This is a genomic window from Sulfitobacter sp. L-8 (assembly GCF_056859255.1).
The window spans coordinates 1-42,061 of sequence record NZ_JBSXOD010000022.1 but is presented as its reverse complement, the minus strand read 5'-3'; the positions used below and the strand labels follow the sequence as shown (position 1 = coordinate 42,061).

38 protein-coding genes and 1 pseudogene are annotated in these 42,061 nt (G+C 55.2%); 23 read left to right on the top strand and 16 right to left on the bottom strand.

Translation table 11 applies throughout. The features are described 5' to 3' along the window. The coding region (locus tag AC13DE_RS01575) for an ArdC family protein (RefSeq protein ID WP_483046806.1) at positions 1-751 on the top strand (751 nt) is incomplete at its 5' end. Between the two features lie 95 nt (positions 752-846). Beyond that, entirely contained in the window at positions 847-1,227 is a 381-nt protein-coding gene (locus AC13DE_RS01570) for a GFA family protein (protein WP_483046805.1), read from the top strand. Here the strand turns inward: AC13DE_RS01570 and AC13DE_RS01565 are convergent. Continuing rightward, complete coding sequence (locus AC13DE_RS01565) at positions 1,209-1,469, bottom strand: hypothetical protein (RefSeq protein ID WP_483046804.1); 261 nt, start codon at positions 1,467-1,469, stop codon at positions 1,209-1,211. The genes AC13DE_RS01570 and AC13DE_RS01565 overlap by 19 nt on opposite strands. A gap of 434 nt (positions 1,470-1,903) precedes the next feature. Between AC13DE_RS01565 and AC13DE_RS01560 the strand changes: the two genes are divergently transcribed. Continuing rightward, complete coding sequence (locus AC13DE_RS01560) at positions 1,904-2,125, top strand: hypothetical protein (protein WP_483046803.1); 222 nt, start codon at positions 1,904-1,906, stop codon at positions 2,123-2,125. 92 nt (positions 2,126-2,217) lie between these two features. On the opposite strand, the gene AC13DE_RS01555 is transcribed toward AC13DE_RS01560, so the two are convergent. The 4 genes from AC13DE_RS01555 to AC13DE_RS01540 form a co-directional block, all read right to left on the bottom strand. Beyond that, entirely contained in the window at positions 2,218-3,774 is a 1,557-nt protein-coding gene (locus AC13DE_RS01555; RefSeq protein ID WP_483046802.1) for a Fic family protein, read from the bottom strand. 193 nt (positions 3,775-3,967) lie between these two features. Beyond that, entirely contained in the window at positions 3,968-4,288 is a 321-nt protein-coding gene (locus AC13DE_RS01550; RefSeq protein ID WP_483046801.1) for a hypothetical protein, read from the bottom strand. A gap of 16 nt (positions 4,289-4,304) precedes the next feature. Continuing rightward, positions 4,305-5,612, bottom strand: coding sequence for a relaxase/mobilization nuclease domain-containing protein (locus AC13DE_RS01545; RefSeq protein WP_483046800.1), 1,308 nt, complete (start codon positions 5,610-5,612; stop codon positions 4,305-4,307). Next, complete coding sequence (locus AC13DE_RS01540; RefSeq protein ID WP_483046799.1) at positions 5,609-6,031, bottom strand: hypothetical protein; 423 nt, start codon at positions 6,029-6,031, stop codon at positions 5,609-5,611. Before AC13DE_RS01540 ends, AC13DE_RS01545 begins: the two co-directional genes overlap by 4 nt. A 225-nt stretch (positions 6,032-6,256) precedes the next feature. Here AC13DE_RS01540 and AC13DE_RS01535 point away from each other — a divergent pair, with 225 nt between their 5' ends. After that, the gene (locus AC13DE_RS01535) at positions 6,257-6,859 is read left to right on the top strand and encodes a TetR/AcrR family transcriptional regulator (RefSeq protein ID WP_483046798.1); all 603 of its coding nucleotides are present in this window, start codon (positions 6,257-6,259) and stop codon (positions 6,857-6,859) included. A 22-nt stretch (positions 6,860-6,881) separates the two neighbouring features. Then, complete coding sequence (locus AC13DE_RS01530) at positions 6,882-7,868, top strand: zinc-binding dehydrogenase (protein ID WP_483046797.1); 987 nt, start codon at positions 6,882-6,884, stop codon at positions 7,866-7,868. 52 nt (positions 7,869-7,920) lie between these two features. On the opposite strand, the gene pobA is transcribed toward AC13DE_RS01530, so the two are convergent. Further along, positions 7,921-9,090 carry a 4-hydroxybenzoate 3-monooxygenase gene (gene pobA, locus AC13DE_RS01525; RefSeq protein ID WP_483046796.1) on the bottom strand — a complete coding sequence of 390 codons (1,170 nt, stop codon included), beginning with the start codon at positions 9,088-9,090 and terminating at the stop codon, positions 7,921-7,923. A gap of 40 nt (positions 9,091-9,130) precedes the next feature. Here pobA and AC13DE_RS01520 point away from each other — a divergent pair, with 40 nt between their 5' ends. The 3 genes from AC13DE_RS01520 to AC13DE_RS01510 all read left to right on the top strand — a co-directional run bounded on the left by AC13DE_RS01520 (position 9,131) and on the right by AC13DE_RS01510 (position 12,865). Continuing rightward, positions 9,131-10,033 (top strand): helix-turn-helix domain-containing protein, encoded by a 903-nt coding sequence (locus AC13DE_RS01520; protein WP_483046795.1) that lies wholly within the window; start codon positions 9,131-9,133, stop codon positions 10,031-10,033. A 528-nt stretch (positions 10,034-10,561) separates the two neighbouring features. After that, positions 10,562-11,182, top strand: coding sequence for a CHAP domain-containing protein (locus AC13DE_RS01515; protein WP_446312628.1), 621 nt, complete (start codon positions 10,562-10,564; stop codon positions 11,180-11,182). 108 nt (positions 11,183-11,290) lie between these two features. Continuing rightward, positions 11,291-12,865, top strand: coding sequence for a gamma-glutamyltransferase (locus AC13DE_RS01510; protein WP_483046794.1), 1,575 nt, complete (start codon positions 11,291-11,293; stop codon positions 12,863-12,865). Positions 12,866-12,913: 48 nt separating this feature from the next. On the opposite strand, the gene AC13DE_RS01505 is transcribed toward AC13DE_RS01510, so the two are convergent. After that, positions 12,914-13,411 carry a MarR family winged helix-turn-helix transcriptional regulator gene (locus AC13DE_RS01505; RefSeq protein WP_483046793.1) on the bottom strand — a complete coding sequence of 166 codons (498 nt, stop codon included), beginning with the start codon at positions 13,409-13,411 and terminating at the stop codon, positions 12,914-12,916. Positions 13,412-13,612: 201 nt separating this feature from the next. Between AC13DE_RS01505 and AC13DE_RS01500 the strand changes: the two genes are divergently transcribed. The 3 genes from AC13DE_RS01500 to AC13DE_RS01490 all read left to right on the top strand — a co-directional run bounded on the left by AC13DE_RS01500 (position 13,613) and on the right by AC13DE_RS01490 (position 17,983). Further along, on the top strand, positions 13,613-15,793 hold the full coding sequence (locus tag AC13DE_RS01500) for a DEAD/DEAH box helicase (RefSeq protein WP_483046792.1): 2,181 nt from the start codon (positions 13,613-13,615) through the stop codon (positions 15,791-15,793). Between the two features lie 388 nt (positions 15,794-16,181). Then, complete coding sequence (locus AC13DE_RS01495; protein WP_483046791.1) at positions 16,182-17,582, top strand: aminotransferase family protein; 1,401 nt, start codon at positions 16,182-16,184, stop codon at positions 17,580-17,582. Positions 17,583-17,725: 143 nt separating this feature from the next. After that, positions 17,726-17,983, top strand: a complete 258-nt coding sequence (locus AC13DE_RS01490; RefSeq protein WP_446296642.1) for a glycine zipper 2TM domain-containing protein — start codon at positions 17,726-17,728, stop codon at positions 17,981-17,983. 156 nt (positions 17,984-18,139) lie between these two features. Here the strand turns inward: AC13DE_RS01490 and dapA are convergent, their stop codons facing one another. Further along, the gene (gene dapA / locus AC13DE_RS01485; RefSeq protein WP_446312633.1) at positions 18,140-19,015 is read right to left on the bottom strand and encodes a 4-hydroxy-tetrahydrodipicolinate synthase; all 876 of its coding nucleotides are present in this window, start codon (positions 19,013-19,015) and stop codon (positions 18,140-18,142) included. A 120-nt stretch (positions 19,016-19,135) separates the two neighbouring features. On the opposite strand from dapA, the gene AC13DE_RS01480 reads away from it, so the two are divergent. After that, on the top strand, positions 19,136-21,109 hold the full coding sequence (locus AC13DE_RS01480; RefSeq protein ID WP_483046790.1) for a lytic transglycosylase domain-containing protein: 1,974 nt from the start codon (positions 19,136-19,138) through the stop codon (positions 21,107-21,109). Here the strand turns inward: AC13DE_RS01480 and AC13DE_RS01475 are convergent. Beyond that, on the bottom strand, positions 21,050-21,943 hold the full coding sequence (locus tag AC13DE_RS01475) for a DMT family transporter (protein WP_483046807.1): 894 nt from the start codon (positions 21,941-21,943) through the stop codon (positions 21,050-21,052). The genes AC13DE_RS01480 and AC13DE_RS01475 overlap by 60 nt on opposite strands. Positions 21,944-21,969: 26 nt before the next feature. Then, entirely contained in the window at positions 21,970-22,641 is a 672-nt protein-coding gene (mnmC2, locus tag AC13DE_RS01470) for a tRNA (5-methylaminomethyl-2-thiouridine)(34)-methyltransferase MnmC2 (RefSeq protein WP_483046789.1), read from the bottom strand. Between the two features lie 61 nt (positions 22,642-22,702). Here mnmC2 and AC13DE_RS01465 point away from each other — a divergent pair, with 61 nt between their 5' ends. Beyond that, positions 22,703-23,734 carry an NAD(P)/FAD-dependent oxidoreductase gene (locus tag AC13DE_RS01465; RefSeq protein WP_483046788.1) on the top strand — a complete coding sequence of 344 codons (1,032 nt, stop codon included), beginning with the start codon at positions 22,703-22,705 and terminating at the stop codon, positions 23,732-23,734. On the opposite strand, the gene AC13DE_RS01460 is transcribed toward AC13DE_RS01465, so the two are convergent. Next, positions 23,731-24,531 carry an HTD2 family dehydratase gene (locus AC13DE_RS01460; RefSeq protein ID WP_483046787.1) on the bottom strand — a complete coding sequence of 267 codons (801 nt, stop codon included), beginning with the start codon at positions 24,529-24,531 and terminating at the stop codon, positions 23,731-23,733. The genes AC13DE_RS01465 and AC13DE_RS01460 overlap by 4 nt on opposite strands. A 483-nt stretch (positions 24,532-25,014) precedes the next feature. Here AC13DE_RS01460 and AC13DE_RS01455 point away from each other — a divergent pair, with 483 nt between their 5' ends. Beyond that, positions 25,015-27,522, top strand: a complete 2,508-nt coding sequence (locus AC13DE_RS01455) for a hypothetical protein (protein WP_483046786.1) — start codon at positions 25,015-25,017, stop codon at positions 27,520-27,522. A gap of 168 nt (positions 27,523-27,690) precedes the next feature. Here AC13DE_RS01455 and AC13DE_RS01450 read toward each other — a convergent pair whose 3' ends face one another. Continuing rightward, complete coding sequence (locus AC13DE_RS01450; RefSeq protein WP_446296648.1) at positions 27,691-28,356, bottom strand: YiaD family glycine zipper/OmpA-like lipoprotein; 666 nt, start codon at positions 28,354-28,356, stop codon at positions 27,691-27,693. A gap of 127 nt (positions 28,357-28,483) precedes the next feature. After that, positions 28,484-29,362, bottom strand: coding sequence for a methylated-DNA--[protein]-cysteine S-methyltransferase (locus tag AC13DE_RS01445; RefSeq protein WP_483046785.1), 879 nt, complete (start codon positions 29,360-29,362; stop codon positions 28,484-28,486). 140 nt (positions 29,363-29,502) lie between these two features. Here AC13DE_RS01445 and nth point away from each other — a divergent pair, with 140 nt between their 5' ends. The 3 genes from nth to AC13DE_RS01430 are packed head-to-tail and all read left to right on the top strand — an operon-like array spanning position 29,503 to position 31,730. Then, positions 29,503-30,147 (top strand): endonuclease III, encoded by a 645-nt coding sequence (gene nth / locus AC13DE_RS01440; protein WP_483046784.1) that lies wholly within the window; start codon positions 29,503-29,505, stop codon positions 30,145-30,147. Continuing rightward, on the top strand, positions 30,144-31,133 hold the full coding sequence (locus AC13DE_RS01435) for an adenosine kinase (protein ID WP_483046783.1): 990 nt from the start codon (positions 30,144-30,146) through the stop codon (positions 31,131-31,133). Before nth ends, AC13DE_RS01435 begins: the two co-directional genes overlap by 4 nt. Positions 31,134-31,136: 3 nt before the next feature. Continuing rightward, on the top strand, positions 31,137-31,730 hold the full coding sequence (locus AC13DE_RS01430) for a GNAT family N-acetyltransferase (protein ID WP_446312639.1): 594 nt from the start codon (positions 31,137-31,139) through the stop codon (positions 31,728-31,730). A 9-nt stretch (positions 31,731-31,739) separates the two neighbouring features. Here the strand turns inward: AC13DE_RS01430 and AC13DE_RS01425 are convergent, their stop codons facing one another. Next, complete coding sequence (locus AC13DE_RS01425) at positions 31,740-32,231, bottom strand: RNA pyrophosphohydrolase (protein WP_483046782.1); 492 nt, start codon at positions 32,229-32,231, stop codon at positions 31,740-31,742. 164 nt (positions 32,232-32,395) lie between these two features. Between AC13DE_RS01425 and AC13DE_RS01420 the strand changes: the two genes are divergently transcribed. Further along, positions 32,396-34,423 carry an FAD-dependent oxidoreductase gene (locus AC13DE_RS01420; RefSeq protein ID WP_483046781.1) on the top strand — a complete coding sequence of 676 codons (2,028 nt, stop codon included), beginning with the start codon at positions 32,396-32,398 and terminating at the stop codon, positions 34,421-34,423. 151 nt (positions 34,424-34,574) lie between these two features. Beyond that, on the top strand, positions 34,575-35,516 hold the full coding sequence (locus AC13DE_RS01415; RefSeq protein WP_446296655.1) for a zinc transporter ZntB: 942 nt from the start codon (positions 34,575-34,577) through the stop codon (positions 35,514-35,516). A 118-nt stretch (positions 35,517-35,634) separates the two neighbouring features. Here AC13DE_RS01415 and AC13DE_RS01410 read toward each other — a convergent pair whose 3' ends face one another. Both AC13DE_RS01410 and AC13DE_RS01405 read right to left on the bottom strand, forming a co-directional pair. Beyond that, entirely contained in the window at positions 35,635-36,675 is a 1,041-nt protein-coding gene (locus AC13DE_RS01410) for a fatty acid desaturase (RefSeq protein WP_483046780.1), read from the bottom strand. A 257-nt stretch (positions 36,676-36,932) separates the two neighbouring features. Beyond that, positions 36,933-37,607 (bottom strand): acyltransferase, encoded by a 675-nt coding sequence (locus AC13DE_RS01405; protein ID WP_483046779.1) that lies wholly within the window; start codon positions 37,605-37,607, stop codon positions 36,933-36,935. 118 nt (positions 37,608-37,725) lie between these two features. Here AC13DE_RS01405 and AC13DE_RS01400 point away from each other — a divergent pair, with 118 nt between their 5' ends. The 4 genes and pseudogenes from AC13DE_RS01400 to AC13DE_RS01385 all read left to right on the top strand — a co-directional run. Further along, positions 37,726-40,236 (top strand): glycosyltransferase, encoded by a 2,511-nt coding sequence (locus tag AC13DE_RS01400; RefSeq protein ID WP_483046778.1) that lies wholly within the window; start codon positions 37,726-37,728, stop codon positions 40,234-40,236. After that, entirely contained in the window at positions 40,233-40,967 is a 735-nt protein-coding gene (locus AC13DE_RS01395) for a CatB-related O-acetyltransferase (protein WP_446315691.1), read from the top strand. Before AC13DE_RS01400 ends, AC13DE_RS01395 begins: the two co-directional genes overlap by 4 nt. After that, complete coding sequence (locus AC13DE_RS01390; RefSeq protein ID WP_483046777.1) at positions 40,964-41,749, top strand: sulfotransferase family 2 domain-containing protein; 786 nt, start codon at positions 40,964-40,966, stop codon at positions 41,747-41,749. Before AC13DE_RS01395 ends, AC13DE_RS01390 begins: the two co-directional genes overlap by 4 nt. Positions 41,750-41,789: 40 nt before the next feature. Further along, positions 41,790-41,924, top strand: a pseudogene (locus AC13DE_RS01385) (transposase); the annotation flags it as partial. Positions 41,925-42,061 lie beyond the last annotated feature (137 nt).

The window sequence follows — 42,061 nt, the reverse complement described above, 5'->3', positions numbered from 1 at the left end:
CTTTGACGATCTTCTCGCCAGGGCTTTTGCGTGTTCCAGTTGTCTGTCTCATCGGCCACTCCTCAGTGGTTATGATGAGCCAACAACACTCTCTTATCAAATAACGCTATTTGGACCCATAAGCGCTGACGTCAGACACTTCACCAAGACCGAGGAAGGCGAGAACGGACAGGAAGAAGAGCGGAAAATCCCGTTCATGAAGGGCTACACCGTTTTCAACGTGGAGCAGATCGAAGGCTTGCCCGAACACTATTATGAGAAGCCCCCCGCGATAATTGAGCCAGAACAGCGCATTGAACATGCGAAAGGGTTTTTCGCGAAAGCAGGCGCAGACATCAGGCACGGCGGAAACCGAGCCTATTACAGCGGAGGTTCTGATCATGTGCAGATGCCGTACTTTGAGACGTTTTGCAGCCCCGAAGCCTATTACGCCACGCTTGCGCATAAGTTGACGCACTGGACGAAGCACGAAAAGCGCCTTGACCGTGAATTCGGGCGCAAGAAATGGGGCGATGAAGGCTACGCCCGCGAAGAACTGGTCGCCGAACTTGGCGCAGCGTTTCTTTGCGTTGATCTTGGGCTTACCCCCGAGCCCCGCGAAGAACATGCCGCCTATATTCAGAGCTGGCTCAAAGTCTTGAAAGAGGACAAGCGCGCGATCTTTAGCGTAGCCGCCCATGCGCAACGCGCAGCGAATTTCCTGCACAGCTTGCAGCAGCAACCCGAGCAGATGGAAGGAGTAGCCGCGTAAGCGGCGGCTCCTAGCCGATGGTAAAGAACTTCCATGAACTCTGAAAACTTGTTAAAATTCATCAAATTAGTTAGTTTCAATCGGTGGTTAGTAGGATGAGAAAAAGATATCAAGGGCAATGCCATTGTGGGCGCGTGCGGTTCGAGATCGACGCGGATATCGATCACGTCCGATCTTGCGATTGTACGGTCTGCCGTCAACGGGGCGCATTGATCTTTCGTATTCCTCCTGATGACTTTCACCCGCTGACGGACATCGAAGATATGTCTACCTATTGCTGGGGTTCGTTGACCGCCACTGATTATTTCTGTTCTACATGCGGAATTCTTCCTTTCAGGAGGCCGAGCGCACTCACGGAAAGCGAACGCAAGCAAGGGAAGAAAGAATTTGAGGGGTGGGCTATTAACACGCGATGCCTAAAGAACTTCGACCCGTTAACAGTACCAGTTGTGATGATTCACGGAAGCCAGCTTTGATTTTTTTTGCGTCTGGCCAAATGGCCAGTCGCGTTGGGTTGTCGAATACTGCAAGGGCTGACGCGCGGACTACGTGGATATCCAAGCAAACTGCGGATGCTTTTCAGCGATGCCAGGATATTGCGACGCTCTTGCGAAGCGGTATCGGCCTCTGCCAGCAGCAGCGTGAGCAACTGGTGCAACTCCCCGAGTTCTTGATCCGTGAGCCCGTACAGCTCGTTCTTTGTGATGATCGTGTTCATGTGAACCTCCTTTTCCGTTTTCGGCCTGGCCTTTCCAGGTCGTTTCGGGAGCGGGAGATGCTTCGAAGGCATGATGGACACCTTCGGGCGCAACAGCGTGAAGCAGGCAGCCTTGCTGCCTTGTGCATTTGCAAAGCCTTCTATGCCAGAACTGATCTCGGATGACCTTATAGGGCAGTGCCACGGGAAAGCCGAAAGGGACACATGGATGCGGGATATCGCAGGTTTCGTGCTGAACCGCGATGGATCAAACCTTTCTCTGGGAGTTCCCTCGTTCTCTACACGCCTGACTTCCTGACCGAACGCGGTCAGCCATCAATATCCTGCCCGCACCAACTCGCGCACTCGCCCGTGTTGGATATGACGGCAGACCTTCTCCGTCCGCTCTTTCGGAATGGCGCAACGAGCCAAACCCAAGACAAAGGAGAAACATCATGGCACGCACCAATCAAAAACCTGCCCCGCAACAGCACCAAGCGCCGGACTTTCTGGCGTGGCACGTCATCGACAAGGGTGAAAAATCATTCTGGAACAAAGTCGGCGCGGCATGGGCGCACAAGGACAGCAAGGGCTTCACGCTCCAGCTTGAAATGATGCCGATCAACGGTCGCATCGTCCTTCGTCAGCCTCTCGAAGAACCAGAAAGCCGCCCTTGAGGGCGGCTTCTCACTTCGGATTGATAGGGTTAAATTATGCGCTGCACTGGTAATCTCCCCCCAAATTCCAATGACACCCAGAAGAGCAGCCTTCATCGAGTATCCGGAAAACCTTCGAATGCATCGTCTATAGCTTTTTCCAGCAGCGCGACTTCTTTATCGCTTAACTTCACAAACTCTTTCTCACGACGACGCTTGGGGAGCTTTCCTCCATTTTGTCTGACGAACATGATAAAATCATCGGCGAGACGATCTGGCATCTCAATGGCATTCATGATCGTCGTCATGGCGGCGTCATGACGTTTCAAGTAGTCAATTTCACGCGGCAGGTCATTCTCAATGGTTCGATGGACGCATTCATAAAGAAATTCGGCTTCATCGGTGCAGTCAAAGTATCGGTACAGATCAGCCGTATCATTCGCGACTTCAACGTTTCCGTTCGGCAAGGCCCGCCAGTTGATAAAGGACATCAACGGCCCCGAATGCGACTGTAGAGTTGTTCGGTAATCATCGATCCGATCCAGCATGACAGAGGACACGGGAAAAACCATTCCTTTTGGCGTGAACTTTCTTTCAGCCAAGACATGGTGAATGAGGCAACGGTGGAGACGCCCATTACCGTCAGCTAGCGGGTGAATATAGACAAACCCGAAGGCTATACAGGCAGCCTGCAAGACTGGATCAACATCCTCGGGATCGGTAATCCGCATCCGATTGTTGCATTCGTTCAGACCGGTCATGAGTTCGAATAACTCTTCGTGGCGAGCGCCAATAAACTCCGGTAGCGGCTCATGATTATGATCCCGCTCGCCGAGAAAGACGCTTTCCTCCCGATACCCGACGGGAGTGAAGCGATCATCGCCGATCAGCAGCCGATGCAGACGGTAGATTTCGGTTTGATTTAATGGCCGTTTGCCCGCTTCAAGGACAGCGCGCCCCCATCTTTCGAGCCGGTTAATCGGGGGGCGCTCGCCTTCAATTTCAAAGCTTGCCCTACTGTCCGCCAGCAACATGAAACTCGCAGCCCTCGCGATGACCTGTGCGCCGGTCTTGCCGATGGTTTCTTTCGCGGTTTCAGCGAGATTAAGCGCGATCATTTGCTTTAGTTTAGGAGTCTTGCGAATGACAGGACAGAATGCGCCGGTGCCGAGCAGGTTGTCTCGAACGCGGTGGCGTGGTGATAGGCGTTCTTTGCCTGTGTAATATGCCGTTGAGTCCAATGCCTCAACGGCAGTGGCGGCGGGAGCATCATCAATGTCGAGCGTCATACCCGTCAGGGTTTCGTAGAAAAACCAAATGCGGCGCGTCACCGCCCCAGTAGGTGTACTTTGAATGAACGCAACAAGATCATCAACGGGCGCGGCTTCGAGAACACGTTTCAAGACGAGCAAGTCTATTGGTTCATGGCGCATTGCAAAGGTTAAATGACCTTCCAATGTCGGTTCTGGACTGTAGCGTTTGTCGTAGAGTTCCCAACGGTCTTCTTGGCGTTTGTTGCCGCGAACATGCTTTTCGGAGATACACGATAGGCTGCGGGCAGGCGCGGCAACGCCAAGAGAGTGAACCAGCGCGGCCCAGCCCGCCAGTTCTGTTCCTTCGGGTAAGGGTTCGTCTTGAAAGAATGTTGGTGCCAGGTCATCTAACTGCATAGGTCGAATTCTCTTCACGTATGTTGAAAATCGCACCGTCAAGGGCGATCATGTCGAAAATCATCATACCAAAGCTATGGTCGAAAAACAATTATTTTCGTCGAAAATCACCTCAAACCTAAAAAAATGTCGAAAAACGCCTGTCGGCGGTCTTTGACGCTTGTCAGGACACCCGAACTTCTTGGCAGATCGATCAATCTTGCGCGTCAGAATACATCTGATTCAACGAAGCAAAGCTCTGCTTATAGATTTGATCTTCCAGATATCGCCGCATCATCGCGTCTATCTTTCGCTGCGATGCTGGTGGCGCGCTTTGCTCCATGAGTGCTAGAAACCGCAGCAGGTGAACGAGTGATCTTGGAAGAGACACCACGATTCGCTGTTTCGCTTCGTCGCCGCCATCATAAGTACTTGCTGCTTCTATGAAATCAAGTTGCTCAGCAACCCATTCAAGCTGCCTGCGGATTTCGGCCCTGTCCTTGCGTGACGGGTTATTTTTCATCTGCTTTGCCATTTGATTGTTCCTTTCTCTATCGTTCAAATCCAAAATCGCGGCCCTTGTCGCGTCCGCGCGTTCGTTTTCGTCCGTCGCGCTCTTGCTCGTGCCGTTCCGGCGCGCGTTCGGGCATTTCCATTTCCTGAAAACGAGCGATATCTTCACGCAGCAGCAGAAGGTCGGCCTGTTGCCTTTCGCGCTGTTCACGCATGTCGTGTTGCAGATCGCGCCGTTCATCGAGCTGTCCCGCAACCAGACTGTCGCGCTCCGCACGATCCCGCAGCAGTGCAGACCAGGCGGCCCGCTCGTTCTGTTCCCTGATCTTGCCGTACTTGCCCGTGATGCGCTGCCAAATGCCCGAGAACCCGCGCGGCAGCATTGCCGCCCGCGCATTGGTTTCAGCAGTCCAGCGCTTTTCCTGCGTCTCTTTCTGCACGGTGCGCTCTTCGCGATGCCTTCCCGCCATTTCACTGCGCCGGAATTCAAGAGCCTGTCGGCCTTGCCCTGCTTCAAGTTCGGATTGTCGGATGAAGCCTTTGATCCGCTCGGTCATGCGCGCAGAGAGTTCCGCCTTGGCCTGATCGACAGAGGGCAAATTTTCGGAGTCGCCGACGCGTGCCACAACGTCCTTTGTCCGAACGCCTGCCTGCCGTGCAACGGCGTAGACCTCGCCGCGATAATCGACGGCAACAACGCCGCGCCGATCACCACGGGCGAGCGTGAACCCGCGCTCTTTAAGCGCCTGAGCGAAGGATGCGCCCGAGTCCGAACGCTCCCAAGCGCGCTGGAACAGCGCCTTGATATGCTTCGGATCAAGACCAGCACGCCGCGCTTGCTGCCATTCTTCGCGTGTGAAGCTCAGCGGATCGCGCTCCCGCCAATCGCGTAGCCCTTTCGGCATGTCCCAGCCATGCGTACGGAACAGTTCGCGCGACACATCCCGCAGGTGAAGCTTGTAATGCGAGAGGTTGATCGCGCGCATGCGCTCGACATCAATCCGCGACCAGACGACATGGGCATGCCGCCGCCCGTCCTTTTCGTGAAACACAATCGCACGCGGCTGATCGTCGAGGCCGAGCTTGCGCTCGACTTCATCGGCGGCCTTTTCAAAATCTTTGATGCTGACATCCGCCGATTGCGGCGGGTTCAGGCTAATCGAAAACAGATGGTTTTGGCAGCGCGTGCCAGCGGCAATCGCGTCCGCTTCACGGAATGCGTCGAGCAGGTCATCACTGACAAACCCGCGCACCTCATGCAGCTCGACATGATCGTTGTCCCGCATGGTCAGCAGATACCGCGCAAGTTGCGCACCGCCGCCGCGTTCTTTGGCCTTGATAATCACGGTTTCGGACCACGATTACTATCGCGACCGAGCGCGCTCAGAATGTCTTCCCGCATGGCGAGCACGGCGGCACAGGCGCGCCGCAACTCTTCTTCGGTTTCAGGCGTGACGGGCAACGAGCCCGTGTTTACGGCCTTGGCAAGTTGGTTCAGGTTTGCGGAGAGACGCGATGAGCCGAGCGCACCCAGCACGCGACCAAGGGCTGCCTGGTCTTTGACCGGAAACTTGCCCCGTGTCGTGCACGGTGTCACGTCATCGCCAAACAGGCGATCACGGATATAGGCGCCGAGAGCTTTCCCCGCAGCATCGTGTTCAAGGATGCCACGCTCATCAAAGCTCAGCCGCAGCGAGAACGGCGTATGATGCTTTTCGACTTTCTTGTTAGCTAAGTTATTGAAATCATTTTTGGGATTTTTCATTTTCACGCTCCCGACCATCAAGGTCTAGTTGCGCGAGATGGCGTTCCCAACTTTCAAGAACTTCAAACAGGAGGTTCGATTCCTCTCCTGTCAGGTCCACCATACCACTCTCATACATTCTGCAATTGCTTCACTGTGGCAACAGAGGCTGCAAGCGCGCAAGCGTTAGTGAACATTTTTCTGCAATGCCTAGACGACCGGTCTATTTTGAATTACGCCAAGGGAATGAAAGAAATTAAAAGATCAGATCAAACAAGAAAGAATATTCTATCGGCAGGCCGGCTGTTGATCGGCAAGCATGGTTACAGCGCTGTCGGACTTGCCTTGATATTGAAGGAAAGTAACGTCCCGAAAGGGTCATTTTACCATTATTTCCCCTCGAAAGAAGCGTTTGGCCAAGCGTTGCTGGATGACTATGTGACCGACTACCTGACCCGTGTTGACACTTTGTCCAGCGGCCCCGGAACGGCAGGCGAGAAGCTCTCGGCCTTTTGGACTGCCTGGCTGACACAATCGGGGTCAGAGGGAATCGCCAGTCAATGCCTCGTCGTGAAGCTAGGGGCCGAGATCGCCGATTTGTCTGACGAAATGCGCACCGTTCTGGACCAAGGGGTTGCAACTTTGGTTGACCGAATTGCGGAGCTTTTGGTCCAGGGCGAACGCGACGGGTCGGTAGTGGCGGTCACCGATGCGCAGGCCACAGCGCAGATGCTGTATGCCAAATGGTTGGGTGCGGCGGTTTTATCGAAACTGTCGCGTGACGAACTGCCTCTTCGGCGCGCGTTGGCCGAAACGAAAGCATCCCTTTTCCCCGAAACCGGACACTAAACACAATAAAAGTGAGATTATTATGAAAGCTGCGATTCACGACACCTTCGGCGAGCCCGTCGACGTATTGAGGGCACGTGACGTTGACAAGCCGGTGCCGTCTGCGGGCGACGTCTTGGTCAGAATGACACTGTCGCCTATCCACAATCACGATTTATGGACCATCCGGGGAAATTATGGGTATAAACCAGACCTTCCCGGTGCGATCGGCGGCACCGAAGCTGTCGGGATCATCGACGCAGTCGGTGAAGGCGTCGACACCGGACTGATCGGGACGCGCATTGCCGTTGCTGGCGTTCACGGCACGTGGGCAGAATATTTCACTGCTTCCGCCCAAGGGGTCCTGCCTTTGCCTGACGCGATTTCCGACACCGCAGGGGCGCAATTGATCGCAATGCCCTTCAGCGCGATTTCGTTGCTTGAGACTCTCAAGGCCACGAAGGGCGACTGGATCATCCAGACCTCTGCAAACGGGGCCGTCGGCAAAATTATTGCGACCCTTGCAAAGTCGCGCGGCATTCATTTGGTAAACCTCGTGCGACGCGAAGAAGCCGTACAAGAACTGGTCGATCTGGGTATCGATAACGTCCTGTCCACCTCGGATGCTGGATGGCAGCAAAAAGCCCGCGAGATAATGGGCAAAGCCGGCGCGACCTCGGCCATTGATTCCGTTGGTGGTGACGTGTCAGCGGATTTGGTTGAACTTCTGGGGCTGGACGGTGAACTGATCGTGTTTGGCACGGCAACCGGGGCCCCTATGCCGCTTTCTTCAGGTTCGTTGATCATGAAACATATCACGGTAAAGGGCTTTTGGGGTTCGCGCGTCAGCAGCGAGATGGACCCTGACGAACGCAAACGCCTTATCACCGAATTGGTCACCCTTACAGCAACCGGCAAGCTCGTGCTGGAGGACGGCGGCGTGTTTTCGATTGATCAGATAACCGACGCGCTAAAGGCCGCACTGACGCCGGGACGCACGGGCAAGGTGATGGTCAGCGGTCATCGCTGAGGGTGAGGAATCTTGTCAACCATGCGGCCCCTGCCATCATGCAGGGGCCGTTTCAAAATGGCAGGCCTACGTAATTTTCAGCTAAATCGCGACGGGCCGTTTCGCTTTGCGATAGATGGCCCAAGGACGCTCTGCGCATTTGCGCGGCAAAACTGTCTTCATCGTCGAATCGGTGCAGCATCGTGGTCATTTGCCAACTGAATCGCATCGCTTTCCATATCCGCGTCAACGCACGGCTGCTATAAGCGTCGATACCCGATCGATCGCGTTTTTTCAGCGCAGAAATCAAGGCGTCGTGCAAATAGTATACGTCGGACACCGCAAGATTCAGGCCTTTGGCACCTGTGGGCGGCACAATATGGGCGGCGTCCCCGACCAGAAACAGACTACCCCATCGCAAAGGTTCGCTAACAAAGGACCGCAGGGGTGCAATTGATTTCTCCAGCGATGGTCCGGTGACAAGATCCGCTGCAACAGAGTGCGGTAAACGCATTTTTAACTGCTTCCAAAAGCGATCATCAGACCAGTCCGCCACATTATCGCTAAGCGGTACCTGGACATAATACCGACACAGGTTTTCACTGCGCATAGATGCCAGCGCAAACCCGTGTTCAGAACTCGCATAAACCAATTCCTGGCTGACCGGAGGTGTGGCAGACAACACACCAAGCCAACCGAAAGGATAGACCCGCTCGAACTCTGTACGCTTTTCAAGCGGGATGGTCCGTCGGCTAACGCCGTGAAACCCGTCGCAACCGACCACATATCGGCCATCGACCCGATGCCGCGCCCCGTCTCTGGAATATTCGACGAACGGTGAATTGGTTTCTGCCCTGTTGATTACAACGTCGTCTACATTATGGATGATAGGCGTGCCTCGCGCATCCTGCGCGTCATAAAGATCGTGGGTTACTTCGGTCTGGCCGTACACCATCACCCTTTTACCCGTCAGTTCATGGAAATTGACCCGCACCATGACATCGTTACCTGTCAGAAAGCAGCCATCGTGAGGCAAGCCCTCGCTATCCATGCGCGCGCCAACACCGGCGTGACGCAGTAAATTGACGGTCCCGTCCTCTAGAACGCCGGCGCGAACCCGAGCCAGCACTCGCTCCCGGCTCGTACGCTCAAGCACAACGGTATCGACCCCACCGCGGTTCAAAAGCTGCGAAAGCAACAAGCCTGACGGCCCCCCGCCGATAATGACAACTTCAGTTTTCATTTTGTACCTTGTCCTGCCTGCATCAATTACTAGCGTATCAATGGCAACTGTTGGAATGGACCGGGCCCGCATTCTCTGGTACTATTCGTGCATGCGTAATGTGAACAGCATTCCTGATTATGCGTTGTTCGGAGAGACCGATGCGTTTCCTGACGTATTGCATTGCGAGCATTTTGAAGACCGCGCCCCAGATCACGGCTGGCAGATATCGCCCCATAGGCATGCGCAGCTTGCTCAGATTTTTTACGTCAAACAAGGCGCGGGCAAAGCGTTCGTAGATAGCCGAGTCTTCGACCTTTTCGATAATGTCGTTCTATATATCCCCCCTCAGACGGTTCACGAATTTCACCTTGCGCCGTTCATTCAAGGTATGGTGCAATCATTCCCATACTCATTGCTGCACAACATCAGCCCCAGCAGCGCGGAATTGGTCGAAGCGCTGTCGCGGCCTATCGTCGCCAACGCCGACGAACCCTTGGTCACATTGATGACCCAGCTTGACGCCGCACTCAGAAAAAATGGACCTTTTCGGTCACAAATTTCCATAGGACTGGGGCATGCGACCTTGGCCAGTATCGCCTCTGTGGGTGTCGTGAATCACGAAGAGCGTACGACCTTGCCAGACCAGCGCGTTGCCCGGCTTGACCAATTGATCGCTAAGCACATGGGACAGCAACGAAGCGCCCGCGAGTATGCTGCCGAAATGGGTTTGAGCACCGGACACCTTACCCGCCTATGCCAGATGACCAAGGGCCTATCTGCCGCCGCGTACATAGAATCCGCAACCATGCAAGAAGCCTGCCGCCTGTTGGCTTTTACATCCAATTCGATTGCCGAAGTTGGATATCGACTGGGTTTCACGGACCCATCCTATTTCTCAAGGCGCTTCCGATCGGTGCAAGGGGTCACACCCTCGCAATATCGCAAGCAATTCATTCGCTAGGTAGACCGACAGAGCCACCGCTTGGGCGCAAACTGACCAATCCCCGCCGTTCACCGTGAAAGGCGGTCATCACATATTTTCAGCGAATCTGGCTGATCCAGTTTTCGTCATCGCGGACTATATCAGTCGGGGCGCTTGAACACGTTTTTCCCCTGCACCCACAAGGGTGAGCTGAGAGTCGGGGCCGACAATCGCAAAATCGAACATTTTGATCATCACCAAGATTGACCGTGCCCGGTCTGTTGTGCACCTGTCGAGGTGATGAAGAGTGGCGCAAACCTATGCAGGCTGATTTTCCCGTTGTGTTTTCACTGATGGAAATCAACAAGCGTATCAAAGAGATACCGCGCAGCACATTAAAAACGGGTAACCCTGAATGGGTTCCCGCAAATTAACAATTTTCAATATTAGTAGCGGAATATCGCCAGTTAAAAACGATGCTCTTTGTTTTCCGAATAAAATCATCGAAGCTCCGGCTCACTTTACCGGGACAGTAAAGCTTCAGAAAACAGGCAACGGATACAATAAATGAGCGTGAAACGCCAATGGACGACAAAAATCGGAACCCCTCTACTCCTTGTGGCCCTGCTGTTGTCAGCAGCCTGCACTCAGGCACCTACAGAGATACAGACAATTTCTTCTGCGGGAATAAATCCAGACCTTAAAGCCTTGGCGATACGCGAAGTCCGCAAGCTTCAGGCCAACGGACAAAGGGTCTGGTGCGTTCCGTTTGCGCGCAACGCCAGCGGAGTGAACATTCGCGGAAATGCGAACACCTGGTGGGGCAAGGCAGAAGGGTCATATGCCAGGGGCAAGAAACCTGTCTCGGGTGCGGTGATGGCGTTTACGGCGACCAGCTCTAACCCGATGGGCCATATCGCCGTCGTGTCAGAAGTCGTCACGCCTCGAGAAATCCGTGTTGATCATGCTAATTGGAAGCGCGACAAGATTTCGTTGAGAATGAGCGTGATTGACGTATCTGACGCCAACGACTGGTCGAAAGTGCGGTTGGAAAGTCAGGAAGATTCCTACGGTCGCGTTTACCCTGTTACCGGCTTTATTTACCCTGACTCTGCGGACAGCTGGCAGGATAAATCACAGATGGCCCCGGTATTTGCCTTCGCGGCGGCTCCGCTACCGGTAAACTGATACGTTCATCTGTCTGCCGCCTTTTTGGTCGGCAGGTACGATACTAGGGTTTGCAAATCTCTCGAGACTGGCGTTGGATGGTAAAATCACAACTTCAGGGACGCCCCGATGACCCAGCCCCAAAACAAATCCTGGCAGATTTCCAAACCCGCGCTTCATAGTCGCCAAGGGATCGTCGCATCGCAAAGCCGCGTGGCCGCCCAGGTCGGTGCCGATATCATGGCTCAGGGGGCCAATGCCGTAGATGCGGCGATTGCCACGTCCTTTGCTTTGGGTGCTGCTGAACCATGGATGAGCGGAATGGGTGGCGGCGGCTTTATGATTGTGCGTTTGGCAGGCGAGAAAACCGCCAAGGTCATCGAATTCGGAATGAAATCACCTATCGGCCTGGAGGTTGAAGACTACCCTATCGTCGGGGGTAAGGCCGACGATCTGTTTCCTTGGCCGTCGGTATTGGAAGACCGCAACGTGATGGGGGCTAAGGCCGTCGCCATCCCCGGTCAGGTCGCGGGAATGGGACTGGCGCATCAGACTTTCGCTACAATGGATTGGGCTGATCTGATCGCGCCGGCCATAGGTTTGGCGCAATCCGGCCTGCCCGTCGATTGGTATGCGCAGTTGATTATCGGCGGGTCGGCCAAAGACCTTGCACCGTTTCCTGCATCAGCGCGCACATTCCTGGATGAAGGAGGTTTCCCCAAAGCGTCCGGATGGACCGCGTTGGGCGAAACCAGATGCAATCTTGATCGGCTGGCGGATTCGCTTGGCGTGGTTGCCCAAGGGGGGCCGCGCGCTTTTTACGAAGGGACGCTCGCGCAGTCGATCATTGACGACCTGACCGCGGCTGGCGGGCGGCACAGCATCGAGGATCTTGCCAAGTATAAAGCCTCGATCGTAGACGCGATGCATTTTCCCTACAGAGACCATGAAATCATGGCGACCCCTACGCTTACCGCCGGTCCCACCATGCGCCGCGCTCTCGAGCTTATGTCGGCTTGGCACCCCCGAGGAAAGCTTCCCGACGGCGAAACATACATCACCTATGATCGGGCGATCCGTCAGGCCAACCAGGAACGCTATGCGACGATGGGGGATACCGAACACGAGCCCGATCCATCGTGCACCACCCATTTCAGTGTCGTAGACGCGCAAGGCAACATGGTTGCAGTCACTCAGACGCTGTTGTCGATATTCGGTTCAAGATTAATGTTACCAGGGTCGGGCATCTTGATGAACAACGGTATCATGTGGTTCGATCCGGAACCCGGCAAACCCAATTCGCTGGCACCCAACAAAAGATGCCTGGCCAATATGTGCCCCACCATCCTGGCCCGATCAGACGGTTCGCAATTCGCCATCGGTGCATCCGGAGGGCGCAAAATCATGCCAGCCGTGGTCGAATTGACGTCGTTGCTGCTTGATTTCGGAATGGATCTCGAGACAGCTTTTCACCATCCGCGTACTGACATGAGCATGGACGACGTAACCATCGTTGACGACGCAATGAGCCCCGAAGTGATCGACACCCTGAAAGACAGTCTGGCAAACGTTGTCACCGCACCACGCACGATTTTTCCCTACCATTTCGCGTGTCCGTCGGGGGTGGGTCGCAAGGATGGCGAAAACGTCGGTGCAACCGAAATCATGTCGGCCTGGGGTGACGCGGTCGGCGCTGACGCTTAACTATCGCGCTGGTCACCGCAGATGGATCATCTGCACCAACCCGAGCGATCAGCAATTCTTGTGGAGCAGACCGACGTTATGTTCCGTCAGGCGTACCAGCAGATCGTTCAGCTGTCGCAGTTCTTCGTCCGACAATGGCGCGAGTTCTTTCTTGCTGCGCCGCACCGCTTCTTTCAACAATCGATCGTGGACCATGTGGCCCTTGCCCGTCACGTGGATCATGGTCGCCCGCGCATCTTCCGGATCGGACGATCGTTTGATCAGCTCTTTCGCCACAAGGCTTTTGATCAGACGGCTTAGCTGGCTTTTGTCCATGGCCAGCATATCGGCAATATCACCCGCCCTGACAAATTGATGGGCATGGGTTACAGCAAGCAGCCACCACTCGTTCAGGCTAAGGCCAAATTTACGGTCGGTCCAATGCTGCCCGGCCCGGTTCTGCACAGCGACCAGCCTTGCCATCCGGAAGGTCACCACATCCATGATCGACGCGACTTCGCGGGATATTGAGGATGATATGGTTCTGCCGTCAGCGACCTTGGCCATGGTCCCCCCTGTCTTTGCTTATCCAAAGCCCGTTTATTGTACCACATTTGCAGAATGGCTTCCAGATTGGCGCAAGATGACAAAGTCATGTACATCCTGGACACAAATGATTAGGGACGGGCGCAACCCTTGGCTTAGCGATACGCTTTTGCCTCTACGCGCGTATTTCAAGCGCGGTATTTTCTCAGACAGGACAATCCTTTGATCCAGACCATCGCCGACGCTCTTGCCAAACAAGGCTACGAATCGCTTACCCCCGTGCAGGAAGCTGTAACAGATCCAGCACTGACTGACGCCGACCTTCTGGTGTCGGCGCAAACCGGATCGGGCAAAACAGTTGCATTTGGTCTGGCCATCGCACCGACCCTGCTGGGCGACCGTGACAAGTTCGGACACGCAGGCGCACCGCTTGCGCTGATCATCGCACCCACGCGGGAATTGGCGATGCAGGTCAGTCGCGAATTGACGTGGTTGTATAGCGAAGCAGGTGCTGTCGTCACCACCTGTGTGGGTGGAATGGATACCCGCACAGAACGACGCGCCCTGGACCGAGGTGCACATATCGTTGTCGCGACTCCGGGCCGGCTTTGCGATCACATCAAACGCAACAACATCAACCTGTCCGACATCCGCGCGGTCGTTCTGGATGAAGCAGATGAAATGCTTGACCTCGGTTTCCGCGAAGAACTGGAATTCATTCTTTCCGAAGCCCCCGAAGAGCGGCGTACGCTGTTGTTTTCCGCAACCGTTCCTGCGGCGATTGCCAAACTGGCCAAGTCATACCAGCGAAACGCGCAGCGCGTCGAAACTGTCGGCGAAAAGAAACAACACAGCGATATCGAATACCGCGCCTTGACTGTGCATCCTCGCGACACTGAAAACGCGATCATCAACGTACTGCGGTTTTACGAGGCCAAGAATGCCATCGTGTTCTGTAACACACGCGCGGCTGTGGCCCGTCTGACAACACGATTCACCAACCGGGGTTTTTCGGTCGTGGCCCTATCCGGCGAATTGTCCCAGACCGAAAGAACGAACGCCCTGCAAGCGCTTCGTGATGGCCGTGCCCGCGTGTGTATTGCAACCGATGTGGCGGCACGCGGTATCGACCTGCCCAACCTCGAACTGGTGATCCATGCTGATCTGCCATCCAATTCCGATACGTTGTTACACCGATCGGGCCGGACAGGTCGCGCAGGGCGCAAGGGTGTGTCCGCTCTGATCGTCCCGGCAAAGCTGCGAAGCAAGGCCAACCGCCTGATCGGGGGCGCAAAGCTCAAGGTAGAGTGGGCGAACCCGCCGTCGGCTGAAGAGGTGAACGCCGAAGATGAAAAGCGGTTGCTGGCCGACTCAGCCTGGTCCAACCCTATCCCCGAAGACGCGACGGGATTCGTTGCCAATCTGGTTGACCAGTTCAGTCCCCAGCAACTGGCGACAGCCTTTGTGAATCTCTATCGTGCGCGGCAATCTGCTCCTGAACAGCTTGCAGAGCCAGGTACGCCAGCCGATGAAAAGCCGCGCGGCGATTTCGGTCCCTCGGTATGGTTCTCGATCTCGGTGGGCCGCAATAACGATGCCGAACCGCGCACTATTCTGCCGATGATTTGCCGCATGGGCGATCTCACAAAGGACGACGTCGGTGCGATCCGTGTTCAACCAAGCCACACCTTTGTGGAAATTCTTGCGACCTCGGCAGATAAGTTCACCAACGCGCTTGGCCCCGACATGAAGGTCGAGGACGGCGCGGTGGTTACCAAGCTGGACAAGGCACCGGATCTGTCACGCGGTTCAAAGCCTGCCGGCAATCGCGGTCCGCGGCCGGATCGGGGCCCACGGCCCGAACGTGCACCCCGCCCCTCTTACGATTCCGATGCGCCAAGCCAGCCGCGCAAGGCCCGTCCCGCTCCGGTGGATTCTGCGGCCGTGACCATCGAAACACCCCGCGCGCCTCACCCCGAAAGAGCGACCGAAGGCAAGCCGCGCGGTGACAAGGCCAAGTTTGATAAACCTCGGGCCCCAAAGGGCGAGCGCCCGCCAAAGTCTCATAAAACCGAACGTAGCCCTCTTAAGCCCGGTGCCACGCCGAAACCTAAGAGCAACCCAAAGCCAGATGCGATTGATACATCGAAGGCCCCAAAGGCCAAGGCGGTCTGGAAGAAGGAAAAACCCTCTGATCACAAGTCTGATGCCCCACGGGCCGACAAGAAACCCGCGGCGGACAAGCCCTTTAAAACGCGTGCTTCCGACCCGTCCAAGCGGTTCGTGCCGCCAAACAAGCTTGGCAAGCCTGACAGCAAACCCAAAGGCGGCAAACCAGCAAGCGGTGCTCGTGGTGGTGCAAGCGCCCCAAAGCGTGCCAAAAACAGCTTTCGACCGAAATAGCAGCCAGGTTGACCTGCCAGCGCAAAGCGCCGCCTGACATGTAAGCAATATCATAGAAGTCGAGCCGGAATTTCCCCAATTCCGGCTCAATTTTCATGCGGTGAACTTGCGGCGGCTGTGCATCCCGTTAACCAAGACAGTCATGCAGCACTTGATCCGATCACGTGGTTGATTCACATTTCAACCGACCTATCACAAGATCCCCGCGACAAGCGACATACAGCATGCCAGGCGATAACGCTGAAAATTTCCCTTCACAGTGACGAAACTTAACCCTAACAATCGGTGCATAGCGGGCTGAATAACACTTTTATTTTAGCGCCGGCCCTATACGCTGCGGGCAAAAACACAATGCCTAACCTACTTCCAACTTGTGAAAGGTCAGACCATGGACGGTACATTCAACGAGAACGACATCTCCCGTGTAGTCGAGGCCGATCGCGCCCATATCTGGCACCATTTAAGCCAGCATAAACCGTATGAAACCACAGACCCGCGCATCATCGTCGAGGGCAAGGGAATGCGCGTTTGGGATCAAAAAGGTAAAGAACATCTTGATGCAGTGTCGGGCGGCGTCTGGACTGTGAACGTCGGCTATGGCCGTGAAAGCATCGCCAATGCGGTACGCGATCAGTTGATCAAGCTGAACTATTTTGCGGGCTCGGCAGGGTCCATTCCCGGGTCGATGTTCGCCGAGAAGCTGATTGAAAAAATGCCGGGCATGAGCCGGGTCTATTACTGCAACTCTGGGTCAGAGGCCAACGAAAAGGGCTTTAAGATGGTTCGCCAGATCGCTCACAAGCGGTATGGTGGCAAGAAGCACAAGATTCTCTATCGCGACCGCGATTACCACGGCACAACGATTGCCTGCCTGTCAGCCGGAGGTCAGGACGAGCGCAATGCCCAGTATGGCCCGTTTACTGAAGGGTTTGTGAGGGTCCCGCATTGTCTGGAATATCGTAAATTTGAACAGGATGGCGCACCCGAAGACAACTATGGGGTTTGGGCGGCTGACCAGATCGAAAAGATCATCCTCGCCGAGGGTCCCGACACGGTGGGCGGCCTGTGCCTTGAACCCGTAACCGCCGGTGGGGGCGTTATCACTCCGCCCGATGGGTATTGGGAACGGGTTCAGGAAATTTGCCGCAAATATGATATCTTGCTCCATATCGACGAAGTCGTGTGTGGGGTCGGTCGCACGGGCGAGTGGTTCGGTTACCAACACTATGGCATCCAGCCCGATATGGTTACGATGGCCAAGGGCGTTGCGTCGGGTTACGCCGCCATCGCCTGCTTGGTGACCACTGAAGAGGTGTTCAACATGTTCAAAGACGACGCGGCGGATCCATTGAACTATTTCCGCGATATTTCGACATTCGGGGGCTGCACCGCTGGACCTACCGCAGGTCTTGAAAATATGGCGATCATCGAACGGGAAAATCTGCTTCAGAACACTCTCGACATGGGTCAGTACATGCTGGAAGAACTTGAGGAGCTGTCAGACAAGTATTCCGTGATTGGTCAGGTCCGCGGAAAGGGTCTGTTTCTGGGCGCGGAACTGGTCGAAGATCGAAGCACGCGCGTACCGGTTTCTGAAAAACAGGTACAGGCCGTTGTCGCGGATTGCATGGCGCAAGGCGTCATCATCGGGGCGACCAATCGGTCGCTGCCAGGCAAAAACAACACCCTATGTTTCAGCCCCGCGCTGATCGCCAAGAAAGACGATATCGACGAAATCATCGCAGCGGTGGATGGTGCCATGAGTCGCGTGTTCGGCGGAGGTTTGTGACCGTTTTGGACGTATAACCTTCAAAGATCGGCATCTTGGCCGGGAATTCCAGCCCTACAGCCAAAATCCGCCGATTATTTTATTCCCGCTGGAACAAAGTGGCGGTCACTGCGTTTATCACCATGCTTAGTATGGAGTACATCATGAAGAAGCTTTTGTTGATCCTGCCACTTGTTGGCGCACTCGCCGCTTGCGAAACCCAAACCCAATCCTCACTTTCCGGCGCCGCAGCCGGTGCAGCACTGGGCGCTGTCGTTTCTAACGATGACGACCGTACAAAAGGTGCGGTTCTAGGTGGTTTGGCCGGTGCGGCTGCTGGTGCGTATCTTGGTCGCGGTGCCAATGGTCAGTGCGTCTATCAAAACTCTGCCGGTCAGCGCTATACCGCTGCTTGCCCATAAGAGTACTCTGCGCCCGAAAGCAGATTGTATAATCAGGTCCCAGCTTACGGCTGGGGCCTTTTTTGTTGCTCGCGATCAATGTCGCCGCTGACATGGTGAAACATGCGGCCTAGATCTGAATACCGACAATCCCCATAAAGTGTTCGGTGGTCGTGGTCAGCCCAAAAGACCCGCATGACGCAAGCCGTCTTCAACCAATGCTTTGGTCTTGTCCGTTAGCGGCACCAATGGCAGGCGGACATCAGCGGCGCAAAGCCCCAGGCAGGACATGGCATACTTGACCCCGACCAAGCCCGGCTCGGTAAAGATCGCCTTGTGCAGAGGCATGAGCTTGTCCTGAATTGCCAGCGCCGACGCATAGTCACCCGCCAGGCAAAATGCCTGCATCTCACTCAGCAGCCTTGGTGCAACGTTTCCAGTGACCGAAATACATCCAACCCCACCCTGGGCGTTGAACCCATGCGCAGTGGCATCTTCGCCTGAAAGCTGGATGAAATCCGGCCCGCACAGCATCCTTTGGTCACAGACCCGCGCCAGATCACCCGTGGCATCCTTGACCCCGATGATCCGGGGCAGCTTGGCAAGTTCGGCCATGGTGGCAGGCATCATGTCCACAACCGACCGGCCCGGAATATTGTAGATGATGATCGGCAGGCCGCAGGCTTCGTGAATGGCGGTGAAATGCGCGATCAACCCGGCCTGGGTCGGCTTGTTATAATAGGGTGTCACCACCAGCACCGCGTCTGCCCCCACGCTTTCGGCATGTTGTGCAAGACGGATACTTTCGATGGTATTGTTTGACCCCGCACCTGCTATGACGGGGATACGGCCTGCCGCTGCTTTTACAACCTCGGCCACGACTGTTTCATGTTCGGCGTGGGTCAGTGTGGGCGATTCACCCGTGGTACCGACCGGCACCAAACCGTTCGACCCTTCGGCAATGTGCCATTCAACCAGTTTCTTGAGCGTGTCCAGATCCAGCGCGCCGTCCGTGAACGGCGTGACGAGTGCAGGTAGTGAACCTTGTAACATAAACACGCTCCTATTCTTGCGTTGCTGGGCAAGCGCCCGATTGCTGATGGCAATACGACACGTTGGAACCCACCGCGCCATGACCTATGGTGCAAGGCTGTAGCCTTTGACCAGTAGGAAATGCAAGTGATGAGAAGCGCCTTCGCAACACTGATGATGGTTTTTGCCCTCGTCTTGCCAGCACACGCTGAACGCCCCAGACCGTTGGGGTGGGCGATGGACGCCATGCGCGCGGGCAATTGGGACAACGCCGGTTTGATCGCACGACGCGACGGGCCAGTCGCTGCGGACGTTATCGAATGGCATCGCTTGCGTGCGGGTCGCGGGACCTATGCAGAGGTCATGGATTTTCTTGCCCGACGGCCTGACTGGCCCGGGGAGGCATATCTGCGCAAACGCTCCGAAGAGGCGGTGATAAGGGAAGGTGACGACGCGATCCTTGAATTTTTCAAGGCGCAGTCACCCCAAACGCCCCGCGGTGTCCTTGCCCATGCCGGTGCCTTGATCCGTGCCGATCGGTTGGGCGAAGCACAGGCGCGTCTGGTCTTGGCGTGGCGCACAATGCCCATGGACAGTATCTCGCAGGCGCTTTTCCTTGCAGATCACGGGGAATTGCTCAAACCGCACCATGCGGCACGGCTTGATGAAATGCTGTGGCAACGCGATCATGTAGATGCGCAGCGGATGTTCGATCTGGTAAGCGACGCTGATAAGGCTCTTGCCGAAGTGCGCATGGCTTTGCAAAAACGCGAAGGCGATGTGAATGCGATGATCGACGCCTTGCCGGCAAGCAAGGCAAGCGACCCAGGCCTTCAGGCGGACCGCTTTGAATGGCGAATCCGTAAGGGATTTCAGGACAGCGCGAAGGAACTGATCCTGTCGCAATCCGTCAGCGCCACTGCTCTTGGTCATCCTTCGGCGTGGTCGAACCGGCGACGGGCATTGGCACGCGATGAAATGCGTAACGGCGACCCTGCTCGCGCCTATAAAATCGCATCGAGGCACTTCCTTGAAAGCGGGTCTGATTTTGCGGATCTGGAATGGCTGTCCGGCTATATTGCATTGAGGTTTCTGAAGGACCCCGAACTGGCACTGACCCACTTTCAAGCGCATGACGATGCCGTCGAATCCCCCATTAGTCAGGGCCGTGCGGGCTATTGGCAAGGCCGTGCCCTGGAAGCCATGGGCGATGCCGGAGGAGCGGCCAAGGCCTACGCGCATGGCGCGAAGTTTCAGTCGTCTTTCTACGGCCTTTTGGCAGCGGAACGCGGAAATGTACCATTTGACATAGAACTGGCTGGTGAGCCACCAAAACAGGACTGGCGCACATCACCGCTGTCGCAGGCACCGTTGTTTCAGGCAGGAATGCTGTTGCAGGCATCCGGGGAATTGGACACCGCCGAACGCTTCTGGACACATCTGGCCGGACAATTGATGGCCGAGGATGCGTCGTTGCTGGGTCAGGCCGCGATCGACGTCGGGCGACCTCACCTCGCGGTCATGATCGGCAAACGCGTTGCACAGCGCGGCATCACGATTGCGGCCCCCTACTATCCGCTGCATTCCGCGATAAAGCTCGATCTGAATATGGCGCCGGAAATGGTGTTGGCTATCGCGCGCAGGGAAAGTGAATTCGACCCCGGTGTCCAAAGCTCTGTCGGTGCAAGAGGGCTGATGCAGCTGATGCCCGGAACTGCGCAAGACGTCGCTAAGGGGCTTGGCGTCATGGCGCAACATGCCACGGACCGACTGATAGCTGACCCCGATTACAACGCACTATTGGGGTCTGAATATCTGTCTCAGATGGCGGGCCGATTTGACGGCAATGTCGTCATGGTGTCGGCCGCTTACAATGCTGGCCCGTCCCGACCAGCGGGCTGGATGCAAGAATACGGTGACCCCCGCAAGGGCGATATAGACATAGTCGACTGGATCGAGATGATCCCGTTTCGCGAAACCCAGAACTATGTGATGCGCGTTACAGAAAGCCTTCCGGTGTACCGGGCACGCTTGGGCAAGGCCCCCCTGCCGCAGCTATTTAGCAAGGAGTTGACCGGATCGACCCTGTTGCCGTTCGCGCCAAAACGTGAATAGTCCCGCCGCAACGATAAGCCCCGCTCCGACGGCGACGTTGGTACGGATATTTTCGCCGAACACCGATATCCCGATGATGCTGGCAAACACCAATTGCAAATATGCAAAGGGCTGGACCGCGCTGGCTTCGGCGACCTCGTAACACCGGATCAGCAGCCAATGTCCGGTAACGCCCGTGACACAAAGCAACCCCATGTACATCCAGTCCGTGCTGGTCATCGGTTCCCAAAACCAGATGCCGACAAAGGTCATCGCTATGGCCCCTGTCACCCCTGTCCAGAAAAAACTTGTTGCGGCCTTGTCGTTGCGCGCAGCGTATCGGGTCAGCAAGCCATAGATCGCGAACAGCGTCGCCGCGACCAGCGGAATTGCCGCTGCCGGGTCGAATACGCTCATTCCCGGCTGCAAGATTATCAGCACCCCGGCGAAACCAACCCCGATCGCCGCCCATCTTCGCCAGCCAACACTTTCACCAAGCACCGGGCCGGAAAGTGCTGCAACCAACAACGGGTAGCACGTGAATACGGCGTGGCTTTCAACCAATCCCAAGACCGTGAAGGCGACGATCATCACGCAAATTTCCGCCGCGAGCAACAGTCCGCGACATGCTTGCAAAACCGGCTGGTTGGTCTTGGCCGCAGCACGCACGCTGCCACTATGACGTTTGGCGATCGCGATGACAAAGGCTGCGAAGAACCAGTACCGGATCATCACCACCATCAGCACGTTGTATTCGGAAGCCAGATGCCGCGAAAGTCCATCCTGAACCGCGAATACAAAGGTTGTGAGAACCATCAAGGTGATGCCCAACGGAACGTTGTTGGATTGCGCCATCGCAGCGGCGCGGTTAGTGACGCGGCTCACACCCGTACAGCCCGCGTCATGTGACGTTTGCGGCCATACCCTTTGGTACGCTCAACGGCGAAACCCGACGCCTCCAGGGCGCGCCGTACTATACCGGCAGCGGTATAGGTGGCAGCAGTCCCGAACTGGGCGGTGTGACGCCAGACATCTGCCATCAGATCAGGCCCCCACAGCTCTGGGTTTTTAGCGGGGGAAAATCCATCGAGAAACCAAGCATCTGCCAGCCCTTGCCAGCGGGGCAGAGTCTGTCGGGCGTCCCCGATGATCACCGTCAGATTGATATCTCCAAATCTAAACTCGCCTCCTTCGGGGTTCCACGCCGACAGCAGGGCATCGCGCTTGCCGCCAAACGCGGGGAAGGCTTCGTGCGCCTGCGCCATGTCCTCTTGCGTCATTGGGAACGCCTCGAACGAGGTGAAATGCAGACGCCCCATGCAGCCTTTCCATTCCCACGCATCCCATGCGACAAGAAAATTCAAACCGGTGCCAAACCCCAGCTCTGCAATGCGGAACCCGTCACCGAACCGGTTGGGAAGATCATTACCCTCAAGATATACATGGTGAGTTTCTTCAACCCCGTTGTCGAGGCTGAAGTACGGATCATCGAATTTGGTCGACACAGGCACACCGCGGTCATTCCATTCAATATCGGCTGTCTGGTTCTGCATGGTGCGACCTTGTGTTAAGCGGGCGTTGGCGAACACTGTGCAAAATGAATAAGGATTGGCAATGGCCGATATAACAATACGCGGTGCCGGTATTTTTGGTTTATCGGTAGCCTGGGCTTGCGTGAAACGCGGTGCCGCTGTCAAAATTATAGATCCCAACGGGCCGGCATCCGGAAGCAGCGGTGGCATTGTCGGCGCTTTGGCCCCCCATGTGCCAGAGAACTGGAACGCCAAGAAAGCCTTTCAGCTTGATAGTTTGCTGATGGCCGAAGATTTCTGGGCCAATGTGGAATCCACCGGAGGAGGCCGGTCAGGCTATGCGCGGAATGGGCGTCTGCAACCAATCGCCGATGGCCACGCCTTGGTACTTGCCCATCGTCGTGCCGATACCGCGCGCGCCCTGTGGCAGCAAAACGCAACCTGGGAAATCGTGCCCGCAACCGACACGCCATGGGAACCCGCAAGCCCGTCAGGCTTGATCATCCGCGATAGTCTGAGCGGGCTCATTCACCCTAAGGGTGCCTGTATGGCACTGGTTCAGGCGCTGGCGGTCAAAGGTGTCCGGGTCGACGCTGAGGGACCGGACCTGGGTCAGGTTCTATGGGCCACGGGGGTGGCTGGGCTGCTCGATATGACGGCCAATCATTCTCGCGCGGTCGGAAATGGGGTCAAGGGACAGGCAGCGCTGTTGGCTCATGATGCGCGGGGCTTGCCGCAGCTATTCGCGGGGGGTGTGCATGTGATTCCGCACGGCGACGGTACTGTCGCCGTCGGGTCAACCTCGGAGCGCGACTATACCAGCCCGAATCTGACAGACACCCAATTGGACGACGTGATTTCAGCGGCGCGTTCAGCCGTTCCTGCTCTGGATGATGCACCGGTGATCGCGCGTTGGGCCGGCGTACGCCCACGAAGCCGAAGCCGGGCCCCGATGCTGGGATCATGGCCGGGAAAATCCGGCCATTTCATCGCCAACGGCGGTTTCAAGATCGGCTTTGGCATGGCCCCGAAGATAGCAGAAGTGATGGCCGATCTGATGTTGGAAGCACGCGACACCATTCCCGACGGTTTCCGGGTCGAGGACAACTTTTAGGCTTGCGCGACCATACATTGCCGCCCGTCGGGGCCTTGCACCCACAGATCGCGCCCCTTTCGGCACAGCGACGCTGTTTCGGAATGTATTAACGGAGCAGTCGCGCGAAAGCTGAACCGGGTCAGCGGTCCCAGTTCATCTTCGGCTTTCAACATCAGCATCTGTGCCAGCAACGGGCCGTGGACCACCAGCCCGCCATACCCTTCGACGTCGCGGGCGTAATCGGTATCGTAATGAATTCGATGCCCGTTGAACGTCAGGGCGGAATACCGAAACAACAAGGTCGAGGTAAAACTGACCGCACTGATGGTTTCCGCGTCTTGGCGCGCCGGAACCAGCGTCGGTTTCGATGGGCCAGATATCTCGTCTGGTAAATAGACCAGATCCTGCAATTCTGTCAGGCACAGCGTTTCATTCTGCCAGATTTCGTGGCGGAGGGTCACAAACCCCAGCGGGCCGCTGCGTCCCGTCTTATGCTGCACGCTTTCACAGCTCGTACGTTTTTCCGCCCCTACGCCCGCGATCAAAGGCATAGAAAATGTCAATTTCCCCCCTGCCCACATCCGCCGCGGCAATCCCATATCCGGGATCAGTCCGCCTACCGCAGGATGTCCATCGCGGCCCAGCTCATGCGGCGGATGAGGTTCCCAAAAGTAAAGCTGGTGAAAAAATGGCGGAAGTGGTGCGCCTGCTTTCACCGATGGCTGCTGCCCCAAAGCGATCTGAAACGCCACCGCCCGAGCAGGATCGATGTTGTCGTTGGTGCACTGCTGCTGAAGGGTCGACGCGTCAGTCATGAGTGAATGTTAATTCAGCAATGACGGTGCCGCAATCGCTAGCTTTAGGGGCGGCTTGCGCGCCGACTGTCGTTGCCTATGACACGGATAAACATCGATACAACGTGAAAAAGGCCCCGGCGGCAGCCTGACGCATTCCGCCCCGTGGGACACAGCCACAACGAAGCCTGTCGCGGAAACGCGGCAGGTTATTGATTCAATGTGATATTTTGGTGGCAACTAAGACGCCATAAGAAGAGAAAGTGTGAGAAAATAGTCTCGCACGCATCCGGCATCATCCTGCCCAAAGAAAAACGAGCCGTTTCGGCGCTTTTTTCCTTCTGATTCAGAACATAGAGCCAATATTCTTGTCCTGCAAGCTTGACTGTCCTCTTCGGCGGACACGCGGAGATTTCCGCATTGTGAGACTCCTAACCCCGCGGAAAATCTGTTCTTTGGTCAGAAAAACGACTCAAGGCAGAACCGCGAATGACGAGGTTCTGAATGGCAGGTTTGGCAACATTTAATTTTAAGCTCTCCCAGCTCTACCCAGGCGCGGGCGGATACCATCTCAACACTTGCGCCAATCCGGACTGCTCCAACTTTGGGCAGCCCCTTACGGATGCAGCAGAGCGACGGAAGACCTGGGAAGAGAAACGCCCTGACCTCACGGCGGACCAGATGGAGGTCGTCGCCAAACACGGTCCAGGCGCATACAAGCTCTCGGGTGCGGACAAGAAGCATCGACGGGTGAGTTGCGCGTTCCAGTATGAGCGCGCCCCTCATGTATGGGCAGACCAGCGCACGGTGCGTTGTCAGGGGCATACCCGCGAGGGAAAGGTCTGCAATAGCGCCTTCTCCCTCGTATCGCCCGCGCATCTCGATGAGGAGGTCGAGCGGCTTCGGAATCATAATGGCATCCTGGACGGCCCCGCCTGCGGGGCCTGTGGCACGCGCTTTCTTGCGGCTCCGGACGAGTTTTCGCTGAATGGCGCACATCAGCGGACCCGCGACCGTAAGGGCAACGCCACGAAGAAGAAGGCCACACCGAAGGCCGTCCGGGTCCTTCACAAACGCTGCAAAGGCAAGAAGGGCGCTCGGTTCTCAATCTCGCTGCCGCACTCAGGGCAAAAGACAACCGCAGACAACCTGCGCATTCTCGGGGCGGTTTTGAACAGCGCAGGGATCACCGACATGCAGCGCATGCTGGGCACGGCTGCGACCGGCAAGACGATCGGCTTCTCCCGGATTTACGATCGCATTGCCTGGCTGGAGGGGGTGTTCCTGGCCTATGAGCGCGAGATGTTACGCCGTTGGCGGGAAAAAGTCGAACGAACCGGTCAGCAGATCGAGCACTGCCTCAGCCATGATGATATGGTTCTGACCGTGAACTGGGAAACAGCGACCGATCAGCGAAACACGCAACTCAACTGCGCCATCACGGCGGACGCGAAGAGCGGGTATGTCTATCGAATGGATGTCGATTTCGACCCACGCGTCAAACCTCTCGATCTCTTCAACGAGACCTACACAGACGGCCAAGGAAGTCCGATAAACCTTTCGCAGAACTACCCCGGCAGCAAGTTCGGATCAGCGCCAAAGTTCTCTTGGCAGCGGCCGACCGGCCGCCTGCATGAACCACAGTTCTTCGCAGCTTGCGTCAATGAACTGGAAACCTTCCGCGTGCGAGCGCGGCGCCGGATGCCGAAGAAATCGAAAGCCGACGCCAAGTCCAGAAACGATATTACCGCCCGCGTGAACGGAATGAAGGAAAATATTCGCGTCATCGCCGAAGACTGGTTCGGCTTTCCTGCGGACACCGAGGCCGAACGCGGCTCCTTCAAGGGAATGACGACGGACGACTTCTACACCAAGGCCGCACACTTCGTTCTTCTCAAGGAGATGCTGCCGAAGGGACGGATTGTTCTGACAACTGAACAGGAGGCCACCCTACCCAATATCATTCCACATGTATTCGAAGAGGAGATCCAGGCAGACCGCTTCGTTTGGCTGGCGATGAAGTTCAAGAAGAAGACGACCAAACCGGAAAAGCTGGGAAAGGTGAAGGCATACAAGAAATCCCGCCGTCAGTTTCACAACGACGGTATGTATGCCGGTCGCTTCTCTCCGGAAACGGATGCCCGCACCGTCACGGAAGCCTATATCGCGGACCATATGGAGCCTGCGCTGCGCGGCGCCCGTCCGTATCCCGGATCGAACTACCAGACCCCCGTATTTCCGAAACTCTGGGTGTCTTCTCCGACGCAAGCGAGCGGAGAGCTGGACAAGGTTGTCGGATTTCCGATCCTGCCGCGGTATCTGCGCAATGAGATGAAGAACATCCCGTTCGATGGCCCTCTCGATGCTGATGTCCGCCAGGAACTGGCACCGTGGATCTACAAAGCGACCCTGCAACCGGCAAGCACTTTCATGAACTCGCTCCGAGAGCGCCTCAGCCTGGCGGACAGAGCTGGCAGCGGCGGTGCCCGGATCGGAGGATCGTATGTTCAGGGAGCAATCTTTAACCCTGCGATGCTGATCTCGATCATCAACATCTTTCGGATCAACTACAACTTCTTTGAGCCGAGGGTCTATACGCCACCATACGAAGAAATCGACGACTTCGCTAAGGCAGGAAAGCTGATGCCACGCGCCCTCCGCACCCCGGGGACAGACGAGTTTGTCCAGCTTCCGCCCCGCGCCCGGCGCTCGCCGCAGAAGCGCACTCCAGCAATGCGCCACGGCCTGGATGCCCGCAAGCTCCGGAAGGGCGGAGGCGAAGATGTGCCTGATCTCTACCGCGTGCTCTATCGGCCTTGGCTCTATGCCGGAACAAAAGTGGGCACCAAGCTGGACCGGTCGTGGAAAACGCCTGCGGTCCAGACAGTAAACCGACCAACAGACCAATCGGATGCTGGCGTCGAGAAGATGGAAGTCGTGCCGATTCCCGAGATTCTGGGCATTCGGACCGACTTGTCGTCCGATGAGGAGAAGACGGCGGGCCGAACCTGAGCCTGCAAGCGCCCATCATCTTGTAAGAAGCGCATCTTTAACCACAAGAAATGGCCGCGATGGTTCTCATCGCGGCCATACTCATTGAAGCCAGTTCCTAAAAACTGTGTCCCACGGCACGGAATGCGTCAGCGGCAGCCGGAGCCTTTTTGGCTTGATGGCTCGGGATCACGCGTTTGGCAAAATCACGATCTCTACGCGGCGGTTCTGGGCCTTGCCAGCGGCGTTGAGGTTGCTGGCAACGGGCTGGCTTTCACCACGTCCGACCGTTTGGATACGACCGTTTGGCACCCCATTCGCGATCAACACGTTCGCGACGGCGCGTGCGCGGCCTTCTGATAGCTGCTGGTTATAAGCGGCGTCACCGTCGCTATCGGTGTGACCGATGATCTGTAACGTGGATTGGCTATAGACGTTAACGTTACGAGCAAGTGCTGCAAGGTCGCTTTGCATACCGGCCTGGACGTTGGTGCTGTCTGTGGCGAACAGGATGTCTTGAGGCAACGTCACAATCAGACGGTCACCGGTGTTGGTGATAATTACGTTTGAATTAAGCTGGCGACGTAGGTCTGCCTCTTGCTTATCCAAGGAATACCCGACACCTGCACCAATTGCGCCGCCCGCCAGGGCACCAACCAAGGCACCGTCTGCACGATTGCCGTCACCCTTGGACAACGCGCCGATCACAGCACCAGCGCCTGCACCGATCAGCGCGCCGTTGCGAGTTTTTGCGTTAGGGTCGTTGGGATTGCCGCCGATTGGGCCAGGTTCGCACGCACTTAGCGCCAGAACGCCAGTAAGAGCCGCAGCGAGAGTCATTTTCGAAACTATCATATTCATTTCTGCCTTTAGGTTTGAGCCCCGTTCGGGCGAGGCAATCACCGTTCAACGCCATACATCAGCAATGGTTCCGGTTGAATATGATTTATGACATCTGTCGGCGGCAACCCGCTTACAATCGTTAGCATTCCAACACGTCGGCCCGCGCCGATTCGTAAGCAAGCAGTGCCCGTTTGACCGGTATTCCCCAATGATAGCCCCCCAGTCCGCCAGACTTGCGCAAAGCGCGATGGCAGGGGATCAGCCAACTGACGGGATTGCGCCCAACCGCCGTCCCCACCGCACGCACAGCTTTGGGAGAGCCGACCATCTGGGCGATTTCCGAATAGGTCGTGACGTATCCCGAAGGAATCCTGAGCAGTGCTTCCCAAACCTTGATCTGAAAAGGGGCTCCGATCAAGTATAGCGGTGCGGTCTCGCCCGGACGATGTTGTGCACCGAAGGCGATCTTTACCCAGTCATGCAACATATCAGGGTTTTCGAAGAACTGCGCACCCGGCCAACGACACCGCAAATCCGCCATTGCTTCGTCCTCTCCCATTTCGGCGGAAAACGCCAAGCCGCAAATACCGCGATCGGTTCCCATTACCAGCGCCGGCCCGAATGGGCTGTCGAACCACCCCCACGCGATTTTCAACCCTGCGCCTTTGCGGGCGAAATCACCGGGACTCATGGCTTCCCAACGCAGGAAAAGATCATGCAAGCGGCCAGACCCGGACAAGCCCAATTCGTGCGCCGTACCCAATGTGGTGAAGCGTTCGGTCAGCAGGATTCGAGCATGATCCATCATCAGATATTGCTGATACCTTTTCGGCGAAACGCCTACCCAGCGCGAGAACAGCCGTTGAAAATGCGCCGCACTCATCCCCATTTCGCTGGCGATATGATCCAGTGCCAGCGGATCCGCGGAAGAATCGATCAACTCAATGCCGCGGCGCATCACGCCATAATGGTAAGCGTTGTCGCGGTCGAATTCGGAGAGGTCTGATGCATGTGTCATGGCAATAGGGTACTGGTTCACAATCGGGCAAGCGACCCGAAACTTGCGCCTAAGGTATAGTGACGCAGCACGCGCGGCCCGGGCCATAAAGCGACCCGCACGACTTGCCCCGCCGTCAGAAACTCACCATATGTTGCTATATGGCAAATACCCTTGATTATCATACGATCCGCGAAATCTTTACCCGGTTTCAAGACGTGGAAGCCCATCCGTTGGGCGAGCTGGATCATACCAATGTATACACGTTGCTCGTGGCTGTCGCGCTAAGCGCACAGGCGACGGATGCCGGGGTGAACAAGGCAACGAAATCGTTGTTCCAGATCGTGGAAACTCCGCAGCAGATGCTTGACCTTGGGCTTGATGGATTGATGGAGCATATAAAGACCATCGGGCTGTTTCGGCAAAAAGCCAAGAACGTCATCAAACTCAGTCAGATTCTGGTGGATGAATACCAAGGAATTGTCCCCAACAGCCGCACGGCCTTGCAATCGCTGCCCGGTGTTGGGCGCAAGACTGCGAATGTGGTTCTTAATATGTGGTGGAATTATCCCGCGCAGGCCGTGGACACACATATCTTTCGCGTCGGCAATCGCACGCGTATCGCGCCCGGCAAAACCGTGGATGCCGTGGAACGCGCCATCGAAGACAATATTCCCGTCGACTTTCAACAGCATGCCCATCACTGGATGATCCTGCATGGGCGCTATCATTGCAAAGCACGCAAGCCGTTATGCAAAACTTGTATTATCCGCGATCTGTGCCCCTATGAGGATAAAAACCTATGACTCAATATGAAGTGGTCGGCATCGGCAACGCTGTCGTCGATGTGATCTCGCACGCTGATGACAGCTTCCTTGACCTCATGGGGATCGAAAAAGGCATTATGCAGCTGATCGAACGGGAACGCGGCGAAGTGCTTTATGGCGCGATGAAGGACCGCATGCAAACGCCCGGCGGCGCGGTTGCCAATACAATTGCGGGCATTGGCGCTTTGGGCTTGCCGACTGCGTTTATCGGGCGGGTACATGATGATGCTTTGGGACGGTTCTACGCCAAATCCATGGTTGATGGCGGCACAGATTTTGTGAACGAACCCGTAAAAGGCGGCGATCTGCCCACTTCACGTTCGATGATTTTTGTTTCTCCTGACGGGGAACGCTCAATGAACACGTATCTGGGAATCTCGACCGATTTGGGACCGGATGACGTGCCCGATGATGTCGCGACCGCCGCCAAGATCATGTTTCTCGAAGGCTATCTGTTTGACAAGGATCAAGGCAAGCAGGCTTTTCTTGAAGCGTCACGGCTGACCCGCGCGGCTGGCGGCAAGGCCGGCATCGCTATCTCGGACCCGTTCTGTGTGAACCGCCACCGCAGTGACTTCATTCGGATGATCCGCGATGAACTGGACTTTGTGATAGGCAATCAGGCCGAGATTTTGTCGCTGTTCGAGACCGAGGATCTGGAGGACGCTCTTGCGCGCACGGCTGCGATGTGTGGAACCGTGGTTTGCACACGCTCCGGTGATGGGGTGACGCTGATCCGTGACGGCGAACGCGTTGACGTTCCCGTGACCAAAGTCACACCTGTGGATGCCACCGGTGCGGGTGATCAATTCGCGGCGGGTTTCCTTTACGGCATGGCGAACGACTGCGATCTGGAAACGTGCGGCAGGATGGGCAATATTTGTGCAGCCGAAGTGATTGGCCACATAGGCCCCCGCCCCGAAACCAGCATGATGGAAGTGTTCAAACAGCAAGGATTGGTCTGAATCATGTTGGAGGACGGGTTTCACGATGTGCCGCAGGGCAAACTGGCAGTCGTTGTTACGCATCTTGAGATGTGCAGCCCAATGCCGCTGCGTGATGTGCCCACGCCCGATGGCGTTACGCTGCGCAAAGTCGAACCCACGCTGAATTGGTACCGAGACATCTTTAACCGCGTGGGGTCGCGCGAATGGTTATGGTACGGGCGTTTGAAAAAATCGGATGCCGAATTGCAGGCTATTCTGTCAGCGCAAGACACCGTGTTCTATACGTTGTCCAAAGACGGTCACGACGAAGCCTTGTTGGAACTGAAGTTTGGGGATGACCAGGAGTGCGAGCTGGCCTATTTCGGCCTCACGCCCAAGCTGATTGGGACAGGGGCCGGTCGCTATCTGATGAACCACGCGATACGCACCGCTTGGGCCAGACCAATATCCCGGTTTCGCTTGCATACCTGCACAATGGACAGCCCACAGGCGATGTCCTTTTACATTCGCAGCGGCTTTACCCCGTACAAGCGCCAGATCGAAATAGACGACGACCCACGATTAATCGGATTATTAGGGAGCGAGGCTGGTCCCCACGTTCCTATAATTTCCTGAGCTGGACGGTTATTCCGGATGTAGATGCGGGCGAAACGCGGCGACGACCGCTTCGTAAACATCCCTCTTGAACGGCACGATATTGTCGACCAGGTCGTCCACAGGCAACCAGCGCCACGCCGAAAATTCAGGGTGCTCGGTGTCGAGGTTGATGTCGTCGTCGCGCCCGTGAAACCGCAACAAAAACCACTTTTGCTGTTGGCCGCGAAAACGGCCTTTCCATATTTTCGGCACCAGATCGTGAGGCAGTTCGTATGGCAACCAACCATCCGTCTGGGCAACGACTGAAACGGAATTCGCCATCACGCCGGTTTCTTCCTCCAACTCACGGAGTGCGGCGATTTCGGCATGTTCGTCTTTTTCGATGCCACCTTGCGGCATCTGCCATGCGTCTTGATCGCGGTCTTTGCGCTGACCGACAAAAACATGCCCATCGGCATTTACCAACATAACCCCGACACAAGGTCGATATGGCAGCGCTGCTATTTCTTCTGGAGTCATGGCACACACCTTTTTTGATCTTACCCAACTGCCGTTCGATTAACACGAAAGGCGCGTCAGTGTATATTGGCTTACGCAGCGTTGTAGGTGACAGGAGCCCGCTGTTGGGGTGAACTGCGATGCAAAGCAAATACAACACATCCATCTTTGGAAAGGTTCGCCAAATGTCAGACTACCCGCACCTGCTTGCCCCATTGGATCTGGGGTTCACGAAGCTGAAAAACCGGGTTCTGATGGGGTCGATGCACACGGGACTGGAAGAAACCCAAGACTGGAACCGTGTTGCAGAATTCTACGCCGCCCGCGCCCGAGGCAATGTTGCGTTGATGGTGACAGGGGGCATCGGGCCAAACCCCGAAGGCAGTGTGGCGCATGGGGCCGCGATGATGACATCGCAAAAAGACGTTGATAACCACAGCATCGTGACCGACCGGGTGCACGAAGCGGGTGGTAAGATTGCAATGCAAATTTTGCATGCGGGTCGCTATGCGTTCAGCCCGGATTGCGTGGCACCTTCGGGGATCAAATCACCCATTTCGATGTTCGCGCCGAAAGAGTTGGATGCCGAAGGTATCGAAAAACAAATCTCTGATATCGTCGCCTGTGCTTCCCTGGCGAAACAGGCTGGCTATGACGGCGTCGAAATCATGGGGTCGGAAGGCTATTTCCTCAACCAGTTTCTTGTGACCCATACCAACAAAAGAACCGATGAATGGGGCGGTACTTATGAAAACCGGATGAGACTGCCGGTTGAGGTTGTGCGTCGTGTTCGTGAAGCTGTCGGTCATGAATTCATCATTATCTACCGTCTTTCGATGATCGATCTCGTTCCCAACGGATCCACTTTTGAGGAAGTCGTACAACTGGCAAAAGCTGTCGAAAAAGCCGGGGCCACGATCATCAACACCGGGATTGGTTGGCACGAGGCGCGCATTCCCACCATCGCCACGTCGGTTCCACGCGCGGCGTTCGCTTGGGTGACGAAAAAACTGATGGGTGAGGTGAGCATACCGGTGATTACCTCAAACCGCATCAATACCCCTCGGGTCGCCGAAGACGTTTTGGCAGATGGATGTGCCGATATGGTTTCGATGGCGCGTCCCATGCTTGCCGACCCGGACTTTGTCAACAAATCCGCAGCGGGCAAGGCAGACCATATCGCGCCCTGCATCGCTTGTAACCAAGCATGTCTTGATCATACTTTCGGCGGTAAGATATCGACCTGCCTGGTGAACCCGCGCGCGTGTTATGAAACAGAACTTAGGATTGAACCGGCCAATACCCCTAAGACTATTGCAGTGGTCGGAGCTGGACCGGCCGGGCTATCAGCCGCCATCACTGCGGCCGAACGCGGGCATCAGGTTACTCTCTTCGATCGCGCTGCCGAGATCGGCGGTCAGTTGAACCTAGCTAAACAAGTCGCTGGAAAAGAGGAGTTCTGGGGGTTGGTCGACTGGTACAGGGCCATGGTCGACCTGCACGGTGTGTCTGTGAAGCTGAATACTGAAGTATCAGCGACGGACCTTGAGCAATTCGACGAAGTGATCATAGCAACAGGCGTCGTACCGCGTGACCCGCAAATCCCCGGTCAGGATCGGGACAATGTGGTTAGCTATATTGATATCTTGAACGGTAAAATCACCGCTGGCACAAAGGTTGCTGTGATTGGTGCGGGCGGCATTGGCTTTGATGTATCTGAACATCTAGTCCACGACGGCAACAGCACCACGACAAATCTGCCTGAATGGATGAAGGAATGGGGCGTCACCGACCCCGAAAGCCACCGCAGTGGCCTTGCCCCTGAAGGTCCGCGGCCACATGCTCCGGCGCGAAAGGTGACAATGTTGCAGCGTAAGACCACTAAGCTGGGCAAAGGACTGGGGAAAACTACCGGCTGGATACATCGCGCGTCCCTTACCATGAAGAACGTCGAAATGATCGGTGGCGTGAACTACGAAAAAATCGATGCAGACGGGCTGCATATCAGCTTTGGCCCCTCGCGCGATAACCCTCAACTGATCGCGGCGGACACGATTGTGCTATGCGCGGGTCAGCTTTCCGACCGGACGCTTGCAGATACTCTCGAGGGAAAGGGGATCAAATGTCATGTCATTGGGGGGGCGGATGTGGCGGCTGAACTTGATGCCAAACGCGCCATCAATCAAGGAACGCGCTTAGCCGCAAACTTGTGATCGCCGCAGCAGGCCGCGCACAAGGGCTTTCCCTGACGGGGCCCATTTCCGTCAGGCTCTGAAAGATCGCCCCAGTCGCATGCCTGGCTTGCGCATCCTGTCGCGTCTGTCAAAATACTTTGATTGATGGGTTCGATTTCAGGGTCAGTTTATGCCGCTTTGCGTTTTTGATATTTTCTCTGATGGAACGACCAAGGTCCCCACGGACACGCAGCTTACCGGGCCCGGCGCATATCGCTGGTGGCACTTCGATTTAACAGATCCGATGCTGGAACCGTGGGTACAGAAAAACCTGCATGAAATTCCCGCCGGATCCCTGATTCAGAAGCAGACGCGCCCACGGTGCGATCCATTTGAAAGTGGATTGATCCTCAACCTGCGCGGCATCAACATGAACGCAGGTCAGGCAGCCGACGAGATGGTGTCGGTTCGGATGTACGTGGAAAATGACCTATTGATCACTGTGCGCCGCAAGAAAGTATTTGCCATTGACGCGATACGACAAATGGCCGCTGCACAAAACGCCCCTCCTAGCCCGGCTGAATTTCTGGAAGAACTTATCATTCGCCTTACCCTGCGCGTCCAACAGCATGTTGAAAGCCTGGATGAACAGGCCGAATTTTTTGAAGAAGACCTAGAAGACAAACAGACCCCGATGCCTCGTGAACTTCCCGAGATCCGGCGGAGTGTGATCCGGTTGCGGCGCTATCTAGACCCACAGCGCATGGCGCTCAGCAAGCTTGCGGCGCTGAACATACCTCTCATTCCCGAGGCCAGCCAGCTTGAACTCAGAGAGCAGGCAAATAGCGCATTGATCGCAGTGGAAGAATTGGACGAACTGCGCGACCGGCTGGTGTCAGTACAGGACGAGCACGACGCCAATGTGGCACAACGTCAGGCCCGCCACGGCTATGTGCTTTCGGTAGCGGCAGCGATATTCCTACCGCTCAGCTTCATCACAGGTTTGTTTGGCGTGAACGTCGGCGGAATGCCCGGAACAGATCACCCGTGGGCATTTACCGTCCTGTCGCTGGGGATGCTGGGGCTCGCCGTGTTGATGTTCGTTGTCCTCAAGCTGGTGCGCTGGATCTAGAAAAGGGATTCAGCATCCGCAAACAGCGCCTGGTTGCTCGCTGGGTGTTTGCATTGCCCCAGATCAACTGGCGAAACGCTGAATTCAGCGCAGCTCGCCAACCGGTTCCGAAGACTGGTCAAGCATTGTACTGACGTGCTTTGGCTTGTGAAAAAGACAGCAACCGCTTGGTTTTTTCATCCCACAGATGCAGCCTTGCATTGCGCAGACTTTCCCGAATCGTCATGCGATTACCGTCCGCTAGTTCGGCATGGTCGCGTAATACTTCGGGTAGGCGGTAAAACGGGATGCGGCTGTGGACATGGTGCACGTGATGAATACCGATGTTTGCGCTTAACCACTGCAGCCACAACGGGAGCACGTAATGCGAGCTGCCATGCAACGCCGCGTCGTGCAACTGCCAGTCTTCTTCGGATTCCCAATGGGTAGTTTCAAATTGGTGTTGTACATAGAACAGCCAAACCCCCGCGGTCGCCGCAAGCAGAGTGGACGGTAGAAAAATCAGCAAGATCGGCATGAGACCGCCGAAGTAAGAAATAATCGCTAACGCGGCAACGATGGCAGCGTTCGTAAGCATCGCGCTTACCCAATAGCGTGCCTTGCCTGTCAGACCAAGCGGCAGACGGTTTTGCAGGAAGAACAAATAGCCGGGACCCAAACAAAATAGCGTTATCGGGTGCCGATACAGCCGATATATCAAACGGTTAAACGGGGTCAAATCGCGATACTCGTTAACTGTGAGGGTATGAATGTCGCCAATACCTCTTCGACCAAGGTTACCAGCGGAACTATGGTGAATCGAGTGAGTACGCCGCCACACATCGTAAGGCGTCAGCGTCAGCACCCCCAGTACGCGCCCAAGCCAGTCGCTGGCGGTACGGCTATTGAAGAAAGCACCATGACCACAATCATGCTGTATGGCAAACAGCCTTAACAAAAAGCCGGCATTGCAGATGGATAAGGACAATGTCAGCCAATAGCTAACGGACAATGACCACCACGCCAAAACCCAAAGGATGACAAAAGGGCCAACTGTCACGACAAGCTCGAAAGAGCTGCGCAGCGGGTTGGGCTCTCGGTACTTTGAGAGAATCTTGACCCATTCGCGCGCTACGCGAGAATCGGGCTGTCGGTGAACTAGGGTGTTAGGATCGGACATTTGCCTGCTTATTTTTGATTACGCCCCTCAATAGAGGAACAACGGTCTGTTGCAAGCGCCTCTTGTGGCGTCAAAATCGAAACCTTCCCCCTTTTGCGCTCCCAAATTAAAAAGACACAAATATAGGGGGTTAGCGCGAACTTCACCGGCTATATCCCGCCTATCGGTGCCTGCGTTAACTCAAATAATCCTCGTCTGGGCAACGCGGGTGACACAGGTACGTGTTCAACGGTGGTTGAAAGGGCAGTTTATCGGAATCACCCGGCGCTAAAGCTGTCTTTCTGCTCCGCTTCGTCCTCCTTCCGAGCAGCTATCGGCAAACGTTTACGGTCCCAGCTAATATTGTTGTTGATAACGCGTGCAGGCGTACCAACCGCCAATGAATGCGGAGGTATTTCACCAAGTACAAGCGCCCGGGTACCTATCACCGTATCATGACCGATACTGGCACCTTTCATGACGCGTACTCCTTGCGCCAACCAGACATGATCCCCGATCTTTATGTCTTGCGGAGGATTCAGCCGTTTGCCGCTGTCGTTGTCTAAAATTGAATGCATATCACTTACATCCATCGCTATATCCCCCGATAGCATACAATCCTGGCCGATAATTATGGACCCGCGTTCATGTAACGTGATGTGCGCCATCATAGAGGTCGTCTGATCACCAATGCTGATATGTGTGTTACTCGCACGGCATCTGAACATCCCGATCAGCGCGCAGTTCCCTCCGATTTTTATCGAACTATCGTGATTACGCATCTCCAGCAAACCACCGTGCACAATGGTATTTTCCCCAATGCACAGGTGATTGTGGTTGCCAAACAGGTCAATCCTTACGCCGTCAGCCAACCTTACGGATGCGGCAATATCTACCTGATTATTACAACCGTGATCGGAAATGGTAACGGAATTCAATCCTGTATCGGACATCGGCCCACCCGGATTTTCTGCCACGTCGGTATAGATACCCTCAACTTAACCTCCCCTTAACGCTCAGCGTGCTGATGTTTCACTCACATTCAACACCTTAGAATCGAAAAGACTGATTTTGTATAAACAGCTCGCCGCTCTTTTTTCTCGTTACGCTGCTGCTCATCTTGTCGCGCGTGGCAGGCCTCAACCGATTTATACGGAACGGGGCCAGTTGATCGGTACGGTCGATGTTTTCCATATCGCTGACGGCCAGATCCGCCTTGCTGGGTGGGCGGTAGCCGAACATGTCGTACTACACATGAACGGGGTCAAAGCGAGCACAAAACCAACGCTGCGGCGTGACGATGTCGCCACGAAATACGGACTGGACCCAAGTCTGGGATTCGATTTGATGTTGCCGCTTGGCCCTGTCGGATTACTAGAAATCGCGCGTTTCGGCGTCGAGATCCACAACCCTCAGGGAAGAGGCGCAACAGTTGCAGTGCCCCTATTCCTGCAACATGTATACCTAATACGACTGCTTCTTGTCGGGGGTTTTCTCCTCGGGATTTTCCGACAGTTTCCAGCCTGTTGCGCGTGGCTGATAACCAGAAATCCGATCTATCGATCTCGTATCAAGCGTGGATTGAAACTGACCGCGATACCTGTTGCGCGCGAACTTGATCCCGACCTTTTCAGAGCGCCAGTCAGCACATCTGACCCAAAAGCCTGTGTGACGCTTATCATGCCAGTATTTAACGCTTTCGAGGTTCTGCAAAACGCCTTGTCGCGCATCGCAAACAACACCGATCTTACGTGGCGGATGATCCTGATTGAGGATTGTTCGACAGATGATCGTATTCGCCCCATGCTGAGAGAGTGGCAAAAGCTTCACCCAGATCAGGTCCTTTTAGTCGAAAACGCCGAAAATGTCGGTTTTATTGCCAGCGTTAACAAAGGAATTGAAAAGGCTTTGTTATTCCACGATCCGGTAGTGCTTTTGAACTCAGATACTCTGCTTCCGCCAAACTGGGCAACCCGTCTTGTAAGACCTATGCTTGATGACAACAGCGTTGCTACGGTTACGCCAATGTCTAACGATGCCGAGATTTATACCCTTCCCATTATCTGCCATCCACAGACTCTGACGCCCGGACAAGGTGATATAATTGACGCAACGGCGGCCCGGCTAAATCCAAAAGCAGAACGCGTGTCAGCGCCGACCGGCGTTGGGTTTTGTATGGCGATTAACCTTATTTACCTGCGCCAATTACCGTTCCTGGACCCAAAGTTTGGTAGAGGGTACGGCGAAGAAGTAGACTGGTGTCAACGTGCACGGCGATTGGGCGGCAAACATGTTTGTGCCCCTAATCTATTCGTAGAACACCGCGGTGGGCAAAGCTTTGGTACGGACGAAAAACGCCGCCTGATAGCAACAAATAATGAACTAATAACCAAGAGATATCCCAAATATGACACGGATGTACAAAACTTTATCCGTTCTGATCCGCTTCAATCCACTCGACTGGCGCTGGCACTTGCATGGGTCGGGTCTCAGGATACCTACACGGTTTCAATATATCTTGCGCACAGTATGGGTGGCGGTGCCGAGGCGTATCTCCAAGATCGGATATCCCGAAAGCATCTTTCAATAGGACAGTCAGCGGTTGTGCTCCGCGTCGGCGGCCCGATGCGGTGGAGGTTGGAACTTGTTACTCCACATGGCACGATTTCCGGCCTGAATAATAGCTTCGAATATATCTGCCATATGCTTGTACCGATAAAGCAGCGCCAAATCATATACTCCTGCGGTGTGGGCGATAATGCTCCCGTGACATTGCCTGATGCCCTGCTCAGCTTGAGTGAACATAGAAGGCATCCGATCGAAGTACTTTTCCATGACTATTTTGTACTTTCTCCGTCGTATACCCTACTTGATGGCAACGGCATCTATCGCGGCCTTCCACGGCCAGGCGACGCTGATCATGAGCATTTCTCGGCCAAAGACCAAAACGGGGAAAAGGTCACGTTAGAGGTATGGCAGACCCAATGGCACCTTCTCGTCTCAGCCGCAAAAACCCTGACCGTTTTTTCGAGAAACAGCGCAAAAATCGTCGCTGCCGCTTATCCGGAGGAAGCGGATAAAATTTTCATTAATCCGCACACAATGTTGCACCCTGTTCCACGGTTACCAGTTCCAAACCCAGAGGCAAAACGGGTTATCGGGATCCTAGGCGACATAGGTGCTCAAAAAGGAGCAGGTGTCATCGCTTACATTGCGCGACCAATGGCACTCGTAAATGTCCGGCTGGTGATCATTGGCAACTTTGACCCGAGCTTTCGATTGCCGACAGGTATAACGGTTCACGGCTCATACAAAATATCCGATCTTCCGCAGATCGCCTCTCGGTACGGTATCACCGATTGGCTCATACCCTCCATATGGCCCGAAACATTTTCATTCACTACGCACGAAGCGCTCTCGACAGGCTTACCTGTCCACGCGTTTCATCTGGGTGCGCAAGGCGATGCCGTTGAGGACGCACAAAACGGCATTCCAGTTCGATACGGGGAAGGTGAAGCACCTCAAGAGGCACTCAGGCGACATTTGGTACGGTATCTCAATCAATCAAAACGAGCGGCATGATGACAAAGTTATCTGTTCCGCTTAAAGTGTTGCGTCGTGCGGGCATAGAAGTGCTCAGCCGTGGCACACCGAACGTAAATTTACCTCTGCATACGGTGCTCGAGGCACCCGGCAGCTTGAAATGGACGCAATACGAACACTCGATAGAGCTTGGGGCATTCTCTTATCAAGTGTCCGGTTATTGCTTTGCAGCTCGTATCGGGAGGTATTGTTCATTCGGCGAGGGTACTCAGATTGGCCGCCAGAACCATCCCACTCACTGGGCTTCAACCAGCCCTGCATTTTATCTTGGCGATCAGATATATGACCTCGGTGACACCTTCCCTGGTTCAGACCAATTCCATAACTACAGTTTCAAATCGAATACCCCTGCCACCGTCGCAAAAATCACCACCATCGGTAATGATGTATGGATCGGGCACGGTGCCTATATCGCTGCCGGAACCACGATCGGAGATGGCGCAATCATCGGGGCTCATGCTGTAGTTACCCGTGATGTACCAGCCTATGCAGTTGTAGCTGGGAACCCTGCGACAATAAAAAAAATGCGCCTACCCCCTGGCCTGATTGGTCCAATGCTCCAGGCACAATGGTGGCAATTCGCACCGTGGCAAATGGACCACCTCGACCCTTCTGATCCCGAAGCGTTCTGCAAAGGAGTGCATAAAATGACAGGCTCAACGCCAGCCTATATGCCTCAAACTGTAGACCTTCGCGAGGGTGTGCCATGATCAAAAAAATTGTTTTCCTTCATATTCCCAAAACAGCAGGTCAGACAGTTCACTCAGAATTGCTTCGTATATTTGGGCCGGAACATACATCACCAGTACGTGTGCACACACAAGCTGGTGCAGACGGACAATTCCCGGAAGGGTACAGATTTTATTCAGGCCATTTAGATTGGGAAACCCTTGATACCGCTGATAGTGATAGCTTTGTCTTTACCGTGTTGCGTGACCCGAAGGATAGAATTGCGTCATTCTATTTTTATCTACTTCACAGATCCAGCTTATTGAACAGTGAAGAACTGTCTTTAGACTTCAACGCAGGGTTGAAAGAGATTAGGAACAAGACAGCGCCAGAGTATTTTTTTGGTGGGGGGAAAGCGTGGCAGCGATTCATACGAGATCATTATGATAACTTCTATTGCAAATACTTTGCCTCTCGAAAAGTAAGAAGCTTCATAGATCTCGATACGTTAAGCGCCGCTGAAATTATACAAAGGGCGACCAACAGCTGCCATGATCTGGATAGGGTCTATACGACCAAAACTCTCTCAAACTTGGAAAACGATATACTGACATTGACAGGGAAACCCGTGTCCATAGCCAACACACGCATCAATGTTGGTCCCAATTGTAATGTAAATGATAATTGGGCGGAACTTTTAAAACTGATGGAGAGTGATGAAAATCGTGCTCGGTTGATGAGGTTTACTACACTAGATGAAATTTTAATCAACAACCTAAAGCAAGAACGCATCCTACACTGTGAGGTGCCCCTAGATTTGTAGACGCTTTGCTTGGTAATTTTGGAAGCAAAGGAAGACGCAAATGTCAGGACAAGTTCGCTACTCAGATGAGTTCAAGATCGACGCGGTGGCGCAGGTCACGGAGCGCGGGTATTCGGTCAAGGAGGTGGCTGAACGGCTCGGGATCAGCACGAAGTCGCTCTACACGTGGATGAGAAACGCGCGAAAGTTGGTGATGGCCTGAGGTGCGGCATATCATGGCGGTGTTCAGACGCCGTCAATTCTCTGGTGAGAAAAGGATATGCCACATGTCAGAGACTACCATCACCTAACTGCCCGATCCATCGGGTTTTT

What these genes read in the sequence shown, in the direction of transcription:
- AC13DE_RS01570 (WP_483046805.1), top strand. Translation starts at nt 847, where the DNA reads ATGAGAAAAAGATATCAAGGGCAATGCCATTGTGGGCGCGTGCGGTTC.
- AC13DE_RS01565 (WP_483046804.1), bottom strand. Translation starts at nt 1,469, where the DNA reads ATGAACACGATCATCACAAAGAACGAGCTGTACGGGCTCACGGATCAA.
- AC13DE_RS01560 (WP_483046803.1), top strand. Translation starts at nt 1,904, where the DNA reads ATGGCACGCACCAATCAAAAACCTGCCCCGCAACAGCACCAAGCGCCG.
- AC13DE_RS01555 (WP_483046802.1), bottom strand. Translation starts at nt 3,774, where the DNA reads ATGCAGTTAGATGACCTGGCACCAACATTCTTTCAAGACGAACCCTTA.
- AC13DE_RS01550 (WP_483046801.1), bottom strand. Translation starts at nt 4,288, where the DNA reads ATGGCAAAGCAGATGAAAAATAACCCGTCACGCAAGGACAGGGCCGAA.
- AC13DE_RS01540 (WP_483046799.1), bottom strand. Translation starts at nt 6,031, where the DNA reads ATGAAAAATCCCAAAAATGATTTCAATAACTTAGCTAACAAGAAAGTC.
- AC13DE_RS01535 (WP_483046798.1), top strand. Translation starts at nt 6,257, where the DNA reads ATGAAAGAAATTAAAAGATCAGATCAAACAAGAAAGAATATTCTATCG.
- AC13DE_RS01530 (WP_483046797.1), top strand. Translation starts at nt 6,882, where the DNA reads ATGAAAGCTGCGATTCACGACACCTTCGGCGAGCCCGTCGACGTATTG.
- pobA (WP_483046796.1), bottom strand. Translation starts at nt 9,090, where the DNA reads ATGAAAACTGAAGTTGTCATTATCGGCGGGGGGCCGTCAGGCTTGTTG.
- AC13DE_RS01520 (WP_483046795.1), top strand. Translation starts at nt 9,131, where the DNA reads ATGGCAACTGTTGGAATGGACCGGGCCCGCATTCTCTGGTACTATTCG.
- AC13DE_RS01515 (WP_446312628.1), top strand. Translation starts at nt 10,562, where the DNA reads ATGAGCGTGAAACGCCAATGGACGACAAAAATCGGAACCCCTCTACTC.
- AC13DE_RS01510 (WP_483046794.1), top strand. Translation starts at nt 11,291, where the DNA reads ATGACCCAGCCCCAAAACAAATCCTGGCAGATTTCCAAACCCGCGCTT.
- AC13DE_RS01505 (WP_483046793.1), bottom strand. Translation starts at nt 13,411, where the DNA reads ATGGCCAAGGTCGCTGACGGCAGAACCATATCATCCTCAATATCCCGC.
- AC13DE_RS01495 (WP_483046791.1), top strand. Translation starts at nt 16,182, where the DNA reads ATGGACGGTACATTCAACGAGAACGACATCTCCCGTGTAGTCGAGGCC.
- AC13DE_RS01490 (WP_446296642.1), top strand. Translation starts at nt 17,726, where the DNA reads ATGAAGAAGCTTTTGTTGATCCTGCCACTTGTTGGCGCACTCGCCGCT.
- dapA (WP_446312633.1), bottom strand. Translation starts at nt 19,015, where the DNA reads ATGTTACAAGGTTCACTACCTGCACTCGTCACGCCGTTCACGGACGGC.
- AC13DE_RS01480 (WP_483046790.1), top strand. Translation starts at nt 19,136, where the DNA reads ATGCAAGTGATGAGAAGCGCCTTCGCAACACTGATGATGGTTTTTGCC.
- AC13DE_RS01475 (WP_483046807.1), bottom strand. Translation starts at nt 21,943, where the DNA reads ATGGCGCAATCCAACAACGTTCCGTTGGGCATCACCTTGATGGTTCTC.
- mnmC2 (WP_483046789.1), bottom strand. Translation starts at nt 22,641, where the DNA reads ATGCAGAACCAGACAGCCGATATTGAATGGAATGACCGCGGTGTGCCT.
- AC13DE_RS01465 (WP_483046788.1), top strand. Translation starts at nt 22,703, where the DNA reads ATGGCCGATATAACAATACGCGGTGCCGGTATTTTTGGTTTATCGGTA.
- AC13DE_RS01460 (WP_483046787.1), bottom strand. Translation starts at nt 24,531, where the DNA reads ATGACTGACGCGTCGACCCTTCAGCAGCAGTGCACCAACGACAACATC.
- AC13DE_RS01455 (WP_483046786.1), top strand. Translation starts at nt 25,015, where the DNA reads ATGGCAGGTTTGGCAACATTTAATTTTAAGCTCTCCCAGCTCTACCCA.
- AC13DE_RS01450 (WP_446296648.1), bottom strand. Translation starts at nt 28,356, where the DNA reads ATGATAGTTTCGAAAATGACTCTCGCTGCGGCTCTTACTGGCGTTCTG.
- AC13DE_RS01445 (WP_483046785.1), bottom strand. Translation starts at nt 29,362, where the DNA reads ATGACACATGCATCAGACCTCTCCGAATTCGACCGCGACAACGCTTAC.
- nth (WP_483046784.1), top strand. Translation starts at nt 29,503, where the DNA reads ATGGCAAATACCCTTGATTATCATACGATCCGCGAAATCTTTACCCGG.
- AC13DE_RS01435 (WP_483046783.1), top strand. Translation starts at nt 30,144, where the DNA reads ATGACTCAATATGAAGTGGTCGGCATCGGCAACGCTGTCGTCGATGTG.
- AC13DE_RS01430 (WP_446312639.1), top strand. Translation starts at nt 31,137, where the DNA reads ATGTTGGAGGACGGGTTTCACGATGTGCCGCAGGGCAAACTGGCAGTC.
- AC13DE_RS01425 (WP_483046782.1), bottom strand. Translation starts at nt 32,231, where the DNA reads ATGACTCCAGAAGAAATAGCAGCGCTGCCATATCGACCTTGTGTCGGG.
- AC13DE_RS01420 (WP_483046781.1), top strand. Translation starts at nt 32,396, where the DNA reads ATGTCAGACTACCCGCACCTGCTTGCCCCATTGGATCTGGGGTTCACG.
- AC13DE_RS01415 (WP_446296655.1), top strand. Translation starts at nt 34,575, where the DNA reads ATGCCGCTTTGCGTTTTTGATATTTTCTCTGATGGAACGACCAAGGTC.
- AC13DE_RS01410 (WP_483046780.1), bottom strand. Translation starts at nt 36,675, where the DNA reads ATGTCCGATCCTAACACCCTAGTTCACCGACAGCCCGATTCTCGCGTA.
- AC13DE_RS01405 (WP_483046779.1), bottom strand. Translation starts at nt 37,607, where the DNA reads ATGTCCGATACAGGATTGAATTCCGTTACCATTTCCGATCACGGTTGT.
- AC13DE_RS01395 (WP_446315691.1), top strand. Translation starts at nt 40,233, where the DNA reads ATGATGACAAAGTTATCTGTTCCGCTTAAAGTGTTGCGTCGTGCGGGC.
- AC13DE_RS01390 (WP_483046777.1), top strand. Translation starts at nt 40,964, where the DNA reads ATGATCAAAAAAATTGTTTTCCTTCATATTCCCAAAACAGCAGGTCAG.